Here is a 57,671-nt window from a genome sequence, read left to right on the forward strand (position 1 = left end):
CAGTGAAACGCCCTGTGCGGATCCGCATGCAGGGTGTTGTGGGGGCTGAGGGTTAGAGACCCTCGGCTACCCGATTAGGTTCTTAGTTGGCATTGTAGCCATACTGCCTTGTGAGCAGGACTTCTTTCCAATGAGATTCACGCCTCAAAACCTCCTTCTCACTTGAATGGATATCCGCAATTTCCAATACTGCAAACCGAAAGCTTTCTGCTGTTGTTGCGCCAGTTTCTCGCAGCAGTTCTCGGAGTTCCTTATTACCACCATGGCCAGTAGCAGCATATTGGCTCCAGCGCTGCCATAAGCCACCCTCTCCTGTGGCACTGCCAACGTACAATTTCCCACTCTCAGTATCAGATATAACGTAAACACCAGCTACGTTTGACAATGCTGTACGCCATGATTCAAGTGATTGCCGAACTATAGTTTCAAGCTCACCTTTCGATAAATTGATATTTCTATACCCCGGAAATTCAGCGATAGAAAGCTTTTCTGCTTTAATTTCTGAAACGGTAATTCCTGAAGCCCAATTTTCGGCATTCAAATACGACTGTCTACCCGTACGAGAAAACTCAACCACCAAGCGACCATCAAGCATGGAACATGACTTATCAGGAATCAGTTTGTAATAATGTAGATTGTGCTGCTCTTTCCATTCTGACCCTTGTGCTTGATAAAGACCTGCAAACAGCCACTGGTTCGCAGCAGGAAGCGCAATTAGCGCGATGACGTAAGAGCGCTCAAAATTTCTTTTTGTCTGCCAGCGTTGCCATTCATCAAAGCTGCCAGCCAAGAATACATCAATCGGATCTTCTTCCCCATTCCATGTCGCCAGATGAAGTTTACACTCAGCCGGTTCGATTTCTGGGATTGATATTTTAAGTAGTTCGAAGAGGTGCATTTTTGAACCTAACGCCCGCTTCAGCTGCGCCGAAGCCGAAGTGCTTTTGTGTTAATGTTTAAGCGATGCGAGTAACACAAAAACACGGAGGTTTTGGCGTCAGGCTGGAAGCGATTGTTATACCACTGGTACATTTAGACCTGTGGCTCCCAAAGGGTGAGTTTCAGAATCAAAAAAGTAAAGCTCTTTGCTACCCAAGTCTTGAGTTAACCTAGCTTTAAAAGAAACTATATCTTCCTTACCTTGGTGCGGCCAAACTCCAATTGCTATTCGTGAAGCATCGCTGTCATTTATAGTATCAATAATATGTTGATCGTAGTCTTTATGAAGCGAGTGACCCAATACAACTAAGCCACCCTTAATTTTCCCTAACTTTTCATAACAAAAGCGTAAGTAATCATTTCTCTTTATACGCGACAATTTCCAATCGGAGCTACCTTCGGAAATAAATAGGGGAAATTGCTCAGGATGGGAAAGATCGAACAGATCTGATAATCGGTCAAGACCATTGGCTGTAAGTTTTTTTGTTTTACCATTTGTTAATTCAACCAAATGTATAGCGCCGTGCAAATAGTGTATTTTTGTTCTATCTGCATTTACATCGGTATCTGATATATCAAAGCAGCTCTCTTCACCCCAAAAGAAGTCTTTAAATCTCCACGTATCTGACTCCATAATTGACCAATATGGAATTAAATCATAATTGGTGGAGAATACATTTTTGTATGGTCTTAGTTGATTGTTGATCTCTAGCGCATTAATACTATTGGGAGGGATATGTGCATAGTTGACTGCCGACGCAAGCGCATTCTTTGTATTTACATATAGGCGGTTAATCTCTTCTTCTTGAGGGCTTCCCAACTGCTCATCAACGATCTTTGCATGATATAGAATTCTCAGTACATCTTCGAAATTACTACTCCCTAAGTGGTCGAAAAGAGCTACCTCTTTTTTGGATAATGGCGTATCCACATCATCACTTTTAGCTAATTCATATAGCGTACCGTAACCAAATTTTTCCCATATATTTATACTGAAACCATTGCCCACCAAGAGGCTTTTCCAGTCTTGAGAGGCTAACTCATCCCACTCGACCAAGTTTTCGTCAATCTTTAAATCAGGCATCTAAGCTTCCTACTCTGGATGGTGGTATAACAGCTAAATATATGACAGGTTGTCGCGATTAAACACGACAAGTTGTCATATATCTCCAAGAAAGGATATTAAAAAAGTATTGTGAGGTATTGAATTTCATTAGCTTTCCTTGCTCGAGGATTTCTCATCCATGGAGAAAATTACACAATTGTCCTACTATCCTTGCATAAAGGCCAAACGGATGGAATGCTGTATATAAAAACAGCATAAGGATGTGCTATGTCTTCCCCATTTATACAGTCAATACGTGATCACTTACGCGCCCGCCATTACAGCAAACGTACTGAAAAAACTTATATTTATTGGATTCTCAACTACATCCGCTTCCATAATCGAGTACACCCAAACAATCTTACGACCGACCACATTATTCAATACTTGGAATATTTAGCCCTTAAACAAAAAGTTACGCCATCTACACAGAAAACGGCTTTAAATGCACTGATGTATTTATATAAGCGCGTCCTTGGCTGGGATGCTTCAGCACTGGAATTAGGTGATTTCCACCGCGCTACCCCCCCCCTCAAGACTTCCTATTGTATTAAGCAAAGCCGAGATTAGACTTATTTTTAGCTATCTTCAGGGGGAATATCTTACCTGCGCCAAAATGATGTATGGCTCAGGTTTACGCGTGATGGAAGTGTGCCGACTCAGAGTTAAGGATGTCGATTTTGAACGACTAACAGTCACAGTGAATGATGGCAAAGGCAGGAAGAACCGAGTTACTACACTTTCAGAGGCATGCCTTGCCGATCTACATAGGCAACTAGAGCTTTGTCACGTGTATTATCAGGAAGATAAAAATTCGAACCACTGGGGTGGAGTTTACCTACCCTATGCGCTTTCAAAAAAATATCCCAATGCCCCATTCGAATTTGGCTGGCAGTATCTTTTCCCGGCGAAAGAGCGGAGTATCGACAAACGTGAAAATAATGCAATTCGCCGACACCATATTCATGATAGAAGCCTGCAGCGTGCTTTCAAACGCGCTGTAAACCTAAGCCAAATCAGTAAACCCGCCTCTTGCCACAGTCTACGTCACAGCTTCGCTACCCATCTTTTAGAACGTGGCGCGGATATAAGGACAGTTCAAGAACAGTTAGGCCATTCAGATGTACGTACTACAGAGATCTACACCCATGTACTCAACCGAGGGGGCCACGCAGTGATTAGTCCACTGGGTGATTTATAGAACGCATCAGTGTGTCTACTCAGACACTATCTATCTTTTTGATTTGCTTACATTTGAAACCTAGCCTAAGAAGCAAAACAAGCATTTATGGGGGGATATTCTGTATCGTCACCTTCTCACTCACAAGCAATCGCCGACAATTTAAAAGCGAGCATTTAGGCTTTATGCGCTTAAACAAAAAAACACGCCCTTGGGCGTGTTTTTTATCCTGAGCTAGAGTATTAGATCTCTGTTTTACCGCCCATATAGGACTGTAGGGCCTCAGGTATAGCGATCTTGCCGTCTGCTGTTTGGTAGTTTTCCATCACAGCCAGTAAGGTACGGCCTACCGCTAAACCTGAACCATTTAAGGTATGGACCAGTTCCGGCTTGCCTGTTTCTGGGTTTCTCCAGCGCGCTTGCAGGCGACGTGCTTGGAAATCCGTCATGTTAGAGATGGATGAGATCTCACGGTATTTATCCTGCCCTGGCAACCAGACTTCGATATCATTGGTTTGCGCAGCACTAAACCCAAGGTCACCACCACAAAGGGTGACAACACGGTATGGTAGGTTAAGTTTTTGTAGAATCGCTTCCGCATGACCGGTCATCTGATCCAGGGTTTCCCAAGATTTAGAGGGTTCTACAATTTGCACCATCTCTACTTTTTCAAACTGATGCTGTCGGATCAAACCGCGCGTATCTTTACCAGATGCGCCCGCTTCTGAACGGAAACAAGGTGTGTGTGCGGTAAAGCGAAGAGGCAACTGATCGGCTTCGACAATTTCATCGCGTACAAGGTTGGTGACAGGCACTTCGGCGGTAGGAATAAGGTAATATTCACGCTCGCCAAAGGGTACTTTAAATAGGTCTTCACCAAATTTAGGTAGCTGGCCTGTGCCGCGAAGGCTATCCGCATTAACCATGTAGGGGACATACGCTTCGGTATAACCGTGTTCTTCGGTTTGTGTATCTAACATAAACTGGATCAGTGCACGGTGTAGGCGAGCAAGTTTACCGGTCATAACAGAAAAACGTGAACCGGTTAGTTTTGCTGCGACTTCAAAGTCTAATTCACCGCTTTTTTCACCTAAGGCAACGTGATCTTGAGGTTCAAAATCAAACGTCCGTGGTGTGCCCCAACGACGAATCTCGACGTTGTCATCTTCATCCGCGCCTTCTGGCACGTTATCACATGGCAGGTTAGGTACACCGTAAAGTAGGTCATCAAGCTTTGCTTGTACTGTGTTCAAGTCAGCTTTAGCCGCGTCAAGCTTCTGCCCAAGGTCAGCAACTTCCGCTAATAACGGCTGAATATCTTCACCCGCCGCTTTCGCTTTACCGATCCCTTTGGATCGTGTGTTTCGCTCGTTTTGCAGGTTTTCGGTATCGACCTGCAATTGCTTACGCTGGTTCTCCAGTTCAACAAACTGATCGACTGGGAATTCGTAACCCTTTTTCTTTAATAACTGTGCAACATCTTCGGGGTTTGCACGGACATATTTTGCGTCAAGCATGAGCTTCTAAAACACCTTTTAAGAACGATTAAAACAAGCGAGTTAAGGACAGGCCGCCATATAAAGCAACCAGACACAATAGAACGCTTAATAATATATAAATCACCGCAGAGATAACATGCCCTTCCTGCAGCATTGCGACTGTTTCCAGTGAAAAAGTAGAAAAAGTCGTAAACGCACCCATAAATCCGACCATTAACAGAGGTCGAAGCTCGGCACTAAGTTTTGCTTTTTCCAATATGAGTACAAATAAGATACCCATTAAAAATGAACCCACAACATTACAGGTAAGTGTCCCATAGGGAATTCGATGCTCGGCATTATTAAGAAGACCACTCACCCAATAACGCCCTAAGGCACCCACCGCCCCACCTATCGCAATTGCGAAGAGATGCTGCATATGAAACGCTCCTACTTACTCTCCTCAGCGTATCGCTGCTGAGGGCTCTGTTGATCTAGGTTTTTCAGATGACGTAGTTTTTCACCAATTTTCACTTCTAAACCACGTGCTTCTGGATAGTACCATTGTTGACCGGCAATTTCTGGCGGTAGATAGTTTTCACCCGCCGCATAAGCATCCGGCTCGTTATGAGCATAACGATATTCAGCCCCATAGCCCATATCTTTCATTAAACTGGTGGGTGCATTACGCAGATGAACAGGTACTTCATAACTAGGTTGTGATTTTACATCCATCAAGCATTGATTAAATGCTTGGTAGATCGCATTACTTTTCGGTGCCGAGGCGCAATACACAGCGGCTTGGGCAATCGCCCTTTCCCCTTCGGCAGGCCCTACCCGTTCAAAAGCGTCCCAGGCCGATAAAGCAACTTGCATCGCTCTTGGGTCTGCATTGCCTATATCTTCTGAGGCAATGGCAACTAAGCGACGGGCGATATACAGCGGGTCACAGCCACCATCCAACATACGACAATACCAATAAAGCGCACCATCGGGGGAGGAGCCGCGTACCGATTTATGGAAAGCGGAGATCATGTCGTAAAACAGATCGCCTTGTTTATCATAGCGGCGACCCGAAGAGCGAAGCACCTCCTCTAACACCTGCTCATCAATTAATTCTGTGCCGTCGTCTTGTTTTACCGCAAGATCGGCGGCAATTTCCAGTAGATTGAGCGAACGTCGAGCATCACCATCTGCGGCCTGAGCAAGTCGATTAATCATCTCTTCAGAGATCACTAAATTACGATCACCCAAACCGTGCTCTTTATCAGTTATTCCGCGCTGAATCACTTCAAGAATGTCACTCTCTTCAAGGGAGCGCAGAAGATAAACACGCGCGCGAGATAGCAGTGCATTATTTAGTTCAAACGAGGGATTTTCTGTCGTAGCGCCAACAAAGATGATCGTCCCATCTTCTATATAAGGAAGAAACGCATCTTGTTGGGATTTATTAAAACGGTGTACCTCATCCACAAACAGGATTGTTTTCCGCCCCGTTTGCGCTGAATGCTGTTTAGCTTGCTCAACAGCAACTCGTATATCTTTAACACCGGATAGCACGGCTGAGAGGGTGATAAAATGAGCATCAACATGATGGGCAATTAGTTTAGCTAAGGTTGTTTTCCCTACACCCGGTGGCCCCCAAAATATCATTGAATGGGCCGACCCTTGCTCTAACGCCGTTCGTAAAGGCTTACCCTGCCCCAACAAGTGTTTCTGGCCATAATATTCAGCTAAGGTTTTTGGCCGAATTTTAGCGGCAAGCGGCTCATAAGCAGGTGTTTGGGAAAAAAGATCCACTCTATTCCTCTATATCTACGATAACATCAGTGTCTTTAGGTATACGAAAAAAGAAGCTTTCAGCTTCAAATTCAGGATTAATCTGCTGTTTAGAGAAAACAACCGATGTGCGCTGACCTAAGGAATCTTCTAACATGATTTCTGAAATCAAATTATCAGAAAAGGCTAAGCGAATTCGGCTAAAACTATATTGCTCAGAAACAGGCGTTAGATCAAATAATTGCTCAGCACCGGTATCTTCCATCATACGGATCTTATAAGTTTTTTGTAGCTGCCCAATTTGCCCATTAAGGATCAAGGCTGGGGCACTTTCTTGCTGTGTATCTGCGGAGCGTTGAGTTACCTGTTCTAAATCAGGATCATAGATCCAGATATATTGCCCATCTGAGACAATCTCTTGTGGAAACGGCTGAAGCGTTTCCCAACGAAAACGGTTAGGCTTAGACAGTAGAACACTACCCTCTGTTTTTTGTGCTTCGCGGCCATTGTCTGAGATAGTTACTTGCTGAAACTGAGCGGAAAAACTCTCATAGCCTGCCAGTAACTCAGTTAATTTTTCAGGCCCTGACATCGCTGCCGCAATAGATGAACATAATAGACCGGTACTTAATACTGTTGTCACTAAAATACTTTTTGTGAATGCTTTAAAACCCATAACCAACCTTAATAAGTAATAATGGTGATCTTACATCTCACCATTAGGTGATGGTGCCAGCACTTCTCGCTGACCATTGCTACCCGCTGTACTCACAACACCTGCTGCTTCCATTGCTTCGACCATACGTGCGGCGCGGTTATAGCCAATTTTCAATCGACGCTGCACACTAGAGATAGAGGCTTTACGGGTTTCCAATACAAATGCGACCGCTTCATCATAAAGCGGATCTTGTTCATCATCGAATAATGAACCTGAACCTCCGCCGTCTGAAACGCTATCACCTTGGGTTATCTCTGTAATGTACTCCGGCTGACCCAGTTTTTTCCATGCTTCCACAACGCGGTGAACTTCATCATCACTCACAAAAGCACCATGCACACGGTTAGGTAAGCTAGTACCAGCGGGTAGATAAAGCATATCACCCCAGCCTAATAGGTGTTCAGCACCAGACTGATCGAGAATCGTTCGCGAATCTATACGGGACGATACTTGGAAGGCGATACGGGTTGGAATGTTCGCTTTAATCAAACCAGTAATAACATCGACCGATGGTCGCTGAGTTGCCAGAATCAAGTGGATACCTGCCGCACGTGCTTTTTGCGCGATACGGGCAATCAACTCCTCCACCTTTTTACCAACAATCATCATCATGTCGGCAAACTCGTCAATCACCACAACAATATAGGGAAGTGTCTCAAGCTCTGGCGCGGGTGTACCGAATGGTTCGCCATTTTCTTCAGCATTCCATAAAGGATCTAATAGTGGCTTACCCTGTTTTCGAGCTTCTTCAATTTTATCGTTGAATCCCGCTAAATTACGTACGCCCATTTTTGCCATGACACGATAACGGCGTTCCATCTCACCTACGCACCAGCGCAGGCCAGATGCAGCATCTTTCATATCCGTAATAACCGGTGTTAACAGATGCGGGATGCCTTCGTAAATAGAAAGCTCCAACATTTTAGGGTCAACCAGAATCAACCTCACCTCTTCAGGGGTCGCCTTAAAAAGTAAGGAGAGGATCATGGCGTTCACACCCACCGATTTACCAGAACCGGTAGTACCTGCCACTAACAGATGAGGCATTTTGGCAAGGTTAGCTACCACAGGGTTGCCTGCAATATCATTACCTAGACCAATGGTCACTTTAGATGAGGCTGATAAATAAGGTTTAGAACTTAAGACTTCACTTAGATGAACGGTTAAGCGAGATTCATTGGGAATCTCAATCCCCACGACCGATTTCCCAGGAATAACCTCAACAACACGCACACTACTCACCGCCATTGATCGTGCAAGGTCTTTAGCAAGGTTGGTAATTTTACTGGCTTTCACACCCGGCGCAGGCTGGATCTCAAAGCGCGTGATAACCGGCCCAGGATTAACTTCCACTACCTCAGCAATAACACCAAAATCTTTTAACTTACTCTCAAGCAGACGAGACATCTGCTCTATCTCGTCTAATGAATAACCTGTATCCGTGTTTAATTCTGGAGGATCAAGTAGCTCTAGGGGCGGTATTTTCCGCTTGGCTTTACGTTTAGGTTCGACTGCATGCTCTAAACCTAATTCGTCATCCTGCATGGGTTTATGGGTTTCAGATAGAGGTACAACTTTAACTTGGTGTTTTGGCGACTCAACAACCGCTGAAGACGTTGTACCGACCGGCTTATTCTCCCGTTCTGCAGATAGCGGTTCTGCCTGAACTTGTGGCGTAAATGGCGCGTTAACCGTTTCACTGACAGGGCTATCTGTAACCTCGCTTGCTGCGGGTGTATTGATTGGTCGTACAATAGGAATGTCGTCATCTATAGCCTCATCAATAGATTCCTCTCGGCGACCTAAAGTAGTGCTATGTGGATCGGCGTATGTTGGCTCAACTCTTTCTGTAACTATAGGAGGGAGATCTGTTTGTTCAGATTTATCACGACGAAACCTATTACTAAAGGCTGATTCGTCCTCTGATTGCTGTGTTCTTGTTAGATCCAGCCCTTGGGATATTTTTTCAGGTAACACTTGTTGACCACGATCGACCAGTTTTTTACCTATAGTTTCAAGCATAGTGCCCCATCCCATCTCTAATAGAAGCGTTATGCCAAATAGAAACAAGGTAAAAAGCACGACTGAGCTGCCAATAACACTCAACCAAGATACTGACCAATCAGATAAGGCTTCTCCCAAAACACCACCCGAGCTGAATGGATATTCGAGTCCTTCATTAGACAGATGAGTGGCACATAAAGCACTAAATGAAGCGATCAGCAAAATAGCGCCCGTTGCCCTCAAGATAAAGAAGGGAACAGTATCCATAACGCTCTGATCTTTGCGCAGAATAAACCGTATGGAGGGATAGATCATCAATACAGGAATGATAAACGCACTCAAACCAAAACCAGACAAGAATAGATCCGCTAACCAAGCCCCCGCAGGGCCGGTAAAGTTTCTTACTTCGGGTTGATAGCCTAAATGGGACCAACCAGAATCTCTTGGATCAAACCCCAATAAAGAAATAAGTAAAAATATGCTGATCGCAATAATAATGATCAGACTGGATTCACGGCTAATTCTTGCTAACAATGCAGTAAAACTTAAACGTTGTCCGTTATCGGTCGCGCTCAAGGGTAAAGCTCCATAATATCTGTAGAAAATCGAGGGCTAACAATAACATAAATTAATGCATGACTAACGCTTGATAAGCTGAAGTTTGTGCCATAAAAGCCTAGAGCCGGTATTTTTTAAGGTAGACAACAACTTTGAAGGTGTCGAGCTGCGATGGCTTAGAGCAAACTCTATGTAGACCACTAAACAAACTCAAATAAAGAGGTTTTCAAATAGGTCATTAACAAATATTGTCGCTAGCGCAGGACAGGCATATCATTAAGCATTCTTTAGTTATCGATCTATAGCTAGAATGATTCCAATTTAAAAGGAACAATTTAAAGCTTATATGAGAGGCCATGAAATAAAAATTTCATGTTACTATTTCTAGCAACGTTTTTACTGGGCCGAAGCAAAATGAAAGGTGCGGGTTGAATTTTTTAGTCAATCCCCCCATTGTTTTATAATCTATTTCACTAACGGATCTGTTTCTTATTACCATGAGCGAAGTACAACACCATAACCTAATCATTCTCGGTAGTGGCCCAGCGGGCTACACTGCCGCTGTATATGCCGCGCGCGCTAACCTAAAACCTATTGTCATCACAGGTATGCAGGCTGGCGGTCAACTTACTACTACAACCGATGTAGATAACTGGCCTGGCGATGTCGATGGCGTTCAGGGGCCTGAATTGATGCAACGTATGCAGCAGCATGCAGAGCGTTTTGATACAGAGATTCTTTTCGATCATATCAATGAAACTGATCTGCAAAATCGCCCCTTCCGCTTAAAAGGCGATATGGGTGAGTATACTTGCGATGCATTGATTATCTGCACAGGCGCTTCGGCTCAATATTTGGGTCTTCCTTCAGAAGAAGCCTTTGCTGGACGCGGTGTATCAGCGTGCGCAACCTGTGACGGTTTCTTCTATAAAGGCCAAAAAGTAGCGGTTATTGGCGGTGGTAATACTGCGGTTGAAGAAGCACTTTATCTATCCAATATCGCCGATGAAGTTACATTAATTCACCGCCGCGATAGCTTACGCTCAGAGAAGATTTTACAAGATAAACTTCTTGAACGGGCCGAAAATGGCAATATCAACATCATATGGAATCATACCTTAGAGGAAGTCCTCGGTGATGATTCAGGTGTAACCGGCCTACGTATTAAAAGTACCGAGAACGACGAAGCTACAGAGTTAGATGTTGCTGGCGTATTTATAGCGATTGGCCACAAACCTAATACTGATATTTTTGAAGGCCAGCTTGAGATGAAAGATGGTTACCTAAAGATACAGTCAGGGCTTGAAGGTAAAGCAACACAAACCAGTGTTGAGGGTGTTTTTGCAGCCGGCGATGTCTGTGACCATATCTATCGCCAAGCGATTACCTCAGCAGGTTTTGGTTGTATGGCCGCATTAGATGCTGAACGTTATCTTGATGATCTAATCAAGTAAGTAGACTACGGCGGAGTGCAAACTCCGCCCTTTTGTAACGAATACTATGATCCCATGGCTACAAAATCCTTCAGATAGTTTCCCTCCCATAGAGCAGGCGCTTGATGAACCTAATGGTTTATTAGCCGCAGGCGGGGATTTGAGCCAAGAACGCCTAGTCAGCGCGTATCGTGCCGGTATTTTTCCTTGGTACAGCCCGGGCGAACCCATCCTTTGGTGGAGCCCTGATCCTCGTTGCGTATTAATTCCTAGCCAAATCCATATATCAAAAAGCATGCGTAAGCGTTTGAAGAAAAAGGATTATACGGTCGTATTTAATCGTAATTTCGCTAAGGTTATCGATGCCTGTTCAGCTCCTCGACGGGGAGAAGATGGCACATGGATCACTAACGAAATGAAAGACGCTTACTGTAACCTCCACAAAAAGGGTTTAGCCCACTCGGTTGAAGTTTATATTGATGATGAACTCGTCGGCGGGCTTTACGGCTTGGCTATAGGTAAACTCTTTTTTGGCGAATCCATGTTTAGCAAAGTAAAGGATGCATCGAAGATCGCCTTTATAACTATGGTCGGACAACTAGAAAAGTGGGGCTATGCTTTAGTCGATTGCCAAGTGAGCAATGATCATCTATTTTCATTAGGTGCAACTGAGATAAACCGGCGTGAATTTCAGTTATACCTTGATCAATATCTTGATGAGATTGGACAAACGCATTGGCAGTTTGACCTGCCAGCAGATCAAATGGAGTAAACCTTGAGCAACCTCAGGACATTACATTTTTACGCGACCCCTGAGCATGATTGTAGCTATTTAGAGAATAAGATAGCTAAAACCCTGTTTGTCGATCCACAAGTAGAACTTGATCAGTCAACCTACAGCCAACTTTCAGATCTAGGCTTTAGACGAAGTGGTAAACATGTTTATCGCCCCCACTGTGATGATTGCAGGGCTTGTATATCCGTTAGAATCCCCCTTGCGGTCTATAGCTTTAGTAAAAGCCAGAAGCGTATTCTTGCCAAAAACAAAGATATATACGCAACAACCCACGCCCCCTCCTTTACTGAGGAGTATTACTCCCTATATTCTCGCTATATTAATAAGCGCCATCAAGATGGTGATATGTTTCCGCCAAGTTCAGAGCAGTTTACCTCCTTCCTTGTTGAGGGTGCGGAACATACTCAGTTTATTGAGTTCAGAGACGCCACAGATACGCTAGTTGCCGTTAGTGTTGTTGATACACTCGAAAAGGGGCTCTCAGCGATCTACACTTTTTTTGACCCCTCCTTACCTAAACGTAGCTTAGGAACCTTTTGTATTTTATGGCAATTACAGTTTTGCCAACAAAATAACCTTAATTACCTCTATCTAGGCTATTGGGTAAAAAACTGCCGAAAAATGAGCTATAAAATCGCATTTAGACCATTTGAGCTCCTTTTAGAGGACCAATGGGTATTAGTTCAACCCGATTAACACGGCCAAAGTCTAGTTTAAATCACATATATGCGGATTTCCCTTTGATATAAAAGTGATTTTCAGGCACAATATCGCGCAATTATTAGGTCCAGATATCTGGAGCCTCTCTCAACAAGGTAAAGAATTGATGGCTAAAGAAGATAGCATTGAAATGGAAGGCACCGTGGTCGACACGCTACCGAACACTATGTTCCGTGTTGAGCTGGAAAACGGTCACGTTGTAACGGCACACATCTCAGGTAAGATGCGCAAAAACTACATCCGCATCCTGACAGGCGATAAAGTTAAAGTTGAATTGACACCTTACGACCTAAGTAAAGGCCGTATTGTCTATCGCGCACGTTAATATCATTGCGTCTTCCCAGCTAATTTATGCATTAAGTGTTTAAGTTAGCTTAGGTAAGAATAAAAAAATGGCAGCCAATTGGCTGCCATTTTTATTTCCATAAGGATCAGTGGTTAAACACAACTAGTAACTTCAACGCTAATTTCACCTTCAGCGTCTACACCAATCTCAACCTCTCCACCCTCTTCAGCTAATTCGCCAAATAGAATCATTTCAGCCAATGGCTTTTTCAGTTTTTCCTGAATCAAGCGTTTCATAGGCCGCGCACCCATCTGCTCATCGTAGCCTTTTTCGGCAAACCATGTGCGGGCGGCATCCGTTAGATGAAGAACTACATGTTTATCATCTAATTGCACTTGAAGCTCAGCGAAGAATTTGTCTACTACACCTTTGATAATGCTAGGATCCAGAGGTTTAAACTGAATAATTCCATCCAAACGGTTACGGAATTCAGGAGTAAACATTTTCTTAATCGCTTCAATACCATCCGTTGCATGATTCTGCTTAGTGAAACCAATAGATGCACGACTCATATCTTGAGCTCCTGCATTGGTTGTCATAACAAGAATCACATTACGGAAATCTGCTTTACGGCCATTATTATCAGTTAATGTCCCGTTATCCATCACTTGAAGCAATAAGTTAAACACTTCTGGATGTGCTTTCTCTATTTCATCAAGTAACAGTACGCAATGAGGAGACTTAGTAACCGCCTCAGTAAGCAGCCCGCCTTGATCATAACCCACGTACCCAGGAGGTGCACCGATCAAGCGTGATACGGTATGGCGCTCCATATACTCAGACATATCGAAACGAACTAACTCAATCCCCATAACTCGTGCAAGTTGCTGAGTCACTTCTGTTTTACCAACCCCTGTTGGGCCAGCAAAAAGGAAACAACCTACAGGTTTATTCGGCTCTTTTAGTCCAGCACGGGATAATTTAATTGCAGAAGAAAGCGTATCAATCGCTTCATCCTGCCCCAGCACCACCATTTTAAGATTGGTATCAAGCTTAGCTAACTGGCTTTTATCTGAAGCTGAAACACTTTTTGGTGGGATGCGCGCGATTTTGGCGACAATAGCTTCAACATCTTCCACTTCAATAACTTTCTTACGAAGTTCTTCAGGTAGAAGGCGCTGATAAGCACCCGCCTCATCAATAACATCAATCGCTTTGTCTGGCATATGCTTATCATTGATATAGCGTCCAGCAAGCTCTGCGGCGGCCTTAAGAGCCTCATCACTGTAGGTAAGCTCATGGTGTTCTTCAAAACGCTGCTTTAAGCCACGTAATATAGCGTAGGTATCATCAATGCTTGGTTCAAGCACATCCACTTTCTGAAAACGTCGAGCGAGTGCACGGTCTTTTTCAAAAATCCCTCGAAACTCTTGGAAAGTTGTAGAGCCAATACAACGTATCTGGCCGGAACTCAGCAGTGGTTTCAAAAGGTTAGATGCATCCATAGAACCGCCTGAAGCAGCCCCAGCACCAATAATCGTATGGATCTCATCAATAAATAAAATAGCTTTAGGCAGCTCTTTTATCTCATTTAAAAGACCTTTTAAGCGTTTTTCAAAATCGCCACGGTATTTTGTTCCCGCCAGCAAAGCGCCTAAATCTAAAGAATAAACAACGGACTCTTTGATAACATCAGGGACTTTACTTTCAACAATAAGTTTAGCTAAACCTTCTGCTATTGCCGTTTTACCTACTCCGGCCTCACCCACAAGCAAAGGGTTATTTTTACGGCGGCGCGACAATATTTGGACTACACGCTCAACTTCAGAGTCTCGACCCACTAACGGATCTATTAAGCCTTTTTCCGCCTCTACATTGAGATTGACGGAATACTTTCTTAATGGGCTGTCCTCTTTATTGTCAGTAGAGTCGCCTTCGAGCGGTGTTGCAGAATTATCATGCTCATGTTCAGACATTTTTGAAATACCGTGAGCAATGTAATTGACGGTATCAATGCGTTCAATCCCATGCTGCTGCAGGATATATACCGCTTGGCTCTCCTGTTCGCTAAAGATAGCAACCAGAACATTCGCACCAGTGACTTCATTTTTACCCGAAGACTGCACATGAAATACAGCACGCTGAAGTACTCGCTGAAAGCCTAATGTCGGCTGAGTATCCAGATCCGGTAATGTATCTGATAATAATGGAGTTGTTTCTTCGATAAAATCAGCAAGATTTTTACGAATACCATCAAAATTAGCACCACAAGCCGCTAGTACTTGATGGGCTTCATAATTTTCCAACAACGCTAGTAAAAGATGCTCGACCGTAATAAATTCATGTCGTTTCTCTTTTGCCGCCTGGAAAGCTGCACTGAGCGTGTCTTCGAGTTCTCGGTTTAACATAACGGTTCCTCTTCAGACTTTCTCGACTTCACAAAGTAGTGGATGACTATTGTCTCTTGCATACTGATTAACTATAGCTGCTTTTGTGTCTGCTATGTCTTTTGTAAAGATGCCACATACACCTTTACCTTGAGTATGCACCGATAACATCACTTGTGTAGCTTTTTCTTGGTCCATATTAAAAAACATTATTAAAACAGCTACGACAAAATCCATCGGCGTATAGTCATCATTCATTAACACGACTCGATACATCGATGGTTTTTTAACTTCCGGCTTAGCTTCTTGCGTTGCTAGGCCTGAATCATCCCTATGCTCGTGATCTGGGCCATGTTCTTCATTAGACATTCGTGGCATGTTTTGTTTATTTTTTATACACATTTATATATCTTCTAATTTTCCACTATAATTAACTACTGAACAGTGATCGTACACCTGTCACACATTCTCTGGGGGGTGCTATACTTCACTATAGCAGGATTAGGTCATATCCTCGTTGTACCTGCAAGCATTAGGAAACACTCTTTAGCTACTATTATAGCCTTGATAGTTATTTTAGCAGTTATAAAGTCGTACGTTCAGGTTAACAATCCAAATGTAGCATTGGATACGGGAGTTAGTTATGCAGACAGGGAAAGTAAAGTGGTTCAATAATTCGAAGGGGTACGGATTTATTTTATCCGACGAACACAATGAGGATCTCTTTGCCCATTATTCTGCTATTGAAGTAGATGGATATAAAAGCCTCAAAGCCGGACAGAAAGTAGAGTTTGATACACAACCAGGTCCTAAAGGAACGCATGCCGTTCAAATTAAACCGCTTGAAACTCAATAGATAGCAAAAATTTTCTACCTTTTGTTGAATAAAAAAACCAGCCTAGTGCTGGTTTTTTTGTCTTTCTTACTTTCCAATCAATATACCCCCCAGCCACAAGCGGTAAACAACGACACCCTTCTCTGCCTGTAAACTTTAGATATACAACTCAGAATAAACTCCCTCCCACCTTTCCAGTTCTGTAGAATACCCCCTACCTAAAGGCTCTTTTAGTATAAAGACACTTAACGACCCAATTTATAGAATGACGTAATGCCTAAAATCTTATTATTTAACAAACCATTTCAAGTACTTACCCAGTTCACTAATGGTGAGGGTAAAGAAACCCTAGCAGCTTATATAGATAAACCCGGTTTTTATGCTGCAGGACGGTTAGATTATGACTCTGAAGGGCTACTAATTCTTACCGATAATGGTGCACTACAACATCAGCTTGCTAACCCTAAATTTAAATTAGAAAAAACCTATTGGGCTCAAGTTGAAGGCGATATTACTGAAGAAGCTCTGAAACAACTCAGCAACGGAGTCGAGCTAAAAGATGGTATTACTCGTCCCGCCACCGCAAAAAAGATTTCAGAACCTAATAACCTCTGGGATCGAGTACCCCCGATTAGGGAACGGAAAAACATTCCTACAAGCTGGGTAGAGCTAAAAATAACGGAGGGTAAAAACCGCCAAGTTAGAAGAATGACCGCCGCGGTAGGCTTCCCCACGTTACGCTTAATCCGTTACGCCATTGGCCAGCATACCTTGGCACAGTTACAGCCAGGGGAATTTATAGAAGCAGAAACTCAGCTAAATATTGAGAGTAGTACCAGTAAATCCAACACCCGATACAAACGAGCAGAGAAAAAACCTTATCAAAAACGCTCGTCGAATAGATCTGCACAAAAAAATAAGGCTTCGCGATAAACGAAGCCTTTTCCATCTTACTCAGCTAGATAACACTTAGCCTTTCTGGTTGGTAGCCACCAGCCAGACCCCATGAATAACACCAGGAAGCCAACCACATAAACACAGCACAATATTAATAACGAGATGCTTAGTCGCACCGACTTGTAGAAAAGCCCCTAAAGGCGGTAACAATATAGCTAGAATTAGATTGAGAATATTCATAGTGCATTCCTCTTAATAGACCTGTTCAGTTAAAAGAATAGGCTTCCGCCCTTCATAACCTTCCTGTTAATTTAAATTTAATAAACTTTTCACAATACTAAATAGTGTTTTACTCTTTGTATCTAAGGCCAACATGGTTGTCTGCGAAGGCGTGGCACCTTCAACATAAGGGTTGCCATTACCTTGGATCTTTTTAATTAAGTTATTACGTGCCAGCTCCCATTCATCAACGGGATCCAGCTTATCCCATGCGGTGAAAAGCTGAACCTGCTTTCTGCTTAGTTTTATTTGGTATTGATCACGCATGTAGAAATAGGTTCTAGCTATATCACCCCGTATGGAATCTGAGGGTTCAACTTTACGAGCTTTAAAATCCACTTCCATATCACAACGCCCATATAACCTAGGCTCTCCTTTTAAAGGAGCAAAGCTGAAATTTGAACGGTCTCCATTCACCTCCCCAATTGCGGGTACAAGGTTATGTAGATCAGATTCCATCCTCTTAAACTGTTTATTTTGTTTACAGCCTTTTCTGCCACTATCCTGCCAGCACTCAAGCTGATGCCCAAACGCCCATGCGGGCATAATATGTTCCCACTCTATACGTTGAGCCCTTGAGGCACTTTTACGTGGGCTATAACCACAACTCTCATGATCAGGGACAAGTTTTTTCCCTTGAGAGTGGTAAGTACATCCACAATAAAAGGTTAATTTATGGTCGCTATATATCTGTTTTAAAATGGTTTTTGATTTCGAAAATGAACTGGGATGCCCAGCCATAGCGACTGTGGGAATAATACAAAGACAAATGAAACAATAACGGGCCAGCCTTAAGAAATAACATTGTGAATATTGAGACATCAGATTTCCAAATCATTTGGCATCCAATGCCGGAATAAAGCTTGCTAGCCTTTACTGCATCCTGCTAAAACTTCATTATATTTTAATAAGTTAAATATAAACCTAAACTGAACACTTAGATCTGATTATATATTCAAAATCTGATTCATCCCTGTCACAAAATCTCGTTTCCCACCGTAAGATGGATGGCGGATATAACAGATATCCCTTTCCGGTAAGACCGTCTGAGCACAAGATGTTCCCGCCCTCCCTAATCCAGCCACTATATCAGGCTGAAAAGCCTCAACCAGCTCATTCAAGTAGAAAGCGCCCTCTTCAATCTCTGCGACTGAAGGTGGCCTATTCTTTTTCTGAATACGTGGGGGATGCGGATGAAATGGAAATGAGTTCCAAAAAAGAGGCACTATCGGCTTATCAATTAGATAGCGCCATACCACTGATGCTGTATTTTCAGCAACGAGGCAATCCTGATCTAAAGTTAACTGTGAACTTAAATTTTGTAAAAAGGGATGCTCTACTTCATCGAAGAGCTTACCGCTCGAAAAAGGGATCCCGGTTAAGCGACAGCCTTTATAGCCCGGTGCTTCTCCCACTAGCATGACCCGCGGCCCTGGCAATGCAAACATCGCTTCAAAGTAGTGTTTTAGATTTTCGAGTTTATAACGATCACGATAAGGGTTATAAACTTTGAGGGTATTCTTTCTTTTCGCTAAATTCAGATAGAAAGCTTCAGAGATCGACATGAAATAATTTAACCACTTTATGGGTTAGATACATAATCAAAATGACCGCGCTGGCAAATACGTACAACCCCCAATGAATTTCAATCGATACAATAGCTCCGAGCTTGACCGTCATAATCAAAACAGCCACGACAAAAACATCAAGCATCGCCCAACGTCCATAATCATGTATCAATGAAAGATAGTGTTTCTGCTTAACCGAACACTCTACGCCCGCCTTAAGTATATGAAAAAGGAATAGTACTTTTGCTATAGGTGCTAGCACACTAAAAATTAAAATAACGATAGCAATAAAATACTGACCCTCTTCAAATAAACTCACCAAGCCGCCAACGACAGAAAAAGAGCTTTCAAAGAAATAAAACTGACTCATGGTCAGCATGGGGGAAAAAAGCCCCGTTAATAGAAGTACGACTGTTAACAAGAGCAAGAAGCGTAATAGGTTTACTTCACGCTGCGAAGTGAGTTGCATAAAAGTGATCACAGAGCCTAAACAAAACGGCATTATACCTTAATCAATCATAAGGGACTCATCCCCCTTATGATTGATCTATATTATCTACCTAGACAGCCATGTCGATCTGTTGAATGGTGCCGACCTCGCCTGTTTCATTAATATAAAAACCACTGGAGGTCACTCGCCCATTTTGTTGATTATCCTTTCCTTTGATATCAAACGGCGTTTCACTTGAACCTAGATAAATCGCACCAATACCATGATCGGCAATGGATACTAAGGAATCAACCTCCTCAGTTTTTGTCCAAAGCATTAAATCATCATAAATAGAGTCGGCTTCATCTATATAGTTGTTCCCGTCTTCATCATATTGCGCTAAATCAGCAAAGCCATTACCACTTAACGCACCAAATAACTCAGTACCATCATTAATAATACCGTCTTCATTATTATCGATGGCTAACATACCACCACTACCTGATAGATAACTGATTAACTCCATATCCCCATCTGCGTCTAAATCAAACTCAAACTTTTCGTCCGATAAGTCCGCATAGTTGCCCTCAAAATTAACAATAAGCGGGTCAGTAAATTCGACGCTTTTTGTCACCTCAAATTCTCGGCTAACAGAGTAGCTTCGCTCCATCTCTAGGCTTAAATCAAATTCTATCTCTTTCCCATCAGCCGTTGTTACTTTCCCACAACTGGAGAAACTGGAGCATTCGTACTCCTCTATAGTTTCTGAAACCTTGAAGGACATCTGCAAACGTACAGGCTGCATCTGCTGAGGAATAGCGGTATCTGTACTCCCCACATCTTCGCTATAAGACGATGTCGCAGGCAGCTCTATATTATTGCTTATATCTGCATCCCCATATTTTGGATTAATCGCTTTTATCAGGCTATCAAATAACTTAGAGCGTATGAGTTCATGCCGCTGTTCTACTTCATTCTTATCACTCGCTGTTCTGAACTGCATACCTTGTTCAGTCAATACAAGTATTGAGTTATTTTGTGCTTCACTCTCCTCACCAATCAACGATTGAGCGCTTTCAAATTCTCTGAAAAAGCCCGCAGATAGCGCATCGAAATCCATTGTTTTTGTTAATTCAATAGATTCTGTCTTCTCATGCTCTGCACTCATGTGCACTGTACTCGTCTGAATAATCATTATTCTCTCCACAAGGTTGAATAGAAAACCAGTAAAACCTGTCTATAGTTCATTCCTCCTTTATTTGACGTAAAAAACCTCAGACACTAATCATTGATAGTGACTAAATACCTTTATTTGAGGCGCAAAAAACCTATTCTTGCATCAGCAAAAATTCAATTTTTTGATACTGACTTAGCGGAAAATAATTGCCTAATGCAGATAGAACCGCCGAGCGGCTTACGGCAAAAAATGACAGCCCTTAGCCCAATAACTAAGCGCAAATTTCCATAAGTGATTATTAGGTCAACAACCTAAACGATCAGTAAAAACACAACAATAGGCACACCTCATACAGCTACAGCCCTCGCAAACGCTCGCTTTGTAAAACAATAGCCCAACCGGAAAGAAACACGTTAAAGCGCACTAAGGCTGTTCATTTTGTTTATTTCAAAAAGCAGGTACGAGAATCATTAAAAATAAGTAATATGAGATACAGCAAAAAGTGGGCCGTTTTTAAAGGCGCTAGGTATCAATGATCTTTACTAAGGTTATTTAAAGTGGGGATAAGAACAGAAGGAATAAAAAACACAAAGCCGCTAAAAGCGGCTTGGTAAAAAGATCTATAAGTTTTCTATAAAGAAATTATTCTTCAAACTTATAATATTCTTTATTTAGATAGCTCGCGACGTCCGCAACATCTTCAGGAAACCAGCCGACATCTAAGTTTGTATTGCAGCCTTCAACAAATGCTTCTAATTTTGCAAATGTTGTCACTTTACGTTGCTCACTCATATAGAGCGACGAATCATGGCAGGTTTCACAATTAGCATCGGTATGAGCCTCACCATGGATTGTTTTCTCGATTTCGACCTCATGGTAAAGCACTTCACCATTAGCGGCATCACCAGCGCTCACTAGACTAGGAGAGAGAGCTAGAACGACAGTTGCAAGCAAGGTAGGGAGTATTCTTTTCGACTCGTTCGACATATAAACCTCCTTTACACATTTGTAATTATTGTTTTGAGTAAACTATACCCTCCCCCTTTAGCAAAAGCGCCGTCCATAGAGGAAAGAGAGAACTAAATTAGATCTCCCTGATATGATCTATAAACTCCTTAGGTTCGACAACCCCTATTAAAGTCTTATTCTGGACAATCTCTCCTGATCGATCATAAAACACTAAAGCAGGAGGGCCTATAATATTGTAGGCTTTGCTTAATGCTTTTGCGGGCTGGTCATTCTTAGTGACATCAACCTTAATCACCTTAAATGATGTTAAAGCCTGCTGAACAGATAGATCTGAAAAAGTAACCACGTCCAATTCAACACAAGCGACACACCAATCAGCATAAAAATCTAACATAACGGGCTGCTGTTTCTTTTTAGCATCCTCTAGCTCAAGAACTAACTGCTCAGGGGTGTAAACTTTAATAAATGCTAGTTTGTTAGTTGTTTGTGCATTCGATCCGGCAAAAGCCTTAAGAGGATAGATCAAGCTATTGCCACCGGCTAATGCGCCAGCCATCAACGCTATAGCGTAAAGCAAAATAACAATGCCTAAACCTTTAGCCAGTTGCAGCCTAGCGGTCTCCTTTTTAGCATGGGACAACACGCCCATATAAACCGCGGATACAATTAAAACCAAAGCCGTTAACCACATAGTCACAACGGTTGGCACAATACGATCCAGCATCCAAATAGCGAGCAATAAGAGTAAAACACCGAATACAGCCTTGACCTTATCCATCCAAAGTCCGGCATGGGGCAATAACTTACCCGCCGAAGTACCCACGAGAATCAAAGGTACACCCATCCCAAGACTCATACTAAACAGTGCGCTCCCACCTAATACGGGATCACCCGTCTGTCCAATATAGATCAAAGCACCCGCCAAAGGCGCTGCCATACAAGGACCAACAATCAGCGCTGACAACAAGCCCATAATGGCGACACCTGCAATCGTCCCACCCTCTTGGCTATTACTTGCTTGGCTTAACTTACTCTGTATGCCATTAGGTAGCTGTAATTCATAAAAACCAAACATAGATAAAGACAACAGAACAAAAATAAAACTGAAGACACTTATAATCCATGGGTTTTGAAATAATGCTTGAAGGTTTTCACCAAATAAACCGGCAAAAATACCCGCCAAAGTATATGTCACCGATACGGCCAATACATACACAATAGACAGTGTTAAGCCTTTAGCTGCTGTAACTTGCTTCCCCTGACCGGCAATAATGCTGGATAGAATTGGGATCATAGGAAACACACAAGGGGTAAATGACAAGGCTAAACCGGCGATAAAAAAGGCACCTAAAGTAACAAATAGATTTCCCTGATTAAGCATCTGAGCAAATTGATCTTGCTCACTTAGCACTACAGCCGTTTCCGACGTTGCTGTAGCCGTGGCTGTATTATCCGTTTCTATATTTTCTGCATCGCCTACAGTTGCCATTTCTGTTTTATCAGAAACAGGCTCAACACTTATAACGGAGATCTCTTTTGTCACTGGAGGGTAACAGATCCCTCCCTCCCAACAGCCTTGATAAGTGACTATAAGTTTATCATCAACTATTTGATCATTAGCACTTGCTAAATCAATAGTGACCTCAGCCCTGTTGTGATAAACCCAGACTTGACCAAAAAGCGGGTCATCTTTTTGCTCTGCGGGACTGTTCAAACGATTAAGTATTTTAGTATTTGCACCGCTTTTTAATTCTATTCGATCACGATAGAGGTAATAGTCATTAGGTATATCCCAATAAAGACTAAGCTGATTCCCCTCTTGAATCTGTCCAAAGACAAACGCTTTTTCAACCTCTAAAGGCCCCTTCTCTGCAAAAGGGTTATTATCAAATAATCCAGCGTTCGCTTGCTGAGTGCAAAAAAGCAACAAGACAAAGAGGAGAGGACTGAAAATGCTGCGTTTGAATAAGTGAAATACTGAGGTAACCATCTAATGCCTACAATTCCGATAAAATTCTATAGCTATGTTGACCGCTTTTATTTAATTCAGTTCTAAAAATACGACATTAAAGAATAAATAAATAGCGTAAAAAATTAGAAGCGCAGTGTATCACGGCTAATCGCAACGACACATTCATCTGTTTCCCCCTAAATAGTCAATTGTTATGCATTTAGATGCATAATTGACCTTATGCACACTTATAACCGTAGTGTGTTTATGGTAAAAAAGGCGACACATTTACAAAGAGTTTAGATAGCCAACAATTCCGACACTTTATTATGGATATTAGGCTCTCTATAGCAGGAAAAGTGATAATGACTGATATACGCGTTGACGATTTAAATATCCAATCAAATACCGTCCTAATCTCTCCGGACGTTTTAAAAGCAGAGATGCCTATTTCAGAGAAAGCGGCTTCTGCTGTTTTAACGGGCCGCTCTGTAATTCGTGACATACTTGATCGTAAAGATCCTCGCCTATTTATCGTAGTGGGCCCTTGCTCAATACATGACACCGAAGCGGCACTTGAATACGGCAAAAAATTAGTTGCTCTTCAAGAACAGGTTAAAGACTCTCTGTATTTGGTTATGCGCGTTTATTTTGAGAAACCTCGTACAACCGTAGGGTGGAAAGGCCTAATTAATGACCCTCACCTAAACGATTCTTTCGAGATCGAAGAAGGGCTACATATTGCGCGCAAGTTGCTTATCGACCTTTCTGAAATGGGGCTGCCTTTAGCCACTGAGGCCCTAGATCCTATTTCACCACAATACATACAAGACCTTATCGCCTGGTCTGCTATTGGTGCTCGTACAACTGAGTCTCAGACACACCGTGAGATGTCGTCTGGCCTATCTTGTGCGGTAGGCTTCAAAAATGGCACAGACGGTGGCTTAAGCGTAGCAACTAATGCTCTTAAATCAGTGAGCGCTCCTCACCGCTTCTTAGGTATTAACTCTGAAGGCCAAGTATCAATTGTCCATACTAAAGGCAATCAGTATGGTCATGTTGTACTGCGTGGTGGCGGTGGCAAACCTAACTATGATTCAGTCAATGTTTCTATTTGTGAACAAGCACTTGAGAAAGCAGGTCTTGCTAACAATATTATGATCGACTGTAGCCACGAAAACTCAAGCAAAGATCCAGCTCTTCAGCCTCTTGTCGCTGAAAACGCTGCAAACCAGATTCTTGAAGGTAACAAATCTATTGTTGGCTTGATGATTGAAAGTAATATCGGCTGGGGCAATCAGGCGATTCCCGAAAACCTAGACGATCTTGTTTACGGCGTATCTGTTACTGATGGCTGTATTGATTGGGATAGCACAGAAAAATGCTTATTAGGTATGCATGAAAAGCTAACTAAGGTTTTACCTAACCGATAAGCGGCACACTGCAAAAAAAATGCGCATACAGTTTACTGATGCGCATTTTTTATGTCTTGCTGTTAGCCCCCCCAAATCTGAGGCTGATTCTATAGACTTACGCCCAACACATCGCTATGCACCATTTGATTAAATAATAGAACAATCTCAGGTGAGAATCGGTAACTCTCTTCACTGTTAATCCGGCTTAAGGATTTAGACACAGCAATTTTTACTTTGTGATCTTTTTTCAGCTTGAAATAACACTGCTGATAGTAACGTATCAACGCTATGATCATGCTGCCTTGATTAATTTCGTCCCCTTTCAACCCTAAAGGACCTAGCCCATCATAACGTTCGTAACTCTGTAAAACGATCTCTGCAGCCTCATCCCACTGGTTCGATAACTTTAAAAAACCAGCTGATAATTCCAACTGTTCCAATGCCTTATTCTTTTCCCAACTGGCAGACCGTAAAGCTATATCAAATACTGGAGAAGAGACAAAACGCGCACCTAATGTTTGAAAATAAAAGGCTGCTCTTAACTGATCCTCATCAACCACTGAGCCCAATCTATCATTCAGCCAAAGGCACAAACTTAATAATTTCTCTTGATCCCCCGGCTGTTGTATAGATTGACTACTCACCCGCTGAGCAACCGATGCCATAAACGCTAAACCATCAAAGCTTTGGTTAACCTCAGGAACCGACGTCTGCACAGCGCGATTCCCTTGCTGTGCTAAACGCTTGAGTACCTGCTCACTTTCGTCTTCACTGTTCGTTAAAATCCCAGAGAAGCTTTCCAAGGTTGTCTGAATAACAGAATCACGTGTAGAGAGAGAAGCATCATAAACATGGGACACCCCTTTCAGGAGAATTTCCACATGAATATCAGGAATAGAACCTAGCGAGATCGCCTCAGCAATTAACTGTTCGAGACGCGCAAACACAAAGGTCATAAATTCACCTTGTGCCGGTGTATACAAATAATCACCCTGCCTAATTTGATCGGCTATATCTTCTAATTTATGACAAACCTCTGCAACAGAATCCAAAAAAACCATATGTGAGTTTCCTTTAACCGAATGAACGGCACGAAACATCTCATTAATGGTCTCTTGATCATATTTAGTATCTAAACGACTAAAGCAGCGCTCAAGCTCTTCCATTGCTTCTCTAAAACTTGTGTAGAACTCTCGCTTAAGCTCTAAGTCCAGACTATTAAATCCATCAATATCTGTCGTAATCATTAGATACCAAACTAGTTATCGAAAAAAAGACATAAAAAAAGGATAGCAAAGCTATCCTTTTAAAAGAAATATAAAAACAAAATTAATCGTCAGGCATCGCCTTAGCTTGATCTGTGTTTTCATAAATCAAGATAGGATCGTTATCGCCTTCAATAACACCCTCATCGATTACAACTTTGCTTACATTTTCCATAGAAGGCAGCTGATACATAATATCAAGCAAGGTTGCTTCCATAATAGATCGCAAGCCTCGTGCACCGGTTTTACGCTCTAAAGCTTTCTTAGCAATCGCATCAAGTGCAGATTCACGGAAATCAACTTCCGCACCTTCCATATCAAACAAGGCAGCATACTGCTTAGTCAGACTGTTTTTCGGCTCAGTCAAAATTTGAATCAGCGCTGACTCATCAAGCTCAGCCAAGGTAGCGATCATCGGTAGACGACCAACAAACTCAGGGATCAAACCGTATTTAACTAAGTCTTCAGCTTCAAGTTCAAGCAAGCTATCAGAAACCGTTTTCTCTTCATCCTTGCCTTTAACAATAGCATTAAAGCCAATAGAGCCTTTCTCGGAACGATCACGGATAATGTTTTCAAGGCCCGCGAATGCACCACCACAGATAAATAGAATATTTGAGGTATCAACCTGCAAAAATTCTTGCTGTGGGTGTTTACGTCCACCTTGAGGAGGAACAGAAGCAACAGTCCCTTCAATCAGCTTCAATAGGGCTTGCTGAACACCTTCACCTGATACATCACGTGTAATTGATGGGTTATCAGATTTACGTGAAATCTTATCAATCTCATCAATATATACGATGCCTAACTGAGCTTTCTCAACATCATATTCACATTTCTGCAGTAGTTTTTGGATAATATTCTCAACATCCTCACCTACATAGCCAGCTTCAGTCAAGGTTGTTGCATCAGCCATAGTGAAAGGCACATTCAAAAGACGTGCTAATGTTTGAGCCAGCAGCGTTTTACCACTCCCAGTAGGACCAATAAGAAGTATATTACTTTTACTCAGCTCAACGTCTGATTTGCTGCTCTTTTGGAAACGCAGGCGTTTATAGTGATTATAAACCGCTACCGCTAATACTTTTTTAGCGCGATCTTGGCCAATAACATACTCATCCAACGCCGCGCTCAGCTCAGCAGGCGTAGGAAGATGATCACTTTCCTCTTGCGGCTCCGCATCCTGAATTTCTTCACGAATAATGTCATTACATAAATCTACACATTCGTCACAGATAAAAACAGAAGGCCCAGCAATCAGCTTACGTACTTCATCTTGGCTTTTACCACAAAATGAACAGTACAATAACTTGCCGTCATCATCACCGTCTTTACCTTTGATTTCGTCGGTCATTCGACTTCCTCGTTTATTCTAGTTCGGACTTATATTCACTATAGTCAAGAAGCAGACACTTTCAATTTTGACCTTAAAAGCATCTCGCTACTGACTAGAATATAATAAAAATCTTAATACCTATTTATCAGTCCGTATTTCGACGATCTAACACGTCATCAATCAAACCATATTCTTTAGCAGCGTATGGATCCATAAAGTTATCTCGGTCAGTATCTCGAGCAATGGTTTCAAGATCCTGCCCTGAATGTTCAGCTAATAAAGTATTTAACTTATTACGAATACTCAGAATCTCTTTTGTATGAATCTCAATATCTGTCGCTTGCCCTTGATAACCACCTAAAGGCTGATGAATCATCACACGCGAGTTTGGCAAAGCAAAACGCTTGCCTTTAGCACCACCGGTCAATAGGAAGGCTCCCATACTTGCTGCCTGCCCCATACACATCGTACTTACATCCGGTTTGATGAACTGCATAGTGTCGTAAATAGACATGCCTGCAGTAACGGAACCGCCCGGTGAATTAATATACAGATGGATATCTTTATCTGGGTTTTCCGCTTCTAGAAATAGCAACTGAGCTACTACTAGATTTGCCATATGATCTTCTACAGGACCGACCAAAAAGATCACACGCTCTTTTAAGAGACGGGAATAGATATCATAGGCTCGTTCACCACGTGCAGATTGTTCAACAACCATAGGAACAAGACTGCTTAGGATATCAGCACCACCCTTTCCAAAATCCGTCATCTATCACTCCTTAAACGGAAACATTTTTAAAACCAAGCACTCGATAATACTACGTTAATTCGGCCTAAGAAACCGATCATATAAATGAAATTAATTACTTTTACCTATATGTGGTAACAGATAACAAACCAAACGAATAAATAAAACCGAAAAATCAAAGCACTTAGAGGAATTTGTTCAGCGTAAATAAAAAAACGACAGCCGCACAAACGAACTGTCGTTTTAAAATCAATCTAGCTTAAATAGAGATTATTCAGTCTCTTCAGCTTCTGCAGCAGCAGGCTGTTCCGGTTTGATAGCATCTTCATAGCTTACAGATACTTCAGACACTTTAGCTGTTGCAAGCAGTTTATCAACAACCTGCTCTTCAAGAACTAGCCCTTTAATCTGGCCTAGCATCTCTTCATTGCCCATGTACCAGTCAATAACTTGCTGAGGATCCTGATATGTTTCAGCCATCTCTTCAAGTGTTTCACGAACACGTGCTTCATCAGCTTCAAGTTCATTAACTTTAATGACTTCCTGCATCAACAAACCAATTTTAACGCGGCGATCCGCTTGATCTGTGAACATCTCTTTAGGCAGAGCATTTGGATCCATATCTGAATCTGGGCCTGCAAACTGCATAACAGCCTGACGACGTAGATTGTCAATTTCGCCATCAACTAACGCAGACGGTACGTCGATTGCGTTGATCTCTAGTAATTTGCTGAAAACTTGATCTTTCAACTTCATCTTAAGCGCTTGCTTAAGTTCACGCGCCATGTTTTTACCAACTTCAGCACGGAACGCTTCTTCAGTTTTATCTTCTAAACCAAATTTAGCAAAAAACTCTTCGTTAAGTTCAGCAAGTACCTGTTCGGATACGCTTGCAACTTTAACTTTAAAGACTGCATCTTTACCTTGCAGATTTTCTGCTTGGTAAGACTCAGGGAAAGTGACCTTAACTTCAACTTCGTCGCCCGCTTTAGCACCAACCAAACCTGCTTCGAAACCAGGAATCATTGTGTTAGAACCTAGTACTAGGTCCATGCCTTCGCCTTTACCACCATCAAACGCTTCACCATCAATGAAACCTTCAAAGTCGATACGCAGACGATCATCCATCGCTGCTTCACGCTCAACTTCAGCCCAATCAGCTTGCTGCTTGCGTAAAGTTTCGATCATCTGATCTAGATCAGCATCTTTTACGTCAGCGCTTTTCTTTTCAATTTCAACTGAAGAGAAATCCGCTAGTTCAATAGATGGGTAAACTTCAAATTTAGCTGTGTACTCTAGGTTTTCACCTTCAACATCTTTTGTAAAATCAATTGATGGAGTGCCAGCTGGGTTAATCTCTTCCTGTTGAAGTGCCTGGTAGAAGCTTTCCTGAACTACCTGACCTAAAACCTCTTCACGAATACCTTTACCATAACGCTGCTTAACAACTTTGACAGGTACTTTGCCTGGGCGGAAACCATCGATTTTTACTGTACGTGCTGTCTGTTGGATGCGTTTAGTAACATCCTGATCGATGCGCTCTGCTGGGACGGAAATCGTCATCAGACGCTCTAGGCCAGAAGTCGTTTCAACGGAAACTTGCATGTAATGCCTCACAAATAAAAAATGCTTGTATCAATAATCTTCAACAGACCGACGAATCATTCATAACGTCGCTTAATCTGCACAGTACTCGGCAAGGCCGAGAGAAATCAAAGCGCGAAATTTTCCGGCAACTAGGCGAATTAGTCAAGTTTGAGAGCAAAATAATTTAAAGAAAGTAAAAAACAATTTAACTAGACTCAAAACAGAAGATGATTTTATTGTTTAGAGCGCTGGTATATAGAGAAGAAAGGAGTATTGAGAGGTTAAGAAAAAATGGTGCGGACGGAGAGACTCGAACTCTCACACCTTGCGGCACCAGAACCTAAATCTGGCGTGTCTACCAATTCCACCACGTCCGCGCACTGTGTTCACTGATTATACAGTGATATTTTTTCTAAAACTAACTGCTTATTAAAGTATCGTAAATGGTGCGGACGGAGAGACTCGAACTCTCACACATTGCTGCACCAGAACCTAAATCTGGCGTGTCTACCAATTCCACCACGTCCGCATATACGGTACTTAATAATTCTTTACTGTAATGGGGTGGACAATGGGGCTCGAACCCACGACCGCCGGAATCACAATCCGGAGCTCTACCAACTGAGCTATGCCCACCACAGAGAACATCTTACAAATGGTGCGGACGGAGAGACTCGAACTCTCACACCTTGCGGCACCAGAACCTAAATCTGGCGTGTCTACCAATTCCACCACGTCCGCTTACCTTTTAGAGAATGGGGTGGACAATGGGGCTCGAACCCACGACCGCCGGAATCACAATCCGGAGCTCTACCAACTGAGCTATGCCCACCATAATATTCTCTATACTGACAATGGTACGCCCACCAGGACTCGAACCTGGAACCTACGCCTTAGAAGGGCGTTGCTCTATCCAGTTGAGCTATAGGCGCCCGACTCATCGTCAGTCCTTAATAATTTAGCACTTTCAAAACAGTATTTGTTAGCTGTTTTTAAGTACCTCGTCTTAAGGAGGTGCGAATAATATACAGCTCTAATTTCAGCGTCAACCCTTTTTTTATCCAAGAAAATAAATGAGTTAGATTGCTCAACTTATGTGCAGATTAGGTTATTTTCCATACAAAAAAGCACCCTCCTCTCACAAGAACTCATCAACTGCTTATTTCATAAGGAAGAAATGTGGTTTTTACAGCCTTACTTTCCTCCATCTAATTAGCAAAAGGCGCTTGGAGCTAAATCCTAACCATGAGAGAATTATCTCAGTTATATTTTTTCTAAAGGAACCTCCCTTTAATGAGCGCACAGATTATTGATGGCAAGAAAATTGCCGCCGAAGTACGTCAACGAGTAGCAGCCGGCGTCCAACAACGTTTAGACAAGGGCAAAAAAGCGCCCTGTTTAGCCGTAATCCTTGTAGGTATGGACCCTGCATCACAAGTTTACGTACGACATAAAAAAAACGCCTGTAAAGAGGTCGGTTTTGAATCTCGTTCATACGACCTTCCTGTTGAAACGACACAGCAAGCGCTACTTGAATTAGTCGATGAGCTGAATGAAGATCCCGGATGCAACGGTATCTTGGTTCAACTCCCCTTACCCGAGCATCTAGACTCAAACGAAATCCTTGAACGTATTCGCCCTGAAAAAGATGTGGATGGTTTCCATGCCTTTAACTTAGGACGCTTAGCACAACGTATGCCGGTTTTACGCCCATGCACACCTAAAGGTGTCATGACCTTGCTGGAGTCCACTCATCAAGACCTGCACGGTATGGAAGCGGTGGTCGTAGGGGCATCCAACATTGTGGGTCGTCCAATGGGACTGGAGCTGCTTTTAGCGGGCTGCACTGTTACCACGACACATCGCTTTACACGCGATCTTGAAGCTCATGTTCGCCGCGCTGATTTAGTCATTGTCGGCGTTGGCATCCCGAACCTAGTAAAAGGCGAATGGATCAAAGAGGGGGCTACCGTTATCGATGTAGGTATCAATCGTTTAGATGATGGCCGTTTAGTGGGTGACGTTGGCTTTGAAGAAGCGGAAAAACGTGCAGGCTTTATAACACCCGTACCAGGCGGTGTAGGCCCTATGACCGTAGCAACACTAATGGAAAACACTTTAGAAGCAGCTAACAAACAAGATAGTTAAGCGTCTAAACACAAAAAAAGGCAGCCTTTAGCTGCCTTTTTTGTTGCATAAGAAAGCCTAAGCTTCACGAAACCATGTAGTTCCTTCCCGAGTATCTTTAAGAATCACGCCTTGAGCAGCCAACTCATCACGGATTCGATCGGATTCAGCAAAGTCCTTCGCTGTCTTAGCTGCTGCCCGCTGCTGAATAAGCTCGTCGATCTCATCGCTACCCAACTCACCCTCTTTATCTTCACCCTTCAAGAATCCAGCTGGATCTTGCTGAAGCAAACCAAGAATACCTCCTAGGCGCTTCAACTGCGCAGCCAACATACCGGCTTCGGGAGCACCCTCACGGGAGGCTTTGTTTAGCTCGTTCACTAATTCAAAAAGCACCGACATAGCTTTAGGTGTATTAAAGTCATCATCCATCGCCTCAATAAAACGGGCATCAAAATCATTTTCAATAACCTCATCTGTAGGCTCAACACCTCTTAGTGCTTGATAGAAGCGTTCAAGCATCACTCGTGCTTCTTTTAAGCTATCTTCGCTGTAATCAATATAAGTACGGTAATGGACCCGTGCTAGGAAGAAGCGTACAACCTCAGCATTGTATTTTTCTAATACATCACGAATCGTAAAAAAGTTACCTAATGACTTAGACATCTTTTCTGAGTTAACGCGCACAGGCCCTGCATGCATCCATGTGTTCACATAAGTACAACCATTGGCTGCTTCAGATTGAGCAATCTCGTTTTCATGATGAGGAAACGGAAGGTCTGGTCCACCGCCATGAATATCGAAGGTATCGCCTAAACAGCACTTTGACATCGCGGAACATTCTATATGCCAACCTGGGCGACCATTTCCCCAAGGAGAAGGCCAGCTCACCTCACCCTCTTTTGCCGCTTTCCATAACACAAAATCAAGCGGACTCTCTTTAGCGGTTTCAACCTCTACTCGCGCGCCGGAACGTAACTCATCAACATTCTTGTTAGTTAGTTTTCCGTAATTTTCAAATTTTTCAACACGGTAGTACACATCACCATTGGAGGCAGGGTAAGCAAACCCTTTTTCAATGAGTGTCGCGACAAGGGCAATAATGTCATCAATATGCGCTGTAGCACGAGGCTCTTGATCTGGACGAAGTACAGAGAGCTTATCTTCATCCTCATGCATCGCAGCAATCATTCGCTGAGTCAGTTGCTCTGGTGTTTCACCATTCTCTGCCGCACGCTTAATAATTTTGTCATCTACATCCGTAATATTACGAACATAATCTACATCCCAACCTTGAGAGCGTAGATAACGGGTAATCACATCGAAAGCCACCATCACCCGAGCATGACCTATATGACAAAAGTCATATACGGTGATACCGCACACATACATTTTTATTTTCCCCTCTTGCAAAGGAACAAAAGGAGCTTTCTCTTTATTTAACGTATTGTATATCTGCAGCATGATTCGTAACTTATTGTTCAATGATTTGAAAGGAGCAGTATTGTAGATGAATTCGTTTTCATCTGCGAGGCGATCATTCTCTATTTAGCGCAGCTCCGGTTTAATTATTAAGCGCCCTATACTCTCATCTAATAATGGGCTTCTCTCACTCGTTAAAAGCAACTCATTTCCTTTCCCCTCTTTATTCCAAACAACCGCTTCCCATTGAGCATAAGGGTGTAGCTTAATACGCTTAGCATTCTCCCACAGCGGAAGCCGATCAACAGGAATAAGCCAGATAAACGACTGCCCAAAAATTAAATTTTTATCGTAGCCCAGCAAAACTAAACGTCGAGATAATGGATCAAAATCAGCCCCTGTAATTAAGCCATCAACATTATATTCTTGCTCAGCAAGTACCGATTGATTCAATTTATTTTTATTCAACCTGTAGAGTTTAGTTTTTTCGTTACCCCAGCCTTTAGTAAAAAGCCATAACTCATCATCAACGACTGTCAGTGCTTCACAATCGAAGTTATGCTCCTTACTCAGCTTTTCTTCAGGAAAATCCGCGTAGTGAATATCCATTTTCTCTGCTGCCACACTTCCCCCCGTACCCCCCTCTACTAGCGAGAGCCACTGGACTTTATAGATCTGCACAACAGAACGGTTGCCGCGATTATTTCCACAATCGGCGATATACAAAAATTCATCATCTTGAGCTAATGACTCCCAATCGACATTTTTCGCTCCGCGGATATAGATCTTTTTCTCAATGCCATGATCATTATTGATGGCATACACAACCGCCTCACCGCCACTGTCATTAACCGTCCAATTTAATCCCTTATGTAATGCTATTCCTGAAGTCTCCCTCACTTCGACAGGCCAAGAGGCACGCACTATATCGCCTGCACTTGACGAAGAAACATTAGCGGTATTCAAAGGAGCACAGCCCACCGTGATGACCACAAAAAAAACAACACAAGGTTTAACGTACCTGAAAAGGCTCATACAGCACCGCTCTATCAAGAATAACTAATCATCACTTATTTTCATCTATTCGATTGACATAAGCACTAGACGTTTGTATTAAAAACTGCAAGGATTCGCTACCGGCAAACGTAAAAATAACAGGGCTCTATAGGGAATGGGAAACGATATACACAACAACATGGATGAAGAAAGCACATTTTATCCCAAAATAGATGCGCCATCGCCCCTCGTTGACAATAGAACTATACCCTCCCAGCAGCTTACCATTTTGGAAGCACTTCCCTATCCTGCTTGGATCAAAAACAGACGTGCAGAATACCTTTATGCAAATAAAGCTTATGCAGATCTTGTTGGTATTCCCGTTAACGCGATCAAAGGACGTACCGATCGTCAATTATTCCCTAAATTCATTCAAGACCAATTAATCGATTCCGACGCTCTTGTCTTCCACAACAAAGCGACAATAGAGCTAGATAATATATATCTTCACTCAACAGCCACAGATACCTATTGGCTAAGCAAATCACCTCTTAAAAACAACTGTGGTCACGTCACAGGCATCATCGGCCTGATGAAGCTATCTCCAACCCTACAAGTGAACGGGTCGACCTATAGCGAGCTGGCAACACATGCGATTAAACACAGCAACGAAGCGATCATTATTGCCGATACGGGCTTCAAAATAACACTAGTCAACCCTGCATTTATAAGAATTACTGGCTTTTCAGCCAATGAGATAATTGGCGCACCCGCCTCTATCATCAATGCTAATTGGCTCGCCCCCGAATTTATGGAAAGCATTAAACACCAACTCCACTACCACGGCTATTGGGAAGGAGAGACTTGGAATCGCAAAAAAGATGGCCAACTCTACAATGAAAAAATAAAAATATCGGTTATTCGTTCAAGTGATGGAAAGATATCCCACTATATGGGGCAATTCACTGACAATACAGAACAAAAACAGACCCAAGATAAACTAGAATTCTTAGCATTCCACGATGCCTTAACAGGCCTTGCCAATCGTGCTTTATTTCTTGATCGTGTCAGCCAAAGCATCCAGCAATCCAATCGTAATAACACTCGATGCGCTGTTATCTATTTAGATTTAAATGACTTTAAACCTTTAAATGATACATACGGTCACCCTTTTGGGGATAAAGTACTAATCCACGCAGCTAATACAATTAAAGAAGCCGTCCGAAAAGTAGATACGGTCTCGCGCCAAGGCGGCGACGAGTTTGCCGTTTTACTCGAAGAGGTTGGCTCCGTTGAAAGCGTTGTCGTTGTTGCACAGAAAATCATTACCTCACTAAGACATACCTTTGTAATTGACAATATTAAAGTTAATCTCGGCGCTAGCGCTGGTATTTCAGTTTACCCAGAGCATGGCGATGATGCGGACAAACTAATCAGCAATTCTGATAAGGCAATGTACGCTGCAAAATCACTAGGCGGTAATGGTTATTATTTATACAAATAAAACCCAAGCCACTTTCGGTTTAACTATACCTCACACACAACAGAGAACTTCCCACTCCCTTAAGATCTAACGTTGTCCAGATCGTCTTAACAGATCAAGCCATCCGAAATAACAAGTAAGTCAAAACTGAATTATTTCCATGAAGCAATGACTTCAATTGAATAAAAATCAGTCAGCCCTCTAAAAAATGGTCAATACTTAATCAACAGAAATATTCAGCCTTAGGAGGAAGTGATGACTGTAAATAACACCCACCCCACAACAACACCCAAACGCCACCGCCCCTCCTTTACAGGCGATGGGCCTGAGCAAAGTATCATCAAACGAAGATCGAGCTCTAAGCAACAGGCCCAGAAATCATATTTACAAACCCTGCTCTATCATTCGATACTCAGTCATTTCAATAAAATTTTTGCGCTAGAGCTGTCCGATACCCCGCTCGATTTAAATTATGAAGCGAAAGATGTAGCAAGCCCCGAAGTCATTGCAACAGATATACTTTCAACAGCAATAAACCTTTTTATCCCCTTCACTGAGTACCATACGGAGTTAAATGAATCTTCCGCTCTCGATTGCTTCATTAATATGACTAAAGAAGCGCTTCGTAATGGGATTATAGAGACAAGAGAAGTGCTTGATAGCAAACAGCTCCTCGAAGGGAAAATTGCTTGGCAAGTAGAGGAAATAGAAGAACAACTCTATGCAGAGCTAAGTGAGTACAGCCAGAGCTTTGGTTACTGCTGCGATGATGAGAGCAACCTAGATAATGAATCAGAATTGATGATCGAGCCTGATGATATATGGGATGATGAGCTTTTGAATAGACTAAGAATGTAAACGATCGGTTAAGATATAGGTAAAAATATAGTGCCGCTTTATATGCGACACTATATAGACCGAGATTTAATGCAACTCATCATACTTTTTGCGAATAGCGACCAGTTTTGGTTGTATATCAAGCGGGGCATAATTCATAGCTTGCTCAAAAAGATCTTTATTTTTCTCTGAAAGCCTTTCCTCTTCGCTCATTGCCGATAGCTTCTCCATCGCCTCTGTGAATTTAGGATGTACTTTGTCGGTAGCTGCCATGTGGAGCCCTCCTATGCTGATCCTGCACTAAAATATTCATACGTTAATGAAACCAAATATCGGCTGCTTTTACATTTTAACAACAGCCATCTATTTGAACAGACCTTTCTTGAACTTATCTATTTTGGTTTCAATGATCGCTGCTGCTTACGCTTTGGCTTATTAAATTTTTGGCTTTTAGGTTTTTTGCCATTAGCGGCTAAATCCGTTGACCGCTTACTTGCTGACGAAGCATTTCTCTTCGTCTGCTTAGCTCCTCCTTTGCTCCGAGAAAGTGTTTTTTTTGTATTTTCCTCCTCAGCAGGTACTAAGCTATTTTTACCATCCCCCACCAGATGAGCAAACCCCATCTCTGGAAGTTTCTGGCGCAATAACGGCCAATTCACAGGATCATGGTAACGCAGCAATGCTTTTTGTATCTTTCGCTGATCATCATTCTTAGGTGTATAGAGTTTCTCGCTTTTATAGGTTACTTTTTTCAGCGGATTTTTATCTGAGTGATACATCGCCGTTGCTAGAGACATCGGCGAAGGGTAAAACGTTTGCACCTGATCAACTTTAAACTCATTACGTTTAAGCCACTGAGCTAAGTTGACCATATCCTCATCCTCGCACCCAGGATGAGCTGCTATAAAATACGGGATAAGATATTGTTTTTTGCCCGCCTCACGGGAAAAACGCTCAAACATCTTCTTAAACGCATCATATGTCCCCATCCCAGGTTTCATCATCATTGATAGCGTGCCCTCTTCGCTATGCTCAGGGGCAATTTTGAGATATCCCCCAACATGATATGTCACCAGCTCTCGTACATATTCCGGATCCTCTACTGCTAAGTCATAACGCAGACCCGATGAGATAGATACTGTATGTACGCCCTTCACTTTACGTGCTTTTCTATAAAGCTGAGTCGTTGGACTATGATCAGTATCTAAGTTCTTACAGATAACAGGATATACACAAGAAAGCTTACGACAAGAAGACTGGATCTCTGGATCATTACAGTTAAGGTGATACATATTAGAGGTAGGCCCCCCTAAATCTGAGATAGCGCCCGTAAAGCCTGGAACCTTATCTCTTATCTCCTCAATCTCATTAATTACCGATTCATGGGAACGGCTTTGGATAATTCGCCCTTCATGTTCGGTAATTGAGCAAAAAGTACAACCACCAAAACACCCCCTCATAATATTAATAGAGAATTTAATCATATCGTAGGCAGGAATTTTTTCCTGTCCGTAACGGGGGTGAGGTATACGCTGATACGGCAAACCAAACACTTGATCCATCTCGGAGGTGGTCAATGGAATCGGTGGAGGGTTAACCCACAATTCACGATTACCGTGTTTTTGCACTAATATGCGAGCATTATGGGGATTTGATTCTTGATGTAACACCCGCGAAGCATGAGCATACAGCGCCGGATCCTTTGATACCTTTTCAAAGGAAGGTAAACGAATATAAGCCTCGTCTGGCAGTTTCTCTTTACCCTTTAAAGGTGCAGGAACGATACGCAAAGGTTGAACCGCATTGTCAGCATCATCCTTTTTATCGCAAGTTGCTACATCTTTATATTCATAAGGATTTGGTAGATCTTCAATATAACCCGGCCAATCGATACGTGTAGAATCAACCTCAATATAATCAGCTGGAATCGCTGAAGAAAGAATCGTTGTACCACGCAGATCGTTAATAGCTTCAATAGCTTCGCCATTAGCTAAGCGATGGGTTAATTCAACAATCGCTCTCTCCGCATTACCATAAAGCAGAATATCCGCTGTCGCATCCATCAATACAGAGCGGCGAACCTTATCACTCCAATAATCGTATTGAGCTATCCTACGAAGACTCGCTTCAATGCCACCTAAAACAACCGGTGTATCTCTGTATGCTTCTTTACAACGCTGACTATAAACAATCACGGCTCGATCGGGACGCTTACCTCCCATTCCACCCGCCGTATAAGCATCATCATGACGCATACGCTTATCCGCCGTATAACGGTTAATAAGGGAGTCCATATTCCCTGCGGTAATACCAAAATATAAATTTGGCTGACCTAATGCTTTAAAATCATCCGCACTTGTCCAATTGGGCTGCGTAATAATACCGACCCTAAAGCCTTGAGCCTCCAACAGACGCCCCATTACAGCCATGCCAAAACTAGGATGATCTACATAAGCATCCCCTGAAATGATAATAACATCACAGCTATCCCAACCAAGCTGCTCCATCTCTTCTCGAGTGGTAGGCAAAAAAGGAGCTGGCGCATAACATTCAGCCCAGTATTTAGGATAAGAAAATAGATCAGGGGCTTTGATTTGACTCATATAGGAGGTATAGACCGGAGTAAGTGACTAAGAAAATCTATTTTCTCAGAAACTAGAGGTGACTCCCAGTGAAAACCGCTCACATATGAAAACTTTACTGAAGAATCATAGATTGCTGGGCTTCTGGATAGGTTATTGGAGTAAATTTAAGCGGCTTTTCACGTTCAGACAAGTAAATCGCAAGATTACCTTGCTCATCAATAGAAAAATACTCCGCTGAAGTCAGTAGGGCTAAATAACGATTTTCATGGTACATGATAGGACTAGAGCAGCGCTGCCGTGTTAAACGGGCTTTATCAATTTCAAGAAACACCGACAAAGAGGCATAAGCGCTTTGATATAAGTTACAGCCAGCATAACCCGATAACCGATTATTACTATTAAAAACCAGAGTCGTTTCGGTCGATGGTGGAATACCCCGTCCAGAAATATCCTCTGCTCGCCAATAAGTATTCTTCAAAACAAGCTCACTAAGCGCATGCAAGACAACAGGGGCATCATCGACAATGGGGAGTACTTTCTCGCCCTCTAATACCCTTTGCGTCCCAATACTCGCCGTCACCTTGATTTTTTTGACTGAGAACTGCTTCTCCGCTTCAACCGGTAGCTCATAGTCATAAGGTAAATAGCCACCCTCTTCAATCACCTCGGATTTAACGCTATGGTCATTATAAATTAATGAAATCTCAACTTTCGCAGATTCTGGCAGGTGTGATAATGGCTGCGCATCGATGATGACAGAAGTGCCATCACTCTTATACATAGAAGGCTGTGACAGGCATCCAGAGAGGATAAAAGAGGAAACTACAGACAGTAGAGTTACAGGTATAAAGCGCATTCTTCAATTCCGTTTGAAGTAAAAAAACAGGGTTAGAAAGGATATATAAAAGACCTACAGACACCAGATAGTAGCATACCGCTACTATCTGGCAAATAACCCATTAACTATATATCGCTTACATCAAACTCCACGAGCGGAGAGACATCAAGATCATAATCGATGCCTTCAATTCCAAAGCCAAATAATTTTAAAAATTCATCTTTATAAAGCTGATAATCGGTCAAATCGAACAGATTTTCTGTGGTAACTTGAGGCCAGATTTCGCGACAGGCATTTTGAACTTCATCTTTAAGCTCCCAATCATCCATACGGAAACGGTTACTCTCATCCATAACAACCGATTCACCGTAAAGACCCGTAGCAAACAAGCGCTGAACCTGTTCCATACAGCCTTCATGCAAGCCTTTCTCGCGCATCACCTTGAAGCACATAGCCAAATACAACGGCATAACAGGAATCGCTGAACTCGCTTGAGTAACGACCGATTTAAGAACACCAATATTCCCCTGCCCGCCTTTAACTTTTAGCTTAGCATCAATTGCAGACGCTGCTCGATCAAGATCTTGCTTAGCTTTACCTAAAGCACCATCCCAATAGATCGGCCATGTTATATCGGAGCCGATATAGGAATAAGCCACAGACTTACAACCTTCAGCCAGAACGTCGGCTTCTTCGAGTGCATTGATCCACAATTCCCAATCCTCACCACCCATAACGGTAACGGTCGCGTCGATCTCTTCCTGGGTAGCCGGCTCAACTTCAGCACTAATAATGGCATCTTTATTAGTATCAATGGCCGTAGACTGATAAGGCTTACCAATAGGTTTCAAACAGGAGCGAACAACCTCTCCTGTATCAGGCATTTTTCGCACTGGCGAAGCAAGAGAATAAACAACCAAGTCAACTTGCTTCATCTCCTCTTTAATCAATTCGATAGTTTTGGCTTTAGCTTCATGGGAAAAAGCATCGCCATTCAAACTTTTTGAATATAAGCCAGCCGCTTTCGCTTCTGCATCAAATGCCGCGGAGTTATACCAACCCGCTGTACCCGTCTTACGCTCTGTGCCCGGCTTTTCAAAGAAAACGCCTATAGTCGCCGCACCTGAACCAAACGCCGCAGCGATACGTGATGAAAGGCCATAGCCACTTGATGCACCAATAACGAGAACACGTTTAGGTCCGTTGGCAATTTCACCTTTACTTTTAGTATAGGCAATTTGTTCACGAACATTGGCTGCACAGCCCTCAGGGTGTGTAGTAGTACAAATAAAACCGCGAATTTTTGGTTTGATAATCATGCGTAAACGGGTCTCAAATCCAGTAAATAAAGTTGATTCGTAAGATACATGAAATAGCACAAAATTTACAGCGTCATATCAGGGCTAAAAAACCAACAAAAACACTTGGATTGTAATATTTAATGTTTATAACCATAGTTAGCCAGCGGATTAGCCAATTCTATCGAATTGTTACCTCTGCTGTTTTCTATTAGCTATTCATCCGTAATATTCGTTATTATCACACTATTATTGACGCTTATTTAAGGAATTACCCAATGTCCGATTTACATGGTTATTACTTAGAAGACCTTGAAGTAGGAATGAACGATTCATTTGCAAAAACCATCACCGATGCCGATGTTTGTCTGTTTGCAGGTATATCTGGCGATACAAATCCAGTACATATCAACGATGAATACGCAAAAACAACAATGTTTGGTAAACGCATTGTTCACGGTATGTTTAGCGCAGCTCTTATCTCCACTGTAGCAGGTACAAAATTACCAGGACCTGGCGCCATTTACATTGATCAACAGATCAAATTTAAAGCACCTGTTTTCATTGGCGATACAGCTAATGCGGTCCTCACCGTTGAAGAAATTGATACGCGCCGCAAACGAGTCAAATGCAAAACAGAAGTTTATGTGGGCGACAAAGTAGTTGCGACTGGTAGCGCCACATTTATGGTTGATAAACGCGACGCGTAAAATTACCGATACGATTAAGCACCACTTCTTTTATAAAATGGTGCTTATCGTTTTTTCTATATTAAACAGGCAACCCTTCACTCCTCCTCTTCCCATCAAAAAAGCAGCCGTTAAAGACTGCTTAATTTTTTAGTGCCAACTGACCTAAATCAAATCAAATCTTTAATTTATACTTTAGTTCATTGATAAGTTTTTACTGTCCCGTAAAATGTGCGCAAAAAATAACAACAAGAAATACGGATATGAAACGAATTCTTATTAGTGCCTGCATGCTCGGAGAAAAAGTTCGCTTCGATGGTGGTCATCACTTAATTAATCACCCGAAACTACAGCGCTGGCGTGAAGAGGGACGTTTAGTGCCCATCTGCCCTGAAATATCAGGTGGATTAGCAACCCCACGTCCCCCTGCTGAAACCCAGTGTAAATTCCCGATACTTATCACCACAAAAGAGGGGCAAGATGTAACGCCCCAATATTTAAGTGGTGCAGAAAAAACCCTCGAAATAGCCAAACGCGAAGGTGTAGTTTGCGCCTTAATGAAGGCCAAAAGCCCCTCATGCGGCAACAATCAAATCTATGATGGTAACTTCACAAACACCTTAACGGATGGTGCGGGTGTAGCGGCAGCTGAACTCTTAAGAAACGGTATTCCTGTTTTTAATGAAAAACAACTTGCAGAACTCTTTGCTTTTATCGAAGATTCAGAAAGAATCACCGCTTAATCATTTTTCCGCAGAGGGTAGTAATGGAGCAAGAACTTCAAAATGAGTTAGAAACAATTACTAAGCTTAGTAATATGGTTATCGAATTTTTCGTCAACTATAGCTTCCAAGTAATTGGCGCCATTATTATTTTCCTATTGGGGCTCATCGTTGCCCGCTGGATAGCAAAAATTGTCCTAAGGCTGTGCGAAAAGAAAAATGTCGATGTTACCTTAAGCCTCTTTATTTCCAGCTGCGTTAAGCTCCTTATTATCGCAATGGTGCTTATTGTTTGCTTAGGAAAATTTGGTATTAGTGTCGCCCCCTTCGTGGCCGCTATAGGTGCCATTTCATTAAGCTTAGGCTTAGCATTACAAGGGGTTTTCTCCAACTATGGCGCAGGTTTCACCATTATAATAACCCGCCCTTTTATTGTTGGAAACACTATAAATATCAACAACATATCAGGAATAGTTAAAGAGATACGTTTGGCTTACACTATCCTTGATACAGAAGATGGAGAGATGATAACCATCCCCAACAAGCATATTGTTGGCGAAGTTATCATCAATTCATTTCAATATAAAATTGTCGAGTCTTGCGTTGGCATCAGTTACCAGTGCAAACCTGAAGAAGCAATTAACGTAATCAACCACGCCCTTACACAATTTAATGAGATTCCAACAACCCCAGCACCTCAAGTAGGCATTGAGGCTTTTGCCGACTCATCTATCAATATTGGTTATCGCTATTGGGTGCCAACTGAGCGCTATTTTGAGGTTCAATATCAGGTTAACTTAGCCGTATACAATGCATTACAAGAAAACAAAATAGTCATTCCATTCCCGCAACGAGAAGTCACTTTGACTCAAGCAGCTTCATAACTTTCATTTTTACTTGGCAGTTCAAGCACTGGCACCTACAATGTGCCTCGTTTTGTTAATGAATTCTTTGATTGAGTAATAATATGCGCACAAGCCAATATCTCATTTCCACGGTTAAGGAAACTCCATCTGACGCAGAAGTCGTTAGCCATCAGCTAATGTTACGCGCAGGTATGATTCGCAAAGTTGCTTCAGGCCTATACAGCTGGCTTCCATTGGGATTACGCGCCCTGCGAAAAGTAGAGCGAATCGTACGAGAGGAGATGGACAAGTCTGGCGCAATGGAAGTCCTTATGCCTGCGATTCAACCGGCTGAACTTTGGGAAGAATCAGGCCGCTGGGAGATGTATGGTCCAGAACTATTACGCGTCAAAGATCGTCACAACCGCGAATTTTGTGTGGGCCCTACGCATGAAGAGGTAATTACCGACCTTATCCGCCGCGAAATCAAAAGCTATAAACAGCTACCTGCTAACTTTTATCAGATTCAAACGAAGTTCCGCGATGAAATACGCCCCCGTTTCGGTGTAATGCGCTCACGGGAATTTATTATGAAGGATGCCTATTCCTTTCATGTAGGTACTGAGTCGCTACAACAAACTTACGAACAGATGTATCAAACCTATAGCGCGATCTTCAACCGTTTAGGTTTAGACTTCCGCCCAGTATTAGCTGATACAGGTTCTATTGGCGGAGCCACCTCCCATGAATTTCATGTATTGGCTGAATCAGGCGAAGATGATATCGCTTTTTCAAACGTTAGTGATTATGCGGCCAATATTGAATTAGCCGAAGCGCTCTCTCCTGCAGGCGAGCTTGCAGCACCGACCGCTGAAATGACAATAGTAGATACGCCTAACGCGAAAACTATTGAGGAACTGGTTACTCAGTTTGATGTTCCTATCGAAAAAACAATCAAAACATTGTTTGTTGTGGCTTCCGATGCCTGTGAAGCAGATTTCGTCGCTCTATTGGTTCGCGGCGATCACGAACTCAATGAGATCAAAGCAGAGAAATTACCTGAAGTTGCAGAGCCTCTAGAGTTTGCGGAAGAAGAGCAAATTCGCAATTTAATTGGTGCAGGCCCTGGCTCTCTTGGCCCAGTAGGTTTAGAGATTCCTGTGATAGCCGACCGTACAGTGGCTAAAACATCAGACTTCAGCGCTGGTGCTAATATAGACGGCAAGCACTATTTTGGTATCAATTGGAACCGCGATGTAGATCTTCCACAGGTCGCTGATATTCGTAACGTCGTCGAAGGTGACCCAAGCCCTTGCGGTGAAGGCTCCATTGAAATTAAGCGCGGTATTGAAGTCGGTCACATCTTCCAACTTGGCCAAAAGTACTCTGAAGCTTTAGAAGCTAAAGTCCTCGACCAAAACGGCAAATCTGTCGTTATGGATATGGGCTGTTACGGCATCGGTGTATCACGTGTTATTGCTGCAACCATTGAGCAAAATCATGACGAGAGCGGCATTATCTGGCCAGAAAGCATTGCGCCTTTCCATATTGCACTTATCCCTCTTCAGTACGACAAATCGGATGATGTAAAAGCATTAACCGACCAGATGTACAAAGATCTGCAGCAAGCAGGGTATGACGTTATTCTGGATGATCGCGACAAAAAGACCAGTCCAGGTGTGAAGTTTGCAGATATGGATCTTATGGGGATTCCTCATCGTGTTGTTATTTCACCACGAGGCTTAGAAGCGGGTACTTTAGAGTACAAAGGTCGCCGTGATACAGATAAACAAGATATCAAAGTAGAAGAGCTAATGTCTGTTCTAGCGGAGCGCATTAACCTTTAATTTGAATACAACCTACTTCACCACTTAAAAACGGGCCATTGAGCCCGTTTTTTATTGCCTTAATTATCGCTCTTCAGCTTTCAACGAATCTGAATATAGACCTTGGTACTCATCAATATTCGAACCAACTTCAGTAAGTCGCCAAACCAATTCAAAATCAGTGATCTCACCCGCCTGATGAAGACTATGCAGTTCCGCAAAATGATTACCCAAAAAGAGGGCCATAGATTCAGGCAGTTTCAAATCACCGGGTTCTGCTGTCTGGCACTCAAGTATCGGCTGATACCAATGTTCAGGTAACGCCCAAAACTCACAGGCTTGACGTGTTAAAGCATGGGAATAATCATTCAAAAGATGACTAAATACTTGTGGATGAGGCTCTATGCTTTCATGACTATGCAACTCAACCAATTTTTTAAAAATCATTAACTTACCTATATCGTGAATCAGGCCAACAAAATAAGACAAGTTAAGATTAGCACCAACTTTTATAGCAATTTTACGGGCATTTTCCGCGACCTCTGATGAGTGTGCCCACAACGCTTTACCAAAGGTTTCAAAATAATAGCTATTCACTTCAAACTTATCTGCTAACAGAGAAGACATAACCACTTTTTTTAGTCTCTCAGCACCCAAAAGACTGAGAGCATGACCTAAATCTTTGATCTCCATATCGGAAGAAACAAAAAAAGGCGAATTAGCAATCGATATAACTTTTCCCGCCAGTGCCGGATCTTCTTGAATTGCAGTAATGATTTTGCTCTGGGCAGTATCTGAATCAAGAAGATCGGCCATAAGTGTTAATGCCGTTTTAGATAACTTAGGTATTGATTCATCACTTAAACCAATCAGCTCCTCATCCAAAGACGCTCTTAACAAACGTTCCTGCTCTTTGGATTCATCAGAATCTAATGCCCTAACCCCCAGCAAACTACTGACAAAGGTTAAACTCAGTTCACGCGCGTTATCTAAGGATTTAAAACCATAACTTTCACTTTCTAATAAAGTTAACTCACTACTCTTTTGAGCTTTATCGGAGGACTCTGCTTTAAAAACAGAGGCGTTTTCTAGTTGAGGCTTACCGCAAAAAAAAGCTTTTATTCGCTCAAACATATAATCATCCCCCACTTGTACAACAACGCTGAAAACTTATTCAAGCTCCACCACAACGAAGGGAAAAGGTAGCTTTTCCAACGCAACTAACCGACTTTGGACTTCAGCAACACTAGCCAACTCAGGGCCCTGACTCAGCCAAGCTTCAAGTTGCCTTATTCCTAGTTCATCTCCACAGGCCATCAGCTCTACACTTGAATCCGGAAGATTTCTAACCCAACCACTTAACCCTAATGACTCAGCATACTCTTGAGTCGACTTCCGAAACCAAACACCTTGAACGCGACCAATAACAACCGCATGCAGACAAACTTCCGTCATACTAATCCCCATCAAATATTATAACGATTAACTCATACGTCTTTGTGTGTTTCATTATCGCCAGTAGAATCAACTACTAAATCACCGTTAAACAACTGTTCCATATATACAGAAAAAGTATTCTTCTCTATATGATGAACTTCTTGTAAGCGTTGATTTAAAGCCCTTTCCCACTCAAGGACAGAGTCATTTTTCAGCGGTGCTGGTGTAGGCCAAGGTAATAAGTCATTAAGCTCATATAAGGACAAACTCGACATACTCCGACTTAGCAGGTATTCACCTTGATCACTACGCTTGATCACCCCCTCCTCTATTAGTAATCTTATGTAGGTATCCCAACGCCCTTGATCTAGTGTATCCACTTCCTGTAACAAACATCGATCAGTGACCGCTACACCTTCATTTTGCGCTTTCCAAAGCCGATACAGAACCGCGACGACTGTATACAAATGAGGTATTTTCTTACCTTTGTCCATTGGCCGATAAACCGTAATACAGCGAGTCAATTCTGCACCCATAAGAATAATCACCCAACTAATAAAGATCCAAAGCAGAAACAAAGGAACAGCAGCAAATGCACCATAGATCAATTCATAAGAGGGAAACTGAGTAACAAAAGCAGCAAAACCACGTTTAGCGGTTTCAAACAACAAAGCCACAACACCACCACCGATCAACGCACTTTTAAAAGGAACGCGGCAGTTGGGTACGGCAACATAAATCAGCGTGAATGCAGCAGCAGAAAACAAAGTAGGTAACAAACTCAACAAACGACCTCTACCTACAAGCTCTGTGGCAGAGGAAATAAAAGGTAAAGATGCAATATAAGAGGTCAGCAACAGACCTAAGCCAATTAGAATTGGACCTAAACTCAAAATAGCCCAGTAGAGTAGAAAGCTTGATAACCCTTTGCGCGGCTCTGATACACGCCAAATACGATTAAACGCCGCTTCAATATTCTTCATCATCATGATCGACGTTACCGCTAATACAGCGATACCAACCGCCGTTAGTTTACGAGCCTGTGATGAAAAGTCAGTTAGATAATCTTGTACTACTGCACCAGTTGTCGGTACAAAATTTTGGAACACCCAACCTTGCAGCTCTTGTCCAACCCCTTGAAAAGATGGCACAGCGGCCAACATCGCGTAGGAAACTGTCATTAAAGGCACTACCGCAAATAGCGTGGTATAAGTTAATGCCGCTGAATTCAAAATCCCTTGGTTATGACGAAACTGGGCAAAAAGATACCTCAGAAACAGTAGATAGGGATGGTTAAACAATCTGCTCATAACACTCCTTTAAACAGCGTTCAAAAATACAATAAGTAATAGGTACCTAAAAAGGTGATTCACTCATGAAATCTATCTTATAGCCGTATACAATGATGCAAAATAACCTAACATGTTAAATCAATCATCCGTTTTACTCTGATTGATTAATAATTAATAAGTACGGTATAGCACAATGAGTGAAGTAATTATCTACCACAACCCCCGCTGTTCCAAATCCCGTCAAACTTTAGTTTTACTTGAAGAGCAAGGCGTTCAACCAGATATACGTAAATATCTTGATGATGCGCCTTCTGCGGATGAGCTTAAACTTGTGTTGAAACAACTAGGGATATCAGCTCGCGAGCTTTTACGCACGAAAGAGCCTGAATTTAAAGAACAAGGTTTAGATGACACCGCTTTATCAGATGAGCAGATTATAAAAGTAATGACCGAGGTACCCAAACTTATTGAGCGTCCAATCGTCATCAAAGGTGATAAAGCACGAATAGGACGTCCTCCTGAGTCCGTTTTGGACATTTTGTAACATGTCTCAGCCCTACGTGTTAGTTCTTTACTACAGTCGCCATGGAGCAACACGATCTATGGCACAGCATATTGCACGCGGGATTGAACAATCGGGCATGGAAGCTCGATTACGAACAGTGCCTGCCATCTCAACTATATGTGAAGCAACGGCACCCGACATACCCGATGAGGGCGCGCTATATTGCAGCGAACAGGATTTGGCTGAATGTTCAGGTCTTGCCCTCGGTAGCCCAACCCGCTTTGGCAATATGGCAGCACCATTAAAATATTTCATCGATGGAACAAGTGCCCTTTGGCTTTCTGGCGCGCTAATCGACAAACCTGCCGCCGTATTTAGCTCAAGCTCTAGCCTCCATGGCGGACAGGAAACGACTCTACTCTCTATGATGATCCCCCTGCTCCATCAGGGTATGGTGATCGCAGGCCTACCTTACAGCGAATCTATTTTGTTAAAGACAACAACCGGTGGAACACCATACGGCCCAACCCATGTTGCAGGCCAAGATAACCGCCCGCTTGATGACAATGAGTTGTCACTCTGTGTCGCGCAAGGCAAACGTCTTGGCGAACTCGCACATAAGCTCCGCCATAAACTGTAAACCTAACAACATTGAGAACTCTCTTTTGAAAGCATATATACCAGACGACCATAATTACGCCGCTAAAGCCCTTTTTAGCAGACGAGTAACAGTTACCAGTTACACCGCTTTATTAGGCTGGTTTATCTTATGGCATATGTTTTTAATTCCAGTACCTACCGGTCATCCATGGGTGATCAGTTTACTTCATATGTTGCCACTACTCGCATTTATTCGTGTCATTATTACAGGGAATCCTCGCGGCCACGCTTGGCTATGCTTCGTATTATTACTGCCATTTATTCAGTCAGTTTTAGCTGCAACCAACCCCAATACGTTTATCTATGGGCTAGGTTACTCGCTGTTAGTCGGCACGTTGTTCACCAGCTCAATGATGTATGCACGCTGGCAGAGCCGCTACAACAAACAGTTAGCCCATTGGGATAATGAAAAGAAAGCAAACAGCAAAAACCCAGAAAGCTAAACGTCGCTCAACAACTTATTCGCTAGAGAGAGTCATGACGGCCTCAGATCAAGCAAAGAAACAAACCCTAGAACAGGTACGCAACCAGTTTCCTATTTTAGAACAGCAGGTTAATGGCTGCCCTCTTATCTATCTAGATAACGCCGCGACGACGCAAAAGCCAAGTGTTGTTATTGAGAGCGTAAATAATTACTACGCCACATTTAATGCCAATGTGCATAGGGCAAGCCATGCTTTAAGCACCGAGGCAACCGGTAAGTTTGAAGCCGCTCGCGACACCGTCGCCCATTTTTTAAACGCTAAAAGCAGTAAAGAGATCATCTGGACCCGCGGCACAACTGAAGCAATCAACCTAATTGCCAATAGCTGGGGAAGCTATTTAAAGCCTGATGACGAAATTATACTCAGCCCTCTAGAGCATCATGCCAACATTGTTCCTTGGCAATTGCTCGCACAGAGAAGCGGCGCGATTATTAAAGTTATTCCACTGTTAGCGAGTGGCGACCTTGATATACAGGCCTATAAAACCTTACTTACCCATAAAACTCGCCTTGTTGCTATTACTCATGTATCTAATGCCATAGGTACGATTAATCCCGTTAAGCAGATCATATCTTTAGCTCACGATGCAGGCGCTTTAACCTTAATTGATGGAGCCCAAGCACTCCCTCATTTTCAAGTCGATGTAAACGACCTAGATGTAGATTTTTATGTTTTTTCAGCACATAAATTATACGCGCCAACAGGCATAGGGGTGCTTTATGGGAAACAACAATTATTAGAAGCCATGCCTCCATGGCAAGCGGGTGGAGAGATGATCTCTCAAGTGAGTTTCAGCGAAACCACCTTTAATGATTTACCTTTTAAATTTGAAGCGGGCACACCTAACATCTCTGGCGCTATAGGACTTGCCTCCGCTATTGAATGGCTACAAGCCCAAGATAGGCACCTACTTGAACAGCATGAAACTAGCTTATATAAAGCTGCACTTGATGGTTGTTCTCAAATTAAAGGATGGCAGCGGATCGCATCACCTCAAAAGTCTGTAAGCCTCATCTCTTTCACTTTAGCTCATCAACATCAACAAGATATTGGCTATCTGCTAGATCAACAAGGTATTGCTGTTCGCACTGGTCATCACTGTGCTATGCCCCTCATGCAAGCTCTAGGTTTATCAGGTACTACACGGGTATCTTTTGCTTTCTATAATACGCTTAATGAGGTAGAAAATTTCGTCACAGCATTAGATATGATTAGCCGTGATGAGTCAGCTTTAGTTACCTCTAATTCTAAAGACACCCCGTCTACCCATGCGATAGAGGAAGCAAAAAAAGGGTTGTTCGATAAATTGCTCAGCCTACGGGATTGGAATGCCCGTTATCGTGAAATCATGCTACAAGGCAAACAACTACAGAGCTTAGCTGAACATCTCAAAACAGATGCCAATAGAGTAAAGGGCTGTGAAAGTAACACTTGGCTGCTTTATGAACTAGGGCAAGATCAGCGTATACAATTGAGAGCAGACTCAGACGCCCGTATTATTCGCGGTCTATTAGCCTTAATATTAGATCTATTTCATAATAAAACAGCACAACAGATCCAAGATATTGATATAGAATCCATTTTTAATCAGCTATCCTTACAACGCCATTTAAGCCCCTCACGCGGCAATGGTATTCGCGCAGTAGTCGATAAAATTTATCAATTGGCCGCAAAGCAAACAGATAGCTCTTAAGATAATTAATATTTAAATATTCTGACTATTTTTAACAAGTAATGGAGTAAAGATGAGCAATTTCACTGATGTTTCCTATCTAAATACAGTTTTCGGAAACGAGAAAGGGGATATGCAAAACCCTAATTGGGAAAAGTCAGCCAAACAGCTACACCTTATCCAAGAAGAGCTTGCAGAGCTTGTTGAAGGTATAGAGAAAAAAGACATGTCTGAAATACGTGATGCGGTCGCTGATATTCTAGTAGTGACTTACGGCATGGCACATATTATGGGCATTGATGCCGACAAAGATATGGCAGCGGTTCAAGCAAGCAACTTATCAAAGCTGTGTAAAACCCAAGCAGAGATCGACAAAACGCTTGCCTTCTACCGAAATGAAAAAGGCCTAGATGTTTATGCCGGCGGTGAACTTCCAGAAGCCTATGTAAAATCCACAAAAGACCAAACTGGCAGTGATGGTAAGTTCTACCCAGCTCACAAGTTCTTAAAAAACACTAACTGGCATGAACCTGTACTAGACTAACAACACTCGTTTGCAGATCTTAAACCTACTATATTTGGATTAACCGATGCCGACATATGATTACCGCATTGAAGAAACCGGTGATATCATCGAAGTAACACATACTGTAGCGCTTACTCCAAAAAACTGGGAGGAGCTCTGCCTATTAGCAAATATTGATCCTCAAGGTATACCTACAAAATCATTAGTAACTAAGTTATTAGCGGTTACAGGTATGGTAAAAAATGGCCCTAAAATAAAGGCCAAAGATCTACCCTGCATGAGCGGAAAAGACTGCCCGAGTGGAGGCTGTAGTTAGAAAGCGATGCAATCCGATCTGCTTACAACGAATCAGGATCATTGTAGGCAGCTCATTACACTTAAACCTATAGCGTTTTCACTACGACTATCGGCAGGAAGCCTGTTTTATGAATTCAAAGCGCCAACATATACTCCATTGGGCAGAGCAAGGCTACATCAGCCCAGATGACGTAGATACCGCCCTCTCACTCTCCCATGCAAACCCAGATAATCAACAATGGTTTCAGTTTATAAAAAACCTCTTCCTATGGCTGGGTGTTATCTCTCTGGCAGCGGGGACTTTATTCTTCTTTGCATTTAACTGGGATGAGATGAGCAACCTCGTTAAATTCGCCTTAATGCAAACCTCTCTGGTGGTCAGTACCCTGATCTATACCAAGCTCAAACCGTTCACCCTACCAAGCACCGCCATCGCTTTCCTTATGGTAATGCTGATCGGCGCCCTGCTTGCGTTAAGTGGACAGATTTACCAAACCGGCGCTGACCCTTGGCAGCTGTTTGCCTTTTGGGCCTTATTTATGACCCCTATCGCCGTCACCAACCGCGCAAGCACGTTGTGGCTCCTGTGGGTTCTCTTAATCAATTTATCCTGTTACCTCTACTATTATGATTTCCGCGGTGTCTTTGGCATCCTGCTGCACTATGACGATTTAGTGGGCCTTTTCCTGCTATTCAATACCTTACTTGCCATCGCCTTTGAAGTACTTCAACAGGGTAAAACACGATGCTTAGATAACCGTTTGGTCGTTCAAACCTGCTTATTAGCGTCCGGCATAGCCGCAACATGGTTGGCGATTTGGGCCATATTTGATGAGGCCGAACTACAATGGGGACTCCCTTGTTATTTAGTTTGGATCCTCTGCACTTATCTCTACTACCGCTACCGCCTCTTCGATCTTTTCATTATTTCTGGCTGTGTAACCAGCGCTATTGTTATTGCGAGTAGCTTATTAATTTATATATTTAATGATGCATTAGAGAGCGACGCCTTCTTAATTATCGCAATATTTATTATCGGGCTATCTTCATCTGCGGGCATCTGGTTAAAAAAACTTAGTAAAGAACATGCAGCCGATCAGCCAATCACGAGCGATAAGGAGCATCAGGATGCGTAATTCTGGGAATGAGCTATGGCTTGAATTGCAGAGAAATAACCTGACCCGCACTGACTATCCGGAAAACGAATTAGATTTAAGCCCTTGGTATATAAAAACAATGCAGGGCTTTGCCGGTTGGATAGCCGCGCTGTTTTTACTCGCCTTTGTCGGCACCATTATTGGTAGCTTATTTATCTACGATAACCAAGTGCTACTGGCCCTCTGCGGCCTTATCTGTTGTACTGCCGCGTACTTTATCTTTCGTAATGATAAGACTCCTTTCTTAGAGCAGCTCGGTTTAGCTATCAGTTTGTGCGGCCAGTTTATGGTAGCTTGGGGCATTTTTACCGTTTTTTCGATTTCAGATTCCTCCGCATTTTTGATCTTAGCCCTATTTCAAGGGGCTTTAGCTTTGATTATGCCGAATTTCTTACATCGGGTTTTCAGTAGCTGGTTCGCCATGGTTGCGCTCTTTTGGGGCTTAAACCAACAGGGTATTTTTGGCTTAGATAGCGCACTCGCCGCAGCGCTTTTCACCTTGATTTGGATCCGAGAGAAACATTGGTATAAATACCGTTCACATCTGCTGCCTATCAGCTTTGGCCTCGCGATATCACTTCTGCAATTTAGCGGGCATTTCCTCTTTCAACATGAACTTTCACACTACCTATTCAGAGCAGAGGTGGGCTTTTTACAACAATACAGCCCCTTGATTGGGAGCCTGATCCTAGCGGGCACATGTCTCTACCTTGTCTTTGCCATTCTGTCAGAACAGAACATCAAACTGGCCTCGCCATCCGGTTCTATCGCGGTTATCGCAACCCTCATGCTACTCGGGCTATCGTTTAATATTGCAGGTGTTAGCAGTGCTCTCTTAATTCTGTTGGTCGGCTTCTTTAGACAGCGCCTTATCTTAATGGCGTTAGGCATCCTTGCCTTAATCAGCTTTATATCTTGGTACTACTACAGCCTATCGGAAACACTGCTGGTTAAATCGATCTATTTACTCTCCATCGGCGCAGTCTGCCTTACAATTGTCGGAGCGCTGCATTACTTCAGCAAGGCTCAACCTACCTTAGACCCAGCTAACAGCGCACCAATGAATGGAAAAAAATGGATCTCCTTAGCCACCATCTTAATCGTATTAGCCGCTATCAATATAAATATTTATCAAAAGGAATCGTTAATTCGCGAAGGGCAAAGCGTATTACTCGAACTGGCGCCTGTTGATCCACGTTCACTGATGCAGGGAGATTATATGCGACTTCGTTATAGAATGAGTCAAACGATTCAGTACGCGATCGGCGACAAAGAATCCGTAGATGGGTTTGCCATTGTGCAGCTCGATCAACACAGTGTCGCTCAGTTTATTACACTCAATCCTGATGCCGAGCTATCGCCTCAACAGCACAAGCTGCACTATAGGATCCGTGATGGTGTCTTAAAATTTGCCACTAACGCATTCTTCTTCCAAGAAGGCAGTGCCAAAATCTATGAGAAAGCTAAATACGGTGAATTTAAAGTTAGCGGTGACGGGGAAATGCTTCTAGTGGGGCTTCGTGACAAGCAGTATGTTTTATTAGGTACAAATAGACCCTAATGGGGCAGTAAATGTAAAAACGGAAAAAGAAAAACCGGGGGAACAGAATAGAAACGGTTCCTCCGGCAGAGTACGCTTATTCTACTTTAAAGTTTTCAGGTAGCGTGATGCCCTTTTCATCGGCGCGCTGCTTAATTAAAGTACGGAACTCTGTACGAATCGTCTCACGCTCTTCAGCAGTCGCAGCATTTTTCAACTCTGTACGGTGGGCTGCACGCTCTTGGACTGAAACAAGCTTTCTAACCTGAACACGATCGGACGAGGCTTCACCAGCATGAACGGCTAACGCCGGAGAAAGAACTAATATTGCTGCAAGCGTTGTTGTAATCAATTGCTTTTTCATAACGAATGACTCCTTGATAAGTAGAAGCGCTAAAAGCGCAAACAGAACGGTTGAACGACACGGCCTGACTACAGCCGGTAAATCCAGCTCAGGTATACTACTTTTCTATCAACAGACAGCTTTACTGATAATTATTCAGTGGCAGCATATTAACCATTCAATCTTGAATATGCGAGATTAAATGTACAAACTTCATACAACAAATTTCAAGCCACCCATTATGTTAGGCTCTTTAGTTGTTTCAATAAGAGCTAATTTGGCTGTTCTATAAAAACAAAACACAATAAAAAAGGTTTAAGCAATCAATAAATTGCCCTAAACTCTAACAAGGAAATTTAAGGGGAAAGGAATATGAACCGTAGATTAAATTTGATTATCGCAAGTGCAGGATTATCTGTATTCTCATTATTAGCTACAGCCGTTCAAGCAGAAGCTACCCACTACCAGTGTACCTATACCCATGCGGTATTCACGGCCCCTTTTATGAAAACCCCAGGTACACGTGATTGCCCAGAAGAACACTGTAAATACGCTATAACAATTGATGGCTCATCGGGCACTATTAATGGCGTCAGCGGGTTTAATGTTGAACAAGATAGCAATATGGTCAAACTAAGTAGAACAGCTAAAGATCCTATTATGGGTGGTATGGATACGACTACTCTGACGATCAACAAAACGGATATGACATTCGAAGCAGTTAAAACAACAACACCTTCAGTTACATTAACAACTAAAGGTCGCTGCTCTTAGGTCCATCAAAAAGTTGGTTGCTTTACTTGCCTCCCCTTTTCTGACTGATTTTAAGAATTACTATGAACCTAAATGATGTACGGCTATTTATACGCGTAATTGAGCATAACAGTTTTACTGCGGCTGCCGATAAACTAGGGATACAAAAATCAACAATCAGTAGACGAATTGCCCAGCTTGAAGATGAGCTAGGAGTGAGGCTTTTACAACGAACAACACGTAAACTTAGCCTAACCTCTGAAGGGCAAGACCTTTTTCAACGCTGTCAGCCTCTACTCGATGAGATGGAAGCCGTTGAAGATCGCGTAGTATCCAAGCAAGCGGTTCCAAAGGGACGTTTACGCATTACCATGCCTCCAGAAATGGGCATCTTTATCATGAACGATGTGATCGCAGGTTTCATGAAGATGTACCCCCTGATTCAAATTGATATTGAGCTTAGCCCCCGTTTAGTAGACTTAGTAGAGGACGGCATTGATCTCGCATTAAGAGTGGGTGAATTAACCGATTCCAGCCTTATAGGCAGAAAAATTGCTGATGTAAATATCAAGCTTTATGCTGGGGTTAACTATTTAGAAAAACATGGTGAGCCAAAAACACCTGATGATCTAATTAATCACCACTGCCTAGGTGGAGCCTTATCGGATCCTGGCTGGATCTTTGAAAACTGGAACGATGGAAAACCAGTACCCGCAAACTTTAAAGTTCGCGCAAACAGTATTAGTTTCTGCCGTGAAATGCTCAGAAAGGACTTAGGCATAGCGCGCCTACCGATCCAGTTCTGTATGGATGACATTGAATCTGGGCTTATTAAAGAAGTACTCTCTGATTACCAAGCCCCCGATGTAAGTATAAATGCCCTCTACCCTAGTAGAAGACATTTAAACCCTAAAGTGAGGCTCTTTATCGATTTCATGATCGAAAGTCTTGAAGAGCATCCATGGTTAAATAAACCCTAATTTTTTACTATTGATCGGCAGCACTCGTGCTCGCTTGCTGCCATTGTAGTTTTTTCTCTATAGCTTGAATCATCATTTTCGCAATATCTTTACCGGTGGCACCCTCAATCCCCTCTAATCCAGGAGAGGAATTAACTTCAAGTAACAACGGCCCTTTAGCTGAGCGAATAATATCAACACCCGCCACGCTTAAGTTCATACACTTAGCAGCCTTAATAGCGATGCGTTTCTCATCCGTTGTAGGACGAATAACACTGGCAGTACCACCTTGATGAATATTTGCTCTAAACTCTCCAGGTTCGGCCTCGCGCTGAATAGCTGAGACAACTTTGCCATCAACAACGAAACAACGGATATCCTTGCCTTGAGCTTCTTTAATAAACTCCTGAACTAAAATATCAGCATTTAAGCTTTTAAATGCATTGATAACACTATCAGCCGCTTTATTGGTTTCAGCTAAGACAACACCTTTACCTTGCGTACCTTCCAATAGCTTCACAATAAGTGGAGCAC

At 42.6% G+C, this 57,671-nt stretch carries 57 protein-coding genes and 6 tRNA genes (1 of these 63 running past the window's edge); 26 read left to right on the forward strand and 37 right to left on the reverse strand.

Features of this window, described 5'->3' with window-relative positions; genetic code table 11:
• Positions 1-82: 82 nt before the first annotated feature.
• The gene (locus Q4492_RS08460; RefSeq protein ID WP_303416910.1) at positions 83-898 is read right to left on the reverse strand and encodes a GIY-YIG nuclease family protein; all 816 of its coding nucleotides are present in this window, start codon (positions 896-898) and stop codon (positions 83-85) included.
• 117 nt (positions 899-1,015) lie between these two features.
• Positions 1,016-2,023 carry a DUF4917 family protein gene (locus Q4492_RS08465; protein WP_303416911.1) on the reverse strand — a complete coding sequence of 336 codons (1,008 nt, stop codon included), beginning with the start codon at positions 2,021-2,023 and terminating at the stop codon, positions 1,016-1,018.
• 249 nt (positions 2,024-2,272) lie between these two features.
• Between Q4492_RS08465 and Q4492_RS08470 the strand changes: the two genes are divergently transcribed.
• Together Q4492_RS08470 and Q4492_RS08475 are read left to right on the forward strand one after the other, a co-directional pair.
• Positions 2,273-2,614 (forward strand): phage integrase N-terminal SAM-like domain-containing protein, encoded by a 342-nt coding sequence (locus tag Q4492_RS08470; protein WP_303416913.1) that lies wholly within the window; start codon positions 2,273-2,275, stop codon positions 2,612-2,614.
• Positions 2,550-3,245, forward strand: coding sequence for an integron integrase (locus Q4492_RS08475; RefSeq protein ID WP_303416914.1), 696 nt, complete (start codon positions 2,550-2,552; stop codon positions 3,243-3,245). The genes Q4492_RS08470 and Q4492_RS08475 overlap by 65 nt, the downstream gene beginning before the upstream one ends.
• A 221-nt stretch (positions 3,246-3,466) precedes the next feature.
• Here the strand turns inward: Q4492_RS08475 and serS are convergent, their stop codons facing one another.
• Genes serS through Q4492_RS08500 form a run of 5 tightly spaced genes read right to left on the reverse strand, consistent with a single transcriptional unit; the run spans position 3,467 to position 9,779 of the window.
• Positions 3,467-4,741, reverse strand: coding sequence for a serine--tRNA ligase (serS, locus tag Q4492_RS08480; RefSeq protein WP_303416916.1), 1,275 nt, complete (start codon positions 4,739-4,741; stop codon positions 3,467-3,469).
• A 28-nt stretch (positions 4,742-4,769) separates the two neighbouring features.
• Entirely contained in the window at positions 4,770-5,141 is a 372-nt protein-coding gene (gene crcB, locus Q4492_RS08485) for a fluoride efflux transporter CrcB (RefSeq protein ID WP_303416918.1), read from the reverse strand.
• An 11-nt stretch (positions 5,142-5,152) separates the two neighbouring features.
• Complete coding sequence (locus Q4492_RS08490; RefSeq protein ID WP_303416920.1) at positions 5,153-6,502, reverse strand: replication-associated recombination protein A; 1,350 nt, start codon at positions 6,500-6,502, stop codon at positions 5,153-5,155.
• A gap of 1 nt (position 6,503) precedes the next feature.
• The gene (lolA, locus tag Q4492_RS08495; protein ID WP_303416922.1) at positions 6,504-7,157 is read right to left on the reverse strand and encodes an outer membrane lipoprotein chaperone LolA; all 654 of its coding nucleotides are present in this window, start codon (positions 7,155-7,157) and stop codon (positions 6,504-6,506) included.
• A gap of 30 nt (positions 7,158-7,187) precedes the next feature.
• The gene (locus tag Q4492_RS08500; protein ID WP_303416923.1) at positions 7,188-9,779 is read right to left on the reverse strand and encodes a DNA translocase FtsK; all 2,592 of its coding nucleotides are present in this window, start codon (positions 9,777-9,779) and stop codon (positions 7,188-7,190) included.
• Between the two features lie 479 nt (positions 9,780-10,258).
• Here Q4492_RS08500 and trxB point away from each other — a divergent pair, with 479 nt between their 5' ends.
• From trxB to infA, 4 genes are all read left to right on the forward strand, one after another.
• Positions 10,259-11,215 carry a thioredoxin-disulfide reductase gene (trxB, locus tag Q4492_RS08505; protein WP_303416925.1) on the forward strand — a complete coding sequence of 319 codons (957 nt, stop codon included), beginning with the start codon at positions 10,259-10,261 and terminating at the stop codon, positions 11,213-11,215.
• Positions 11,216-11,261: 46 nt separating this feature from the next.
• A complete protein-coding gene (aat, locus tag Q4492_RS08510; protein ID WP_303416927.1) occupies positions 11,262-11,966 on the forward strand; it encodes a leucyl/phenylalanyl-tRNA--protein transferase in 705 nt (234 codons plus the stop codon).
• 3 nt (positions 11,967-11,969) lie between these two features.
• A complete protein-coding gene (locus Q4492_RS08515; RefSeq protein ID WP_303416928.1) occupies positions 11,970-12,686 on the forward strand; it encodes an arginyltransferase in 717 nt (238 codons plus the stop codon).
• Between the two features lie 130 nt (positions 12,687-12,816).
• On the forward strand, positions 12,817-13,035 hold the full coding sequence (gene infA / locus Q4492_RS08520; RefSeq protein WP_027853708.1) for a translation initiation factor IF-1: 219 nt from the start codon (positions 12,817-12,819) through the stop codon (positions 13,033-13,035).
• A 113-nt stretch (positions 13,036-13,148) separates the two neighbouring features.
• On the opposite strand, the gene clpA is transcribed toward infA, so the two are convergent.
• On the reverse strand, positions 13,149-15,404 hold the full coding sequence (gene clpA / locus Q4492_RS08525) for an ATP-dependent Clp protease ATP-binding subunit ClpA (protein ID WP_303416930.1): 2,256 nt from the start codon (positions 15,402-15,404) through the stop codon (positions 13,149-13,151).
• 12 nt (positions 15,405-15,416) lie between these two features.
• On the reverse strand, positions 15,417-15,761 hold the full coding sequence (gene clpS, locus Q4492_RS08530; RefSeq protein WP_303417231.1) for an ATP-dependent Clp protease adapter ClpS: 345 nt from the start codon (positions 15,759-15,761) through the stop codon (positions 15,417-15,419).
• Between the two features lie 265 nt (positions 15,762-16,026).
• Here clpS and cspD point away from each other — a divergent pair, with 265 nt between their 5' ends.
• Together cspD and Q4492_RS08540 are read left to right on the forward strand one after the other, a co-directional pair.
• Entirely contained in the window at positions 16,027-16,239 is a 213-nt protein-coding gene (gene cspD, locus Q4492_RS08535) for a cold shock domain-containing protein CspD (protein WP_067869571.1), read from the forward strand.
• 252 nt (positions 16,240-16,491) lie between these two features.
• Positions 16,492-17,151 carry an rRNA large subunit pseudouridine synthase E gene (locus Q4492_RS08540; RefSeq protein WP_303416933.1) on the forward strand — a complete coding sequence of 220 codons (660 nt, stop codon included), beginning with the start codon at positions 16,492-16,494 and terminating at the stop codon, positions 17,149-17,151.
• Between the two features lie 36 nt (positions 17,152-17,187).
• On the opposite strand, the gene Q4492_RS08545 is transcribed toward Q4492_RS08540, so the two are convergent.
• The 7 genes from Q4492_RS08545 to dsbD form a co-directional block, all read right to left on the reverse strand.
• Positions 17,188-17,355 carry a YqaE/Pmp3 family membrane protein gene (locus Q4492_RS08545; protein ID WP_303416935.1) on the reverse strand — a complete coding sequence of 56 codons (168 nt, stop codon included), beginning with the start codon at positions 17,353-17,355 and terminating at the stop codon, positions 17,188-17,190.
• A gap of 66 nt (positions 17,356-17,421) precedes the next feature.
• Entirely contained in the window at positions 17,422-18,216 is a 795-nt protein-coding gene (locus Q4492_RS08550; protein WP_368389439.1) for an endonuclease, read from the reverse strand.
• A 125-nt stretch (positions 18,217-18,341) separates the two neighbouring features.
• Positions 18,342-18,959 carry a uracil-DNA glycosylase family protein gene (locus tag Q4492_RS08555; RefSeq protein ID WP_303416937.1) on the reverse strand — a complete coding sequence of 206 codons (618 nt, stop codon included), beginning with the start codon at positions 18,957-18,959 and terminating at the stop codon, positions 18,342-18,344.
• Positions 18,946-19,431 carry a paraquat-inducible protein A gene (locus tag Q4492_RS08560; RefSeq protein ID WP_303416939.1) on the reverse strand — a complete coding sequence of 162 codons (486 nt, stop codon included), beginning with the start codon at positions 19,429-19,431 and terminating at the stop codon, positions 18,946-18,948. The genes Q4492_RS08555 and Q4492_RS08560 overlap by 14 nt, the downstream gene beginning before the upstream one ends.
• A gap of 91 nt (positions 19,432-19,522) precedes the next feature.
• The gene (locus Q4492_RS08565) at positions 19,523-20,587 is read right to left on the reverse strand and encodes a hypothetical protein (RefSeq protein WP_303416941.1); all 1,065 of its coding nucleotides are present in this window, start codon (positions 20,585-20,587) and stop codon (positions 19,523-19,525) included.
• Positions 20,588-21,211: 624 nt separating this feature from the next.
• Positions 21,212-21,556 (reverse strand): hypothetical protein, encoded by a 345-nt coding sequence (locus Q4492_RS08570; protein WP_303416943.1) that lies wholly within the window; start codon positions 21,554-21,556, stop codon positions 21,212-21,214.
• 97 nt (positions 21,557-21,653) lie between these two features.
• A complete protein-coding gene (gene dsbD, locus Q4492_RS08575) occupies positions 21,654-23,528 on the reverse strand; it encodes a protein-disulfide reductase DsbD (protein WP_303416944.1) in 1,875 nt (624 codons plus the stop codon).
• A 326-nt stretch (positions 23,529-23,854) separates the two neighbouring features.
• Here dsbD and Q4492_RS08580 point away from each other — a divergent pair, with 326 nt between their 5' ends.
• A complete protein-coding gene (locus Q4492_RS08580) occupies positions 23,855-24,922 on the forward strand; it encodes a 3-deoxy-7-phosphoheptulonate synthase (protein ID WP_303416946.1) in 1,068 nt (355 codons plus the stop codon).
• 89 nt (positions 24,923-25,011) lie between these two features.
• Here the strand turns inward: Q4492_RS08580 and Q4492_RS08585 are convergent, their stop codons facing one another.
• The 10 genes from Q4492_RS08585 to Q4492_RS08630 form a co-directional block, all read right to left on the reverse strand.
• Positions 25,012-26,151, reverse strand: a complete 1,140-nt coding sequence (locus Q4492_RS08585; protein WP_303416947.1) for an Hpt domain-containing protein — start codon at positions 26,149-26,151, stop codon at positions 25,012-25,014.
• Positions 26,152-26,233: 82 nt separating this feature from the next.
• Positions 26,234-27,523 (reverse strand): ATP-dependent protease ATP-binding subunit ClpX, encoded by a 1,290-nt coding sequence (clpX, locus tag Q4492_RS08590; protein ID WP_303416948.1) that lies wholly within the window; start codon positions 27,521-27,523, stop codon positions 26,234-26,236.
• A 127-nt stretch (positions 27,524-27,650) separates the two neighbouring features.
• A complete protein-coding gene (gene clpP / locus Q4492_RS08595; RefSeq protein ID WP_303416949.1) occupies positions 27,651-28,277 on the reverse strand; it encodes an ATP-dependent Clp endopeptidase proteolytic subunit ClpP in 627 nt (208 codons plus the stop codon).
• Positions 28,278-28,526: 249 nt separating this feature from the next.
• A complete protein-coding gene (tig, locus tag Q4492_RS08600) occupies positions 28,527-29,861 on the reverse strand; it encodes a trigger factor (protein ID WP_303416950.1) in 1,335 nt (444 codons plus the stop codon).
• Between the two features lie 274 nt (positions 29,862-30,135).
• A tRNA-Leu gene (locus tag Q4492_RS08605) sits at positions 30,136-30,220 on the reverse strand.
• Between the two features lie 67 nt (positions 30,221-30,287).
• Positions 30,288-30,372 (reverse strand) — tRNA-Leu (locus tag Q4492_RS08610).
• A 31-nt stretch (positions 30,373-30,403) separates the two neighbouring features.
• Positions 30,404-30,479: transfer RNA gene (locus Q4492_RS08615), tRNA-His, on the reverse strand.
• Between the two features lie 20 nt (positions 30,480-30,499).
• Positions 30,500-30,584, reverse strand: a tRNA-Leu gene (locus Q4492_RS08620).
• A gap of 15 nt (positions 30,585-30,599) precedes the next feature.
• Positions 30,600-30,675: transfer RNA gene (locus Q4492_RS08625), tRNA-His, on the reverse strand.
• Between the two features lie 23 nt (positions 30,676-30,698).
• Positions 30,699-30,775 (reverse strand) — tRNA-Arg (locus tag Q4492_RS08630).
• 361 nt (positions 30,776-31,136) lie between these two features.
• On the opposite strand from Q4492_RS08630, the gene folD reads away from it, so the two are divergent.
• Positions 31,137-31,991 carry a bifunctional methylenetetrahydrofolate dehydrogenase/methenyltetrahydrofolate cyclohydrolase FolD gene (gene folD / locus Q4492_RS08635; RefSeq protein ID WP_303416951.1) on the forward strand — a complete coding sequence of 285 codons (855 nt, stop codon included), beginning with the start codon at positions 31,137-31,139 and terminating at the stop codon, positions 31,989-31,991.
• A 57-nt stretch (positions 31,992-32,048) separates the two neighbouring features.
• On the opposite strand, the gene cysS is transcribed toward folD, so the two are convergent.
• Both cysS and Q4492_RS08645 read right to left on the reverse strand, forming a co-directional pair.
• Positions 32,049-33,434, reverse strand: a complete 1,386-nt coding sequence (gene cysS, locus Q4492_RS08640) for a cysteine--tRNA ligase (RefSeq protein ID WP_303416952.1) — start codon at positions 33,432-33,434, stop codon at positions 32,049-32,051.
• 84 nt (positions 33,435-33,518) lie between these two features.
• On the reverse strand, positions 33,519-34,427 hold the full coding sequence (locus Q4492_RS08645) for a hypothetical protein (protein ID WP_303416953.1): 909 nt from the start codon (positions 34,425-34,427) through the stop codon (positions 33,519-33,521).
• 136 nt (positions 34,428-34,563) lie between these two features.
• Between Q4492_RS08645 and Q4492_RS08650 the strand changes: the two genes are divergently transcribed.
• A complete protein-coding gene (locus Q4492_RS08650; protein WP_303416955.1) occupies positions 34,564-35,892 on the forward strand; it encodes a diguanylate cyclase in 1,329 nt (442 codons plus the stop codon).
• 234 nt (positions 35,893-36,126) lie between these two features.
• A complete protein-coding gene (locus Q4492_RS08655; protein ID WP_303416957.1) occupies positions 36,127-36,729 on the forward strand; it encodes a DUF5610 domain-containing protein in 603 nt (200 codons plus the stop codon).
• A 66-nt stretch (positions 36,730-36,795) separates the two neighbouring features.
• On the opposite strand, the gene Q4492_RS08660 is transcribed toward Q4492_RS08655, so the two are convergent.
• The 4 genes from Q4492_RS08660 to fabV all read right to left on the reverse strand — a co-directional run bounded on the left by Q4492_RS08660 (position 36,796) and on the right by fabV (position 41,450).
• Entirely contained in the window at positions 36,796-36,981 is a 186-nt protein-coding gene (locus Q4492_RS08660; protein ID WP_067867486.1) for a hypothetical protein, read from the reverse strand.
• 119 nt (positions 36,982-37,100) lie between these two features.
• The gene (locus Q4492_RS08665) at positions 37,101-39,311 is read right to left on the reverse strand and encodes a YgiQ family radical SAM protein (RefSeq protein WP_303416960.1); all 2,211 of its coding nucleotides are present in this window, start codon (positions 39,309-39,311) and stop codon (positions 37,101-37,103) included.
• A 94-nt stretch (positions 39,312-39,405) separates the two neighbouring features.
• On the reverse strand, positions 39,406-40,149 hold the full coding sequence (locus Q4492_RS08670) for an META domain-containing protein (protein WP_303416962.1): 744 nt from the start codon (positions 40,147-40,149) through the stop codon (positions 39,406-39,408).
• Between the two features lie 107 nt (positions 40,150-40,256).
• Positions 40,257-41,450 carry an enoyl-ACP reductase FabV gene (gene fabV, locus Q4492_RS08675; protein ID WP_303416963.1) on the reverse strand — a complete coding sequence of 398 codons (1,194 nt, stop codon included), beginning with the start codon at positions 41,448-41,450 and terminating at the stop codon, positions 40,257-40,259.
• 257 nt (positions 41,451-41,707) lie between these two features.
• Between fabV and Q4492_RS08680 the strand changes: the two genes are divergently transcribed.
• The 4 genes from Q4492_RS08680 (at position 41,708) to Q4492_RS08695 (ending at position 45,532) form a co-directional block, all read left to right on the forward strand.
• On the forward strand, positions 41,708-42,139 hold the full coding sequence (locus Q4492_RS08680) for a MaoC family dehydratase (RefSeq protein ID WP_303416965.1): 432 nt from the start codon (positions 41,708-41,710) through the stop codon (positions 42,137-42,139).
• 242 nt (positions 42,140-42,381) lie between these two features.
• A complete protein-coding gene (locus Q4492_RS08685) occupies positions 42,382-42,861 on the forward strand; it encodes a DUF523 domain-containing protein (protein WP_303416968.1) in 480 nt (159 codons plus the stop codon).
• A gap of 23 nt (positions 42,862-42,884) precedes the next feature.
• On the forward strand, positions 42,885-43,724 hold the full coding sequence (locus Q4492_RS08690) for a mechanosensitive ion channel family protein (RefSeq protein ID WP_303416971.1): 840 nt from the start codon (positions 42,885-42,887) through the stop codon (positions 43,722-43,724).
• Between the two features lie 83 nt (positions 43,725-43,807).
• Positions 43,808-45,532 (forward strand): proline--tRNA ligase, encoded by a 1,725-nt coding sequence (locus tag Q4492_RS08695; protein ID WP_303416974.1) that lies wholly within the window; start codon positions 43,808-43,810, stop codon positions 45,530-45,532.
• Between the two features lie 63 nt (positions 45,533-45,595).
• Here Q4492_RS08695 and Q4492_RS08700 read toward each other — a convergent pair whose 3' ends face one another.
• From Q4492_RS08700 to Q4492_RS08710, 3 genes are read right to left on the reverse strand one after another with little or no spacing between them, the layout of a single operon-like run.
• Positions 45,596-46,645 carry an HDOD domain-containing protein gene (locus Q4492_RS08700; RefSeq protein WP_303416977.1) on the reverse strand — a complete coding sequence of 350 codons (1,050 nt, stop codon included), beginning with the start codon at positions 46,643-46,645 and terminating at the stop codon, positions 45,596-45,598.
• Between the two features lie 36 nt (positions 46,646-46,681).
• Positions 46,682-46,966 (reverse strand): acylphosphatase, encoded by a 285-nt coding sequence (locus Q4492_RS08705; RefSeq protein ID WP_303416980.1) that lies wholly within the window; start codon positions 46,964-46,966, stop codon positions 46,682-46,684.
• 32 nt (positions 46,967-46,998) lie between these two features.
• Positions 46,999-48,258, reverse strand: coding sequence for a YihY family inner membrane protein (locus tag Q4492_RS08710; RefSeq protein WP_303416983.1), 1,260 nt, complete (start codon positions 48,256-48,258; stop codon positions 46,999-47,001).
• 175 nt (positions 48,259-48,433) lie between these two features.
• Between Q4492_RS08710 and arsC the strand changes: the two genes are divergently transcribed.
• From arsC to Q4492_RS08750, 8 genes are all read left to right on the forward strand, one after another.
• Positions 48,434-48,784 carry an arsenate reductase (glutaredoxin) gene (gene arsC, locus Q4492_RS08715; RefSeq protein ID WP_303416986.1) on the forward strand — a complete coding sequence of 117 codons (351 nt, stop codon included), beginning with the start codon at positions 48,434-48,436 and terminating at the stop codon, positions 48,782-48,784.
• A 1-nt stretch (position 48,785) separates the two neighbouring features.
• Positions 48,786-49,385, forward strand: coding sequence for an NAD(P)H:quinone oxidoreductase (gene wrbA, locus Q4492_RS08720; protein ID WP_303416988.1), 600 nt, complete (start codon positions 48,786-48,788; stop codon positions 49,383-49,385).
• Positions 49,386-49,410: 25 nt separating this feature from the next.
• The gene (locus Q4492_RS08725) at positions 49,411-49,848 is read left to right on the forward strand and encodes a DUF2069 domain-containing protein (protein WP_067867531.1); all 438 of its coding nucleotides are present in this window, start codon (positions 49,411-49,413) and stop codon (positions 49,846-49,848) included.
• On the forward strand, positions 49,811-51,583 hold the full coding sequence (locus Q4492_RS08730; protein WP_303416993.1) for a SufS family cysteine desulfurase: 1,773 nt from the start codon (positions 49,811-49,813) through the stop codon (positions 51,581-51,583). Before Q4492_RS08725 ends, Q4492_RS08730 begins: the two co-directional genes overlap by 38 nt.
• A 52-nt stretch (positions 51,584-51,635) precedes the next feature.
• Complete coding sequence (locus tag Q4492_RS08735) at positions 51,636-52,106, forward strand: nucleoside triphosphate pyrophosphohydrolase family protein (RefSeq protein ID WP_067867534.1); 471 nt, start codon at positions 51,636-51,638, stop codon at positions 52,104-52,106.
• Between the two features lie 46 nt (positions 52,107-52,152).
• Complete coding sequence (locus Q4492_RS08740) at positions 52,153-52,404, forward strand: zinc ribbon domain-containing protein (protein ID WP_303416998.1); 252 nt, start codon at positions 52,153-52,155, stop codon at positions 52,402-52,404.
• A 109-nt stretch (positions 52,405-52,513) separates the two neighbouring features.
• Positions 52,514-53,521 (forward strand): DUF2157 domain-containing protein, encoded by a 1,008-nt coding sequence (locus Q4492_RS08745; protein WP_303417001.1) that lies wholly within the window; start codon positions 52,514-52,516, stop codon positions 53,519-53,521.
• A complete protein-coding gene (locus tag Q4492_RS08750) occupies positions 53,514-55,103 on the forward strand; it encodes a GDYXXLXY domain-containing protein (RefSeq protein WP_303417004.1) in 1,590 nt (529 codons plus the stop codon). The genes Q4492_RS08745 and Q4492_RS08750 overlap by 8 nt, the downstream gene beginning before the upstream one ends.
• Positions 55,104-55,179: 76 nt before the next feature.
• Here the strand turns inward: Q4492_RS08750 and Q4492_RS08755 are convergent, their stop codons facing one another.
• Entirely contained in the window at positions 55,180-55,446 is a 267-nt protein-coding gene (locus Q4492_RS08755) for a hypothetical protein (RefSeq protein WP_067867550.1), read from the reverse strand.
• Positions 55,447-55,797: 351 nt separating this feature from the next.
• Here Q4492_RS08755 and Q4492_RS08760 point away from each other — a divergent pair, with 351 nt between their 5' ends.
• Entirely contained in the window at positions 55,798-56,199 is a 402-nt protein-coding gene (locus Q4492_RS08760; protein ID WP_303417008.1) for a hypothetical protein, read from the forward strand.
• A 62-nt stretch (positions 56,200-56,261) separates the two neighbouring features.
• Positions 56,262-57,158: a LysR family transcriptional regulator gene (locus Q4492_RS08765; protein ID WP_303417011.1), complete on the forward strand. Its 897-nt coding sequence runs from the start codon at positions 56,262-56,264 to the stop codon at positions 57,156-57,158.
• Positions 57,159-57,165: 7 nt separating this feature from the next.
• Here the strand turns inward: Q4492_RS08765 and rimK are convergent, their stop codons facing one another.
• Positions 57,166-57,671 carry the 3' portion of a 30S ribosomal protein S6--L-glutamate ligase gene (rimK, locus tag Q4492_RS08770; protein WP_303417235.1) on the reverse strand. 406 nt of this gene lie beyond the right edge of the window, so only the last 506 of its 912 coding nucleotides appear in the window; its start codon lies beyond the right edge, outside the window — the gene reads right to left on this strand; its stop codon occupies positions 57,166-57,168.

The sequence above is a fragment of the Neptuniibacter sp. 1_MG-2023 genome (assembly GCF_030547185.1).
In the GTDB taxonomy this organism is placed as follows: Bacteria; Pseudomonadota; Gammaproteobacteria; order Pseudomonadales; family Balneatricaceae; genus Neptuniibacter.

What these genes read in the sequence shown, in the direction of transcription:
- Q4492_RS08460 (WP_303416910.1), bottom strand. Translation starts at nt 898, where the DNA reads ATGCACCTCTTCGAACTACTTAAAATATCAATCCCAGAAATCGAACCG.
- Q4492_RS08465 (WP_303416911.1), bottom strand. Translation starts at nt 2,023, where the DNA reads ATGCCTGATTTAAAGATTGACGAAAACTTGGTCGAGTGGGATGAGTTA.
- Q4492_RS08470 (WP_303416913.1), top strand. Translation starts at nt 2,273, where the DNA reads ATGTCTTCCCCATTTATACAGTCAATACGTGATCACTTACGCGCCCGC.
- serS (WP_303416916.1), bottom strand. Translation starts at nt 4,741, where the DNA reads ATGCTTGACGCAAAATATGTCCGTGCAAACCCCGAAGATGTTGCACAG.
- crcB (WP_303416918.1), bottom strand. Translation starts at nt 5,141, where the DNA reads ATGCAGCATCTCTTCGCAATTGCGATAGGTGGGGCGGTGGGTGCCTTA.
- lolA (WP_303416922.1), bottom strand. Translation starts at nt 7,157, where the DNA reads ATGGGTTTTAAAGCATTCACAAAAAGTATTTTAGTGACAACAGTATTA.
- trxB (WP_303416925.1), top strand. Translation starts at nt 10,259, where the DNA reads ATGAGCGAAGTACAACACCATAACCTAATCATTCTCGGTAGTGGCCCA.
- aat (WP_303416927.1), top strand. Translation starts at nt 11,262, where the DNA reads ATGATCCCATGGCTACAAAATCCTTCAGATAGTTTCCCTCCCATAGAG.
- infA (WP_027853708.1), top strand. Translation starts at nt 12,817, where the DNA reads ATGGCTAAAGAAGATAGCATTGAAATGGAAGGCACCGTGGTCGACACG.
- clpA (WP_303416930.1), bottom strand. Translation starts at nt 15,404, where the DNA reads ATGTTAAACCGAGAACTCGAAGACACGCTCAGTGCAGCTTTCCAGGCG.
- clpS (WP_303417231.1), bottom strand. Translation starts at nt 15,761, where the DNA reads ATGCCACGAATGTCTAATGAAGAACATGGCCCAGATCACGAGCATAGG.
- cspD (WP_067869571.1), top strand. Translation starts at nt 16,027, where the DNA reads ATGCAGACAGGGAAAGTAAAGTGGTTCAATAATTCGAAGGGGTACGGA.
- Q4492_RS08540 (WP_303416933.1), top strand. Translation starts at nt 16,492, where the DNA reads ATGCCTAAAATCTTATTATTTAACAAACCATTTCAAGTACTTACCCAG.
- Q4492_RS08545 (WP_303416935.1), bottom strand. Translation starts at nt 17,355, where the DNA reads ATGAATATTCTCAATCTAATTCTAGCTATATTGTTACCGCCTTTAGGG.
- Q4492_RS08550 (WP_368389439.1), bottom strand. Translation starts at nt 18,216, where the DNA reads ATGTCTCAATATTCACAATGTTATTTCTTAAGGCTGGCCCGTTATTGT.
- Q4492_RS08555 (WP_303416937.1), bottom strand. Translation starts at nt 18,959, where the DNA reads ATGTCGATCTCTGAAGCTTTCTATCTGAATTTAGCGAAAAGAAAGAAT.
- Q4492_RS08560 (WP_303416939.1), bottom strand. Translation starts at nt 19,431, where the DNA reads ATGCAACTCACTTCGCAGCGTGAAGTAAACCTATTACGCTTCTTGCTC.
- Q4492_RS08565 (WP_303416941.1), bottom strand. Translation starts at nt 20,587, where the DNA reads ATGATTATTCAGACGAGTACAGTGCACATGAGTGCAGAGCATGAGAAG.
- Q4492_RS08570 (WP_303416943.1), bottom strand. Translation starts at nt 21,556, where the DNA reads ATGTCGAACGAGTCGAAAAGAATACTCCCTACCTTGCTTGCAACTGTC.
- dsbD (WP_303416944.1), bottom strand. Translation starts at nt 23,528, where the DNA reads ATGGTTACCTCAGTATTTCACTTATTCAAACGCAGCATTTTCAGTCCT.
- Q4492_RS08580 (WP_303416946.1), top strand. Translation starts at nt 23,855, where the DNA reads ATGACTGATATACGCGTTGACGATTTAAATATCCAATCAAATACCGTC.
- Q4492_RS08585 (WP_303416947.1), bottom strand. Translation starts at nt 26,151, where the DNA reads ATGATTACGACAGATATTGATGGATTTAATAGTCTGGACTTAGAGCTT.
- clpX (WP_303416948.1), bottom strand. Translation starts at nt 27,523, where the DNA reads ATGACCGACGAAATCAAAGGTAAAGACGGTGATGATGACGGCAAGTTA.
- clpP (WP_303416949.1), bottom strand. Translation starts at nt 28,277, where the DNA reads ATGACGGATTTTGGAAAGGGTGGTGCTGATATCCTAAGCAGTCTTGTT.
- tig (WP_303416950.1), bottom strand. Translation starts at nt 29,861, where the DNA reads ATGCAAGTTTCCGTTGAAACGACTTCTGGCCTAGAGCGTCTGATGACG.
- folD (WP_303416951.1), top strand. Translation starts at nt 31,137, where the DNA reads ATGAGCGCACAGATTATTGATGGCAAGAAAATTGCCGCCGAAGTACGT.
- cysS (WP_303416952.1), bottom strand. Translation starts at nt 33,434, where the DNA reads ATGCTGCAGATATACAATACGTTAAATAAAGAGAAAGCTCCTTTTGTT.
- Q4492_RS08645 (WP_303416953.1), bottom strand. Translation starts at nt 34,427, where the DNA reads ATGAGCCTTTTCAGGTACGTTAAACCTTGTGTTGTTTTTTTTGTGGTC.
- Q4492_RS08650 (WP_303416955.1), top strand. Translation starts at nt 34,564, where the DNA reads ATGGGAAACGATATACACAACAACATGGATGAAGAAAGCACATTTTAT.
- Q4492_RS08655 (WP_303416957.1), top strand. Translation starts at nt 36,127, where the DNA reads ATGACTGTAAATAACACCCACCCCACAACAACACCCAAACGCCACCGC.
- Q4492_RS08660 (WP_067867486.1), bottom strand. Translation starts at nt 36,981, where the DNA reads ATGGCAGCTACCGACAAAGTACATCCTAAATTCACAGAGGCGATGGAG.
- Q4492_RS08665 (WP_303416960.1), bottom strand. Translation starts at nt 39,311, where the DNA reads ATGAGTCAAATCAAAGCCCCTGATCTATTTTCTTATCCTAAATACTGG.
- Q4492_RS08670 (WP_303416962.1), bottom strand. Translation starts at nt 40,149, where the DNA reads ATGCGCTTTATACCTGTAACTCTACTGTCTGTAGTTTCCTCTTTTATC.
- fabV (WP_303416963.1), bottom strand. Translation starts at nt 41,450, where the DNA reads ATGATTATCAAACCAAAAATTCGCGGTTTTATTTGTACTACTACACAC.
- Q4492_RS08680 (WP_303416965.1), top strand. Translation starts at nt 41,708, where the DNA reads ATGTCCGATTTACATGGTTATTACTTAGAAGACCTTGAAGTAGGAATG.
- Q4492_RS08685 (WP_303416968.1), top strand. Translation starts at nt 42,382, where the DNA reads ATGAAACGAATTCTTATTAGTGCCTGCATGCTCGGAGAAAAAGTTCGC.
- Q4492_RS08690 (WP_303416971.1), top strand. Translation starts at nt 42,885, where the DNA reads ATGGAGCAAGAACTTCAAAATGAGTTAGAAACAATTACTAAGCTTAGT.
- Q4492_RS08695 (WP_303416974.1), top strand. Translation starts at nt 43,808, where the DNA reads ATGCGCACAAGCCAATATCTCATTTCCACGGTTAAGGAAACTCCATCT.
- Q4492_RS08700 (WP_303416977.1), bottom strand. Translation starts at nt 46,645, where the DNA reads ATGTTTGAGCGAATAAAAGCTTTTTTTTGCGGTAAGCCTCAACTAGAA.
- Q4492_RS08705 (WP_303416980.1), bottom strand. Translation starts at nt 46,966, where the DNA reads ATGACGGAAGTTTGTCTGCATGCGGTTGTTATTGGTCGCGTTCAAGGT.
- Q4492_RS08710 (WP_303416983.1), bottom strand. Translation starts at nt 48,258, where the DNA reads ATGAGCAGATTGTTTAACCATCCCTATCTACTGTTTCTGAGGTATCTT.
- arsC (WP_303416986.1), top strand. Translation starts at nt 48,434, where the DNA reads ATGAGTGAAGTAATTATCTACCACAACCCCCGCTGTTCCAAATCCCGT.
- wrbA (WP_303416988.1), top strand. Translation starts at nt 48,786, where the DNA reads ATGTCTCAGCCCTACGTGTTAGTTCTTTACTACAGTCGCCATGGAGCA.
- Q4492_RS08730 (WP_303416993.1), top strand. Translation starts at nt 49,811, where the DNA reads ATGAAAAGAAAGCAAACAGCAAAAACCCAGAAAGCTAAACGTCGCTCA.
- Q4492_RS08735 (WP_067867534.1), top strand. Translation starts at nt 51,636, where the DNA reads ATGAGCAATTTCACTGATGTTTCCTATCTAAATACAGTTTTCGGAAAC.
- Q4492_RS08740 (WP_303416998.1), top strand. Translation starts at nt 52,153, where the DNA reads ATGCCGACATATGATTACCGCATTGAAGAAACCGGTGATATCATCGAA.
- Q4492_RS08745 (WP_303417001.1), top strand. Translation starts at nt 52,514, where the DNA reads ATGAATTCAAAGCGCCAACATATACTCCATTGGGCAGAGCAAGGCTAC.
- Q4492_RS08750 (WP_303417004.1), top strand. Translation starts at nt 53,514, where the DNA reads ATGCGTAATTCTGGGAATGAGCTATGGCTTGAATTGCAGAGAAATAAC.
- Q4492_RS08755 (WP_067867550.1), bottom strand. Translation starts at nt 55,446, where the DNA reads ATGAAAAAGCAATTGATTACAACAACGCTTGCAGCAATATTAGTTCTT.
- Q4492_RS08760 (WP_303417008.1), top strand. Translation starts at nt 55,798, where the DNA reads ATGAACCGTAGATTAAATTTGATTATCGCAAGTGCAGGATTATCTGTA.
- Q4492_RS08765 (WP_303417011.1), top strand. Translation starts at nt 56,262, where the DNA reads ATGAACCTAAATGATGTACGGCTATTTATACGCGTAATTGAGCATAAC.